At 43.3% G+C, this 57671-nt stretch carries 51 protein-coding genes and 1 pseudogene (2 of these 52 cut by a window edge); 36 read left to right on the top strand and 16 right to left on the bottom strand.

From position 1 onward, the window contains the following. Positions 1-600: the beginning of a molybdopterin-dependent oxidoreductase gene (locus AC6I7V_RS20480; RefSeq protein ID WP_498012573.1), read on the bottom strand. The gene continues 1710 nt to the left of window position 1, outside the view; 600 of the gene's 2310 nt are visible here — the first part of the coding sequence; its start codon is at positions 598-600; its stop codon lies beyond the left edge, outside the window. A gap of 313 nt (positions 601-913) precedes the next feature. Here AC6I7V_RS20480 and folK point away from each other — a divergent pair, with 313 nt between their 5' ends. The 4 genes from folK (at position 914) to folM (ending at position 3265) form a co-directional block, all read left to right on the top strand. Next, positions 914-1411: a 2-amino-4-hydroxy-6-hydroxymethyldihydropteridine diphosphokinase gene (gene folK, locus AC6I7V_RS20475; RefSeq protein WP_498012572.1), complete on the top strand. Its 498-nt coding sequence runs from the start codon at positions 914-916 to the stop codon at positions 1409-1411. 113 nt (positions 1412-1524) lie between these two features. Continuing rightward, positions 1525-1902 (top strand): dihydroneopterin triphosphate 2'-epimerase, encoded by a 378-nt coding sequence (folX, locus tag AC6I7V_RS20470; protein ID WP_255232876.1) that lies wholly within the window; start codon positions 1525-1527, stop codon positions 1900-1902. Positions 1903-1913: 11 nt separating this feature from the next. Then, positions 1914-2552, top strand: coding sequence for a GTP cyclohydrolase I FolE (gene folE, locus AC6I7V_RS20465; RefSeq protein WP_255232875.1), 639 nt, complete (start codon positions 1914-1916; stop codon positions 2550-2552). Beyond that, positions 2549-3265, top strand: a complete 717-nt coding sequence (gene folM / locus AC6I7V_RS20460) for a dihydromonapterin reductase (protein ID WP_498012571.1) — start codon at positions 2549-2551, stop codon at positions 3263-3265. Before folE ends, folM begins: the two co-directional genes overlap by 4 nt. An 80-nt stretch (positions 3266-3345) precedes the next feature. Here folM and proX read toward each other — a convergent pair whose 3' ends face one another. The 3 genes from proX to proV are packed head-to-tail and all read right to left on the bottom strand — an operon-like array spanning position 3346 to position 6624. Further along, entirely contained in the window at positions 3346-4353 is a 1008-nt protein-coding gene (gene proX, locus AC6I7V_RS20455) for a glycine betaine/L-proline ABC transporter substrate-binding protein ProX (protein ID WP_498012570.1), read from the bottom strand. Further along, the gene (gene proW, locus AC6I7V_RS20450) at positions 4350-5432 is read right to left on the bottom strand and encodes a glycine betaine/L-proline ABC transporter permease ProW (protein WP_498012569.1); all 1083 of its coding nucleotides are present in this window, start codon (positions 5430-5432) and stop codon (positions 4350-4352) included. Before proW ends, proX begins: the two co-directional genes overlap by 4 nt. A gap of 4 nt (positions 5433-5436) precedes the next feature. Further along, on the bottom strand, positions 5437-6624 hold the full coding sequence (gene proV / locus AC6I7V_RS20445) for a glycine betaine/L-proline ABC transporter ATP-binding protein ProV (RefSeq protein WP_255232871.1): 1188 nt from the start codon (positions 6622-6624) through the stop codon (positions 5437-5439). Positions 6625-7077: 453 nt separating this feature from the next. Here proV and ectA point away from each other — a divergent pair, with 453 nt between their 5' ends. From ectA to AC6I7V_RS20425, 4 genes are all read left to right on the top strand, one after another. Continuing rightward, the gene (gene ectA / locus AC6I7V_RS20440) at positions 7078-7629 is read left to right on the top strand and encodes a diaminobutyrate acetyltransferase (RefSeq protein WP_372068644.1); all 552 of its coding nucleotides are present in this window, start codon (positions 7078-7080) and stop codon (positions 7627-7629) included. 15 nt (positions 7630-7644) lie between these two features. Continuing rightward, complete coding sequence (gene ectB / locus AC6I7V_RS20435) at positions 7645-8913, top strand: diaminobutyrate--2-oxoglutarate transaminase (protein WP_498012568.1); 1269 nt, start codon at positions 7645-7647, stop codon at positions 8911-8913. Positions 8914-8927: 14 nt separating this feature from the next. After that, on the top strand, positions 8928-9314 hold the full coding sequence (locus tag AC6I7V_RS20430) for an ectoine synthase (RefSeq protein ID WP_498012567.1): 387 nt from the start codon (positions 8928-8930) through the stop codon (positions 9312-9314). Positions 9315-9391: 77 nt separating this feature from the next. Beyond that, positions 9392-10816, top strand: coding sequence for an aspartate kinase (locus tag AC6I7V_RS20425; protein ID WP_255232867.1), 1425 nt, complete (start codon positions 9392-9394; stop codon positions 10814-10816). A gap of 478 nt (positions 10817-11294) precedes the next feature. Here the strand turns inward: AC6I7V_RS20425 and AC6I7V_RS20420 are convergent, their stop codons facing one another. Then, positions 11295-13238 (bottom strand): metallophosphoesterase family protein, encoded by a 1944-nt coding sequence (locus tag AC6I7V_RS20420; RefSeq protein ID WP_498012566.1) that lies wholly within the window; start codon positions 13236-13238, stop codon positions 11295-11297. Positions 13239-13797: 559 nt separating this feature from the next. Between AC6I7V_RS20420 and AC6I7V_RS20415 the strand changes: the two genes are divergently transcribed. From AC6I7V_RS20415 to AC6I7V_RS20355, 13 genes are all read left to right on the top strand, one after another. After that, a complete protein-coding gene (locus AC6I7V_RS20415) occupies positions 13798-14040 on the top strand; it encodes a type II toxin-antitoxin system TacA family antitoxin (protein ID WP_498012565.1) in 243 nt (80 codons plus the stop codon). A gap of 150 nt (positions 14041-14190) precedes the next feature. Next, positions 14191-14784 (top strand): tyrosine-type recombinase/integrase, encoded by a 594-nt coding sequence (locus tag AC6I7V_RS20410; RefSeq protein WP_005391099.1) that lies wholly within the window; start codon positions 14191-14193, stop codon positions 14782-14784. Positions 14785-14972: 188 nt separating this feature from the next. Further along, entirely contained in the window at positions 14973-15377 is a 405-nt protein-coding gene (locus tag AC6I7V_RS20405) for a DUF6088 family protein (RefSeq protein WP_005391098.1), read from the top strand. A 1-nt stretch (position 15378) separates the two neighbouring features. Then, positions 15379-16332: a nucleotidyl transferase AbiEii/AbiGii toxin family protein gene (locus tag AC6I7V_RS20400; protein WP_102424391.1), complete on the top strand. Its 954-nt coding sequence runs from the start codon at positions 15379-15381 to the stop codon at positions 16330-16332. A 20-nt stretch (positions 16333-16352) separates the two neighbouring features. Further along, positions 16353-17870 (top strand): type I restriction-modification system subunit M, encoded by a 1518-nt coding sequence (locus AC6I7V_RS20395; RefSeq protein WP_498012564.1) that lies wholly within the window; start codon positions 16353-16355, stop codon positions 17868-17870. Further along, positions 17860-19098, top strand: coding sequence for a restriction endonuclease subunit S (locus AC6I7V_RS20390; RefSeq protein WP_498012563.1), 1239 nt, complete (start codon positions 17860-17862; stop codon positions 19096-19098). The genes AC6I7V_RS20395 and AC6I7V_RS20390 overlap by 11 nt, the downstream gene beginning before the upstream one ends. Before the next feature lie 78 nt (positions 19099-19176). Beyond that, on the top strand, positions 19177-20034 hold the full coding sequence (locus AC6I7V_RS20385; RefSeq protein WP_498012562.1) for a DUF6933 domain-containing protein: 858 nt from the start codon (positions 19177-19179) through the stop codon (positions 20032-20034). Between the two features lie 50 nt (positions 20035-20084). Further along, positions 20085-23363: a type I restriction endonuclease subunit R gene (locus AC6I7V_RS20380; RefSeq protein ID WP_498012561.1), complete on the top strand. Its 3279-nt coding sequence runs from the start codon at positions 20085-20087 to the stop codon at positions 23361-23363. Beyond that, the gene (locus AC6I7V_RS20375) at positions 23363-24139 is read left to right on the top strand and encodes a M48 family metallopeptidase (protein ID WP_005391083.1); all 777 of its coding nucleotides are present in this window, start codon (positions 23363-23365) and stop codon (positions 24137-24139) included. The genes AC6I7V_RS20380 and AC6I7V_RS20375 overlap by 1 nt, the downstream gene beginning before the upstream one ends. A gap of 11 nt (positions 24140-24150) precedes the next feature. Continuing rightward, a complete protein-coding gene (locus AC6I7V_RS20370; RefSeq protein WP_005391082.1) occupies positions 24151-24324 on the top strand; it encodes a hypothetical protein in 174 nt (57 codons plus the stop codon). A 315-nt stretch (positions 24325-24639) separates the two neighbouring features. Next, entirely contained in the window at positions 24640-25620 is a 981-nt protein-coding gene (locus AC6I7V_RS20365) for a helix-turn-helix domain-containing protein (RefSeq protein ID WP_498012560.1), read from the top strand. A gap of 182 nt (positions 25621-25802) precedes the next feature. Then, positions 25803-27020, top strand: coding sequence for a serine hydrolase domain-containing protein (locus AC6I7V_RS20360; RefSeq protein ID WP_498012559.1), 1218 nt, complete (start codon positions 25803-25805; stop codon positions 27018-27020). 115 nt (positions 27021-27135) lie between these two features. Then, complete coding sequence (locus AC6I7V_RS20355; RefSeq protein ID WP_255232848.1) at positions 27136-27879, top strand: hypothetical protein; 744 nt, start codon at positions 27136-27138, stop codon at positions 27877-27879. Positions 27880-28044: 165 nt separating this feature from the next. On the opposite strand, the gene AC6I7V_RS20350 is transcribed toward AC6I7V_RS20355, so the two are convergent. Continuing rightward, on the bottom strand, positions 28045-29613 hold the full coding sequence (locus AC6I7V_RS20350; RefSeq protein WP_498012558.1) for a sensor domain-containing diguanylate cyclase: 1569 nt from the start codon (positions 29611-29613) through the stop codon (positions 28045-28047). Between the two features lie 631 nt (positions 29614-30244). On the opposite strand from AC6I7V_RS20350, the gene AC6I7V_RS20345 reads away from it, so the two are divergent. From AC6I7V_RS20345 to AC6I7V_RS20325, 5 genes are all read left to right on the top strand, one after another. Next, on the top strand, positions 30245-31111 hold the full coding sequence (locus AC6I7V_RS20345; RefSeq protein ID WP_498012601.1) for a LysR family transcriptional regulator: 867 nt from the start codon (positions 30245-30247) through the stop codon (positions 31109-31111). Positions 31112-31207: 96 nt separating this feature from the next. After that, positions 31208-32215 carry an N-acetyltransferase DgcN gene (gene dgcN, locus AC6I7V_RS20340; protein WP_498012557.1) on the top strand — a complete coding sequence of 336 codons (1008 nt, stop codon included), beginning with the start codon at positions 31208-31210 and terminating at the stop codon, positions 32213-32215. Positions 32216-32231: 16 nt separating this feature from the next. Then, complete coding sequence (gene dgcA, locus AC6I7V_RS20335; protein ID WP_498012556.1) at positions 32232-33200, top strand: N-acetyl-D-Glu racemase DgcA; 969 nt, start codon at positions 32232-32234, stop codon at positions 33198-33200. Positions 33201-33511: 311 nt separating this feature from the next. After that, entirely contained in the window at positions 33512-34711 is a 1200-nt protein-coding gene (locus AC6I7V_RS20330; RefSeq protein ID WP_498012555.1) for a ParA family protein, read from the top strand. Beyond that, positions 34711-35790: a ParB family protein gene (locus AC6I7V_RS20325; RefSeq protein ID WP_255232842.1), complete on the top strand. Its 1080-nt coding sequence runs from the start codon at positions 34711-34713 to the stop codon at positions 35788-35790. The genes AC6I7V_RS20330 and AC6I7V_RS20325 overlap by 1 nt, the downstream gene beginning before the upstream one ends. Positions 35791-35891: 101 nt before the next feature. Here AC6I7V_RS20325 and AC6I7V_RS20320 read toward each other — a convergent pair whose 3' ends face one another. Then, positions 35892-36143 carry a TIGR03643 family protein gene (locus AC6I7V_RS20320; RefSeq protein ID WP_498012554.1) on the bottom strand — a complete coding sequence of 84 codons (252 nt, stop codon included), beginning with the start codon at positions 36141-36143 and terminating at the stop codon, positions 35892-35894. Positions 36144-36322: 179 nt separating this feature from the next. Between AC6I7V_RS20320 and AC6I7V_RS20315 the strand changes: the two genes are divergently transcribed. From AC6I7V_RS20315 to AC6I7V_RS20300, 4 genes are all read left to right on the top strand, one after another. Next, entirely contained in the window at positions 36323-36697 is a 375-nt protein-coding gene (locus AC6I7V_RS20315) for a hypothetical protein (protein ID WP_498012553.1), read from the top strand. Between the two features lie 65 nt (positions 36698-36762). Beyond that, positions 36763-37293, top strand: a complete 531-nt coding sequence (locus tag AC6I7V_RS20310) for a GNAT family N-acetyltransferase (RefSeq protein ID WP_498012552.1) — start codon at positions 36763-36765, stop codon at positions 37291-37293. Between the two features lie 186 nt (positions 37294-37479). Next, positions 37480-38961, top strand: coding sequence for a cryptochrome/deoxyribodipyrimidine photo-lyase family protein (locus AC6I7V_RS20305; RefSeq protein WP_498012551.1), 1482 nt, complete (start codon positions 37480-37482; stop codon positions 38959-38961). A 77-nt stretch (positions 38962-39038) separates the two neighbouring features. After that, on the top strand, positions 39039-39728 hold the full coding sequence (locus AC6I7V_RS20300) for a flavin reductase family protein (protein WP_498012550.1): 690 nt from the start codon (positions 39039-39041) through the stop codon (positions 39726-39728). A 30-nt stretch (positions 39729-39758) separates the two neighbouring features. Here AC6I7V_RS20300 and AC6I7V_RS20295 read toward each other — a convergent pair whose 3' ends face one another. The 4 genes from AC6I7V_RS20295 to AC6I7V_RS20280 form a co-directional block, all read right to left on the bottom strand. Then, positions 39759-40763, bottom strand: a complete 1005-nt coding sequence (locus AC6I7V_RS20295; RefSeq protein WP_498012549.1) for a metal-dependent hydrolase — start codon at positions 40761-40763, stop codon at positions 39759-39761. A 127-nt stretch (positions 40764-40890) separates the two neighbouring features. Beyond that, positions 40891-42165 carry a hypothetical protein gene (locus AC6I7V_RS20290; RefSeq protein WP_498012600.1) on the bottom strand — a complete coding sequence of 425 codons (1275 nt, stop codon included), beginning with the start codon at positions 42163-42165 and terminating at the stop codon, positions 40891-40893. A 340-nt stretch (positions 42166-42505) separates the two neighbouring features. Further along, on the bottom strand, positions 42506-42655 hold the full coding sequence (locus tag AC6I7V_RS20285) for a hypothetical protein (protein WP_498012599.1): 150 nt from the start codon (positions 42653-42655) through the stop codon (positions 42506-42508). A gap of 26 nt (positions 42656-42681) precedes the next feature. Further along, positions 42682-43572 carry an AraC family transcriptional regulator gene (locus tag AC6I7V_RS20280; protein WP_498012548.1) on the bottom strand — a complete coding sequence of 297 codons (891 nt, stop codon included), beginning with the start codon at positions 43570-43572 and terminating at the stop codon, positions 42682-42684. Between the two features lie 185 nt (positions 43573-43757). Between AC6I7V_RS20280 and AC6I7V_RS20275 the strand changes: the two genes are divergently transcribed. Further along, positions 43758-44744, top strand: a complete 987-nt coding sequence (locus tag AC6I7V_RS20275) for an SDR family oxidoreductase (RefSeq protein ID WP_498012547.1) — start codon at positions 43758-43760, stop codon at positions 44742-44744. A gap of 134 nt (positions 44745-44878) precedes the next feature. Here the strand turns inward: AC6I7V_RS20275 and AC6I7V_RS20270 are convergent, their stop codons facing one another. After that, entirely contained in the window at positions 44879-46387 is a 1509-nt protein-coding gene (locus AC6I7V_RS20270) for an NAD(P)H-hydrate dehydratase (RefSeq protein WP_498012546.1), read from the bottom strand. Between the two features lie 492 nt (positions 46388-46879). On the opposite strand from AC6I7V_RS20270, the gene AC6I7V_RS20265 reads away from it, so the two are divergent. After that, complete coding sequence (locus AC6I7V_RS20265; RefSeq protein WP_498012545.1) at positions 46880-47419, top strand: redoxin family protein; 540 nt, start codon at positions 46880-46882, stop codon at positions 47417-47419. A 73-nt stretch (positions 47420-47492) separates the two neighbouring features. Here AC6I7V_RS20265 and AC6I7V_RS20260 read toward each other — a convergent pair whose 3' ends face one another. Then, entirely contained in the window at positions 47493-47858 is a 366-nt protein-coding gene (locus AC6I7V_RS20260) for a winged helix-turn-helix transcriptional regulator (RefSeq protein WP_255232833.1), read from the bottom strand. Between the two features lie 102 nt (positions 47859-47960). Next, positions 47961-48545: pseudogene (locus AC6I7V_RS20255) on the bottom strand (NAD(P)H-dependent oxidoreductase). A 1275-nt stretch (positions 48546-49820) separates the two neighbouring features. Here AC6I7V_RS20255 and AC6I7V_RS20250 point away from each other — a divergent pair. Together AC6I7V_RS20250 and AC6I7V_RS20245 are read left to right on the top strand one after the other, a co-directional pair. Next, positions 49821-50846, top strand: coding sequence for a hypothetical protein (locus AC6I7V_RS20250; protein WP_032550802.1), 1026 nt, complete (start codon positions 49821-49823; stop codon positions 50844-50846). Then, positions 50843-51760 carry an AAA family ATPase gene (locus AC6I7V_RS20245; RefSeq protein WP_498012544.1) on the top strand — a complete coding sequence of 306 codons (918 nt, stop codon included), beginning with the start codon at positions 50843-50845 and terminating at the stop codon, positions 51758-51760. The genes AC6I7V_RS20250 and AC6I7V_RS20245 overlap by 4 nt, the downstream gene beginning before the upstream one ends. Before the next feature lie 107 nt (positions 51761-51867). Here AC6I7V_RS20245 and AC6I7V_RS20240 read toward each other — a convergent pair whose 3' ends face one another. Then, the gene (locus AC6I7V_RS20240; RefSeq protein ID WP_498012543.1) at positions 51868-52686 is read right to left on the bottom strand and encodes a hypothetical protein; all 819 of its coding nucleotides are present in this window, start codon (positions 52684-52686) and stop codon (positions 51868-51870) included. A 381-nt stretch (positions 52687-53067) separates the two neighbouring features. Then, positions 53068-54612, bottom strand: a complete 1545-nt coding sequence (locus AC6I7V_RS20235; protein ID WP_498012542.1) for a ParB-like protein — start codon at positions 54610-54612, stop codon at positions 53068-53070. 284 nt (positions 54613-54896) lie between these two features. Here AC6I7V_RS20235 and AC6I7V_RS20230 point away from each other — a divergent pair, with 284 nt between their 5' ends. Both AC6I7V_RS20230 and AC6I7V_RS20225 read left to right on the top strand, forming a co-directional pair. After that, a complete protein-coding gene (locus tag AC6I7V_RS20230) occupies positions 54897-55439 on the top strand; it encodes an isochorismatase family protein (protein ID WP_498012541.1) in 543 nt (180 codons plus the stop codon). A 258-nt stretch (positions 55440-55697) separates the two neighbouring features. Then, on the top strand, positions 55698-57671 hold the 5' portion of the coding sequence (locus AC6I7V_RS20225; RefSeq protein WP_498012540.1) for a M13 family metallopeptidase. The gene runs 45 nt beyond the window's last position; only the first 1974 of its 2019 coding nucleotides appear in the window; its start codon is at positions 55698-55700; its stop codon lies off the right edge, out of view.

Here is a 57671-nt window from a genome sequence, read left to right as displayed (position 1 = left end):
GTGACGTGTACAACCGCCAGGAGACACTTGAGCGCTCTTAAGTGGTACACCACCAAACATAACGACCAACTCACCCTCTTTGGCAATGGTTGACCAGCGAGTTGCAGTCGATGTCATTTTGTTAAAGTCACCGACAATATGTGGCAACAAGATAAGTGCCGTGTTGTAGCTATAGTTACCTTCACTACTTACAAATCCACCAGCGCAGGTTAGGAATCGCTTAAGCTGACTTTGTGCATGATGAAAGCGACCCGCACTGCCCCAACCATAAGAGCCGCCGAATATCGCTTCGTTACCGTGCTCATTACGGGTGGACTTAACCGCTTTACTGATGAGGTCGAAGGCTGTTTCCCAAGAAACCTCGACAAAAGGCTCTTGACCCCTTGTGTTATTTTTGTGCTGTGGACCATTCTCAAGATAGCTTTTACGAACAGCCGGTTTCTTTATTCTGGCTGAGCCATAAAGAGAGCTGTGCATATTGTCATTGATAGGAGAAGGATCCGTATCAAGCGGATGTGCACTGACGCGAACTAATTTGCCGTCCTTGACCTCTGCAATCCCTGCCCCCCAGTGACTGGAGGTTGTGTACTTTTTCGTCATATTGTTACTTAGTTAAGTGATAAGGACATCGCTTCACCAATGTGTTGGCGAACAACGATTGTCATAGATGCCTAGTAAAAGGCTTTGGCTGAAAGTGTACCCTTGTGAAACACGATTGTTCCAGACCTCATTCAGGACATTTAAGAATACATTATTACCAACAGACCATTGAGTAAAGATAAGACCCAAGCAAGGTATTTTTAATTACAACGGTGCTTCGTTTTCTTTGAGCTTACATACACTAAGAGAGACATACCTGATCTTAACTGAGAATTGGAACGTAACTGGTCGCTTAAAAGAGGAAGAAAAGATTATGACAACCGTTTATGTAAGCATCGGCAGTAACATCAATCGCGAATATCACGTCACGCAGGCTCTTGAAGCGCTTGAGGATCGTTTCGCTCCTCTTCATATTTCTAGGTTCTACGATTGTGTGCCGGTTGGTTTTGAAGGGGACAATTTCCTAAACCTAGTCGTCGGCTTTGAATGCGATATTTCGGTCGCTGATTTGTCGAAGATACTTCATCAGATCGAATTAGATAATGGTCGTCAGCGTCAAACTAAAGCATTTGCAGCACGGACGATGGATATCGACATCCTTCTTTACGACGATCTAGTCGGAGTTATTGACGGTGTAGAGCTGCCCAGAGGTGAAATCACCGAATACGCTTTCGTGCTGCGACCACTTGTCGATATCGCTGCTCAAAAACGCCACCCTACTCTCGACATTTCCTATCAGCAGCTATGGGACAACTTCGACCAATCGAATCAAAAAACTCAAGCCATCTCTTTTACTCGGCATGTTACCTAAGCCGCTCTACACGAAGAAAGGTAGCAGGTAAGCTCTGTATCTCTTCACCCTTACTGATCTTTTCTCAAAACAAGCACGTAACTGACTTCACTTTCAAAGGACGGGAAATTTTTATGAATCATAACGCCATTATCACCATTACAAATCTCAGACTACGAACCTATATTGGCTTCAACGAAGAAGAGAAAACCAAACAGCAAGACATCGTTATCAACGCGGAAATCCACTACCCCGCCAACAACTTGTGCCTAGCTGATGATGTGGACAATGCGCTTAACTACAAAAACATTTGCAAGAAAATCATTCAGCACGTCGAATCCGGACGATTTTTGCTCCTAGAAAAATTAACTAGCGATGTGCTTGGAATCTGTATCGACCATTCATGGGTTCGTTACGCTCAAGTGAGAATTGACAAGCCTCACGCACTGCGTTTTGCGGATTCCGTTTCGCTTACCCTGAGCTATGAAGCAGACCAAGACAACAATGCATAAGGATCGAGGCTATGTTAACTAAAGAAGCAGAAAAAGTAAGAGAAGCTTTGTTGGCGAAAGGGCTTGAAACGCCAATGACACCGAGCGAAATGAACAGCGATCAGAAGTACAACCGTATCAAAGGGCTGCTAACTGAAGTAGTGAGCACACTAGGATTGGACTTGACCGATGACAGCCTCGCTGAGACACCACACCGAATTGCAAAGATGTATGTACACGAAATATTTTCTGGGCTCGACTACAACAACTTCCCCAAAATAAGTGTCATTGACAACAAAATGTCGGTTGATGAGATGGTCAAGGTATCGGACATCGACTTAACTTCAACGTGCGAACATCACTTCATTACCATCGATGGCCTAGCACAAGTCGCCTATATCCCTGAATCTAAAATACTGGGGTTATCGAAAATCAATCGTATTGTTCGTTTCTTTGCTCAGCGGCCTCAAGTTCAAGAGCGTCTGACACAACAAATCTTAGTCGCAATACAGGCGCTAGTTGAAACAGAAAACGTTGCCGTAACCATCAAAGCCACTCACTACTGCGTGAAATCGAGAGGCGTTATGGATGCCAACTCTGAAACCACGACTACCGCGTTGGGTGGTATCTTCAAAACTAACCCTCAAACCAGAGCTGAGTTTTTACGATGAGTGAGACGATTCTAATAACCGGTGTGGGCAAAAGACTAGGGTTCGCCCTAGCGCAGCAGCTTTTGTCAGATGGGTATAAAGTGATCGGGACTTACCGAAGCGACTACCCTCAACTGCAACAGTTACGAGACTGCGGGGCGGACCTGCAGCAGGTAGACTTTTATCAACAAAGCAGCCTAGAGAGTTTTCTTCATTACGTTGCTCGAGAGTACAGGACACTTCGAGCAGTGATACATAATGCCTCCGATTGGAAGCCAGAAAACAAACAAAACCCGAGTGAAAACGCCTCTCAAATCATCAGCCAGATGATGACGGTACATGCGAGCGTGCCCTATCTGATCAATTTAACACTCAAAGAGCAACTAGTGGCTAGTGACGAAACTTCAGACATCATCCATATCAGTGATTATGTCGCGGAGAAAGGCAGTAAAAAACATATCGCTTATGCCGCCAGTAAAGCCGCGCTCAATAACCTAACGCTCTCGTTTTCTGCCATGTTGGCTCCCAAGGTCAAAGTAAACACCGTCTCTCCGGCTATGATCAAGTTCAATGATCATGATGACGATGCTTACAAAGCGAAAGCTCTGCAAAAAGCTTTGATTCCTGCGGAGGCCGGTTTTGAAGAAGTGATAGATGGGATTAAATACGTGTTGGCCAGTCACTACATGACAGGAAGAACACTACACCTTGATGGTGGAAGGCATTTGAAATGATGCATTTGCCAAGGCAGTTTTAAAGAAAAAGGTAACATAAGTGCCTGAAGCAGACACTTATGGGAGGTATTTGCGATCGCTTACAAGGCGGCTTTTTTCGCTTCAGAGATCCAGGCATCAAATTGTGCTTGGTTAGCCTTAATCCAGCCGTTAACATGAGATTCGATATCGCCTGAGCTATTCTTACCTTGGCTCATCATCATATTTTGCGCGCTTACATCGTTAATGTTGAGCTTGATGATCTCAAATAACTTTGCTGCGGCTGGGTTCTGCTCTGCGAACGCTTTGTTAGCGACAATGCGCATTGAGTTCATTTCAAAGCCGTAGTTCTTACCATTTGGTAGAGTAGTGTCGACATTTTCTCGTTCACCAGGTAATGCGGAAAACGGTACTTCCAACCAAACTACATCTTTACCAGGAACAAGCTCACCACTTACCCAGTATGGAGTCCACGTGTAATACAAGATAGGGTCGCCTTTTTTGTAACGAGAAATCGTGTCGGCAATAATCGCGGCATAATTGCCTTGGTTGTGCGTGACATTATCTCTCAATTCAAAGGCACTAAGTTGCTCCTCAATGACCATTTCACAACCCCATCCAGGGTTACACCCCGTCAAGTCTGCTTTACCGTCACCGTTGGCATCAAACAGCTTGGCTAGTTTGGGATCTTTGAGCTGGCCGATGTTGGTAATGCCGTATTTTTCGGCTGTTTTTTTGTCAATCAGGTAACCTTGTGCCGCACCACTTACATAGTTGCCATGACGGTAGAATTTTTCATCGCCTCCTGACATGGCGTATTTGTCTGCGTGAAGCGGGAACCAACCAACTGCTAGAAACGTCGCGTCGCCCTTAGCAATCGATGTGTATGCAACATTGTAGTCTACTTCTTTGGTGTCTTTGACGTCATACCCCAAAGCCTCAAGTGCTCGGTTCACAATCAAAGTTTGAAAGGTCTCTTCCGCAACAGTCGATTGAACGGGTTGAACAGAGACGCCCTCTCCCGGAAGTGTGTTCGCCGATACTGAGTAGGACAATGCAATACTTGATAATGCACTGATTGAAATTGCTTTCTTCCATGAATCGCTCATTTTAAATTCTCCTTAAGTAATGCTTTTGAAGGTTTAGATTGCTTGATTATTTTTGATACAAAGGCGATTGGCCCCGTTTGATACCAGCGCGTCTTGGTGTCTCCCACGTTTTGACCGAGCTCTTGAGTAATGCGATCCAACAAAATGGCGAGTACAACAATACCCAATCCACCCACGGCAGCTAAACCCATATCGAGCCTACCGATACCTCGCAGAACCATTTGTCCTAAACCGCCTACAGCAATCATTGACGCGATGACAACCATAGATAAAGACAACATTAAGGTCTGATTCACACCAGCCATGATGGTCGGTAGAGCAAGAGGCAATTGAATGCGGTAAAGCATTTGTTTGTCATTGGCACCAAAAGCATGCCCTGCTTCAATGAGCTCTTCTGGTACTTGTTGTATACCTAGAATGGTGAGTCTCACCACTGGCGGTAAAGCGAATATGATTGTCACAACGACACCCGGAACATTACCGATGCCAAACAACATGACTATTGGAACTAAATAGACAAAAGCAGGTGTTGTTTGCATGGCGTCAAGAATGGGACGAATAAACTTGGCGGCAGTATGACTACGCGCTAGCCAAATACCGAGCGGGAGGCCGATTAACAAACAGAAAAACACCGATGTCATGACCAGAGAAAGTGTCGTCATGGCTTGCGACCATGCTCCAATCAAACCTATAAACGTCAACGATAGCAATGTTGCAACACCAAGACGTAAACTTGAAAACTGCCACGCAAGCAGAAACAAAATCATAATCATGAAAGGTGCTGATGTAGATACCAACGCGGTTTCAAATGACGTTAAAATAAAGTCGATTGGGACACGAATCGCTTGAAAAAGTGGTCGACCATGTTCAACCAACCAGTTGAGCCCTGATTCCACCCATGAGTCCAGTGGTAAAACTGATTCTTCAAAAGGGTTTAGAACATCGAAAGGCTTTTGCTCGACCGTTTCGCTGCTTAACCAATCCGCGGACGTGCTAGCTTGACTTGCCCCCCACGGATCGCTGCTCGCCGTTTCACTACTTTGTGACCACGGGTCATTTTGAGCTTGTTCTGATGACATGGTGCTACTCCTTATCCAAAGTTTGAAGCAATCTTGACTTACTGATCATCCCAAAGTACTTGCCTGAATCATCAACCACAGGGACTGGATAAGGGGCTTCTGCCACAGAGCCTAAAATGTCATTGATAGATTGTTCTGGATCGAGCGTGATTGTCGAATCCAGCTCAGCACTTGATAGGGAACGGTTTTCTTTGTATGCCAAACGGAGGGAGTCGAGTGAAACGATACCTGAGTAACGGTTACTCTTATCGACAATGATGCCGAACTCGCGGTCATTATCGGTCAGTAGTTGCAATGCGGAGGCGGGTCCATCATGTTCTGACTTCTTAAACACAGCTGCAGGTGTTTTCTTCGCGATGTCTTTGGCTGTCAAAGCGCTCGAAATGTTTACCCCTTTGAAAAAAGCGGCAACATAGTCATTAGCTGGCTTGTGAAGAATTTCATCCGGTGTACCCACCTGAACCACATCGCCGTCTTGCATAATGGCAATACGATCGCCAATACGCATCGCTTCGTCTAGGTCATGAGAAATGAATACGATCGTACGTTTATCATCATTTTGCAGGCGAATAAGCTCATCTTGCATTTCGGTTCGAATCAATGGATCGAGCGCAGAAAACGCTTCATCCATCAATAAAATATCAGGGTCGCAAGCCAACGCTCGCGCTAAACCGACTCGTTGTTTCATACCTCCAGATAATTCATCTGGAAAGGATTCGTTGTAAGCGCTCAACCCAACGCTTTCGAGAGCTTGTGACGCGTAGGTTTGACGTGTTGCCAAGTCCATCCCCGCCAACTCCAACCCAAATGCGGCATTCTCTAACACCGTCATGTGTGGCATTAACGCGAAATTCTGAAACACCATGGAGATGTTGTTACGTCGGACAGCTCTGAGCTCTTCTGCGGAGATCGTGGCAATATCTCGCCCTCGAAACAGAACACTACCCTTTGTTGGCTCGATGAGACGGTTGAGCAGGCGGACTAGTGTCGACTTGCCTGAACCGGATAGTCCCATGATGACGAATATCTCACCTTCATTAATCGAAAGAGAGGCATCGTTGACACCTATCGTAAGTCCTGTTTTGGCGAACACTTGGTCTTTATCTGCGCCAGATTCCATCATAGAAAAAGCGCGTTCGGTGTCTTCTCCAAACACCTTATAGAGTCCCTTAACTTCCAGTATGGGAGCCATGAAAATAATCCTCCTTTGGATGCACATTTGCACTTATATTTTGTACTCTAAACAAAATTTGAACCTAATTCAAACAAATTGGCGTTGAGCCTTCTTGCAACTCAGCAACTGTTTTAGATTCTCGATTTATAACCCAAGCCACAAAAAGACATTAAAATATTGATATTAAATAAAAAACACAAACAACCTTCAGAATAAATGCCTATCCAAAGTAAAACATAGCAATATGGGTTTTCATTTTCAGTATCCGACTCAACTCAATTGCGCCAGATTTAAATATTACTGAACTAAACATTAGACATCGAACAAAAATCAACCCCAACAAACCCCAATGAAGTGTGATTTATATCACAAATATACAGCTAAACGTTCGTGTTACTTGCTTTTTACAACGATTTACGTGTGATAATAGATTTAGAAATTAATTAGAACTCAAAGTAAATGCATATCCCTATGATCGTATCAGCACCTTGGGTGGCTTACCCAGAAATCGAAGAGCAGCGCCTTGCTCACAGTTCGTTTAACGAACCCAAAGCAGAAGATGGCGACGAGATTTTCAATTTAATCGCCCAGTGCCCTCCGCTCGACACGAACTCCTCCTACTGTAACTTTTTACAGTCAACACACTTTAGCCAAACCTGTGTGCTTGCTCGCTGTGACAATGAGGTATCAGGTTTTGTTTCGGCGTACATCAAGCCTGATGATCCAACGACACTGTTCATTTGGCAGGTTGCAGTTTCTCCCAATCACCGTGGTAAAGGCTTGGCCTATCAGATGATTAAGTCACTGCTAACAAGGGAAGTTTTAAGAAGCATAGAAGCGATTGAAACGACGATTACTCAAGATAACAGCGCATCTTGGGCGTTGTTTAAAAAAATTGATCAAGAAAATGATCAGAAGGGGCGTGTTTCGACCTTTCTTGACCACGCAACACATTTTAAGGGAAAGCACGATACTGAGTATTTGTATCGCATCCCACTAAAACCCACTCAAACCAAAGGATAGATAAACGGTTTAATCATGGACATTTTTGACAAACAAGAATCACAAGTACGTTCTTACTGTAATAGCTTCCCAGTCATATTTACTAAAGCAAAAGGGTGTTGGCTAGAAACAGAATCAGGAGAAAAATACTTAGACTTTCTTGCTGGTGCTGGGTCACTCAACTACGGCCACAACAACCCGATTTTTAAAGAAGCGTTGCTTAACTACATTGAGAGTGACGGTATTACACATGGGTTGGACATGCACTCGAGCGCGAAAGCAGATTTCTTGAAGGCACTGTACAAGCATATCCTTCAACCACGAGGCTTGAGCTACAAGGTCCAATTCACTGGCCCTACAGGGACGAACGCTGTAGAAGCCGCACTCAAACTCGCGAGAAAAGCCAAAGGACGTAGCTCTATCGTCGCCTTTACCAATGGTTTTCACGGCTGCACCGCAGGCGCTCTCGCTGCCACAGGTAACCAGCACCACCGCCAAGGCGCGGGGACCAGTTTAAACGATGTGACTCGCATTCCATTTGAAGGGTATGCCGACGTTGATGGATTGAAATTATTCGAAACCATGTTGAATGACAACTCTGCAGGCATGGACAAACCTGCTGCCGTCCTTATTGAAACGGTGCAAGGTGAAGGTGGTTTGAATGCAGCTTCTGACGCTTGGTTAAAGCGATTGAGTAACATCTGTTCGAAGCACGACATTCTACTGATTGTGGATGATATTCAAGCGGGTTGCGGGCGCACAGGCACCTTCTTCAGCTTCGAATCTGCGGGCATCAAACCAGATATGGTAACACTATCGAAATCCATTGGCGGTTATGGCTCTCCGATGGCGCTTGTTCTGATGAAACCAGAGCTTGATATTTGGAATCCGGGTGAACACAACGGCACATTCCGCGGTAACAATCACGCATTTGTGACGGCGACGAAGGCAATTGAGGCGTATTGGACCGACAGCGCCCCTTTCGAGGAGCACATCTCAAACTGTTCAGCACTGGTTTCTGAGGTGATCCAGTCTACGCTGCTCCAATACCCGGATAAGTTCGTCGCTCGCAAAGGTCGCGGAATGATGATGGGGATAGAGTGTCGCAGTGGTGAGTTGGCAAGCGATATCGTCAAGCACTGCTTTGAGAATGGCTTAGTCATTGAAACCGCAGGACCAAACGATGAAGTGGTCAAATTTTTTGCTCCACTAACGATCACCGAGTCTGAGTTACAACAAGGCCTAGATATCTTTAAAAATGCCGTTGAATCTATCATCGAGCAACAATTTAAAAAAGCGTCGTAACTGGGAGAAATAAGATGATTGTACGTACATTAGAAGAGTGCCGTGACAGCGAGCGTAGAGTTGCTTCTGAAACATGGGAAAGTGTTCGCATGTTGTTGAAAGATGACAAAATGGGCTTTTCCTTTCATATCACTACCATTTTTGAAAACTCAGAAACACACATCCACTATCAAAATCATCTAGAGTCCGTTTATTGCATGAGTGGTGAGGGCGAAATTGAAGTGGTAGGCGGTAAGACTTACCCAATTAAACCAGGGACGCTCTACATTTTAGATAAACATGATGAACACTATCTTCGCGCCTACAAAGGAAAAGAGATGGTGATGGCATGTGTGTTCAACCCGCCGATTACAGGTAAAGAAACGCACGATGAAAACGGCGTTTACCCACTCATCGACTAAAAAAACGTTTCTCGGCTAGGTCATAACGACCTAGCCACCACACCTGCACAACTCACAATCAAACAAAAGGCTTTAACATGATTTATACCGTAGAGAAAATCGGCGGTACTTCCATGACCGCATTCGATGCTGTTCTAGATAATATTTTAATCAAAGATAGCGAGGAGGAAATGTATAACCGAGTGTTTGTCGTATCGGCTTACTCTGGCATTACTGACGCCCTACTCGAATGCAAAAAAACCAGTAAACCCGGCGTCTATCAATTGGTTGCTAAGCGAGAAGACAACTGGCAGCAAGCGCTAGACTACGTTGAGCAGCAAATGTTACTCACCAATGAACATATGTTTGCAGATCCGATGAATCGCATGCGTGCGGACAAGTTTATTCGTTCTCGTATTTCAGAAGCGAAAGTGTGCATTTCGAATATATTAGAAACCTGCCAATATGGACAGTTTTCACTTCGTCATTACTTGCCCCAGGTTCGAGAATTTCTTGCTTCCATTGGTGAAGCGCACAGTGCGTACAACACGGCGTTGAAGCTAAAAAATATGGGCTACAATGCTCGTTTTGTAGATTTATCTGGCTGGGACACACAAGTGCCAGCGAGTTTGGACGAATGTATTCTCCAAGCATTTTCAGACATCGATACAAGTAAAGAACTTCCTATTGTCACTGGATATGCGTCATGTAAAGAAGGGCTCATGTCCACTTATGACCGCGGCTACAGCGAAATGACATTCAGTCGAATTGCCTCATTAACTCATGCTGACTTGGCCATCATCCATAAAGAGTATCACCTGAGTTCGGCAGATCCTCGTGTCGTTGGAGCTGAAAAAGTACTCCCATTGGGAGAAACAAATTACGACGTTGCCGATCAACTTGCCAACCTCGGCATGGAAGCGATTCATCCCAACGCAGCGGCTGGTCTGAGAGAGAGTGGCATCGAACTACAAATTAAAAACACGTTCGAACCTCTTCACCCTGGCACACTGATATCAGGGGAATACCGCCCCACTATGGATAAAGTGGAGATCATCGCAGGTAAAGAGAAAGTATTCGCTCTACATCTATTTGATCAAGCGATGGTTGGCTGTGTCGACAATGTCAGCTATGACTTAATGGAGATCATCACAGATACTCGCGTTAGACTTGTCGGAAAAGAGATGAACGCCAACTCGATGACGTACTACCTAACAGGAAGTACCGATGCGTTAAATAAAGTGCTTTATAAGACGGAGAAACGTTTCCCGCAGGCCAACATTAAAGGTCGAATGGTTGCCCTGATCTCTGTTATTGGTTCTCAATTTGATACCAATGAGGCACTGGCTAAAGGCGTCTTGGCTTTAATGGAAAAAGATATCACTCCGATCGCCGTTCATTCATCAATACGTAATGTCAATGTGCAGTTTGTCGTTGATGACAACGAGTATCAAATGTCTATATGTGCGCTGCATGACGTATTTTTCTGTCAGCAGAGCCAGATACATAGCGTGGCTATTTAATTGATTAGCATTAGCAATACTCCCCTTAGAGCTAACTTCAACAGTTAGCTCTATTTATATCTATCAACATCACAGCCTGAATTTTTCCGTTTTGAAACTTATCGAATCATTTGACGTAACTTTGCCGACATAATGTCAGTAGAGAACACCAACGCCAGGATCAGCTCGTTTATACCACGCAGTACATGTGGGCTTGGCATTAGTTATGTCGGACTACATGAGTTTCAGCCACATCCGAACATTACAATGGTCAAAATTTCTGACCTCGAGATAAAATCGAAGTCCTATTTAATCTACTTAAAAGAGCTAGAACAACTTCCGGTGATAAAAGTTATCCGACAATTGGTGGATGAGTAGTTGGATTAACTTTGTTAACTAACCATCGTTATCACCACATTAATTACTCAATATAACTCGACTACGCATACTTCAAGACTTTTGATGCGCTCTTACACTGTCAGTAAGAGCGCTCTTTTCACTACCTCTTTATTAGAACCAGCTCGGCATCATCATGCAAAACTGCCCAATACGTATGCTTATTTTCATCATAGCCAACGACAAAAGTATTCTCGTCGCAATTGATTTCAGATGTTGGTGGGTAATCTAAAAATCCGTTATCGTACGGTTCGTTGATAACACACTCAACAGGAGCCATGTCGCTCCAATCACCATCGATCTTCATTGACAAAGCTGTCGTATGGATTGTTTCACCTTTAGGTAAGCTAAATTCAATACTATACGGAGTTGAACGTTGATTACTAATATCCCACTCTTTAGTCGCGACATTGGGCATTGCTTCGGCAGGTTTCTCCCAATCTGACGTTGTCGTTTTAACGCCCTCTTCTACCTCAATATCCAAAACACCACCTTCGGCATCTTGATAAGTGCCTGTATGGGTTGTTAAACCAGATATCACTAGAATATCAGACAACATTCCACTTGTAGTATTGCTGTCCCAGCTCAACGTAATATGCTTCTTAAGGTCCATTGATGTTGAAGGGATGACAAAATTTGCATGCTCTTCCGTCTCTTCACCCTTTATGACTCGTTCTTTTGCATTAAAGTTTGGTGACCAAGCAGCATGGCCTTGATACATATAATTATGCATGCGAGCCCAAAATGCACTAGGGTCTTCCGCTCGTTTGTCTTTATCCCAACCCATTGTGCGCTCAACATTTTGAATTCTGTTAAAAATGGTGTTTTCTCCACCGAGAATTCGAGCTGTCAAATTATTTGAATCTACACAAGGAGCCGTTCTAAACGAGTAGTCATGGCCATCCGGTCGAGCTGAACCGGTATCAATTTTGGCTTTGATTGTAATTGCATCGACAATTTTCTCACAACGGTTAGTGGTACGATCAAACTTATCGATAATGACCCAATCAGGTGTTAACAATTCTCCTGGGCCTTGTGCATTCGTTACTACTGTGTGCGGAGCGGCGAATGATTCATAACGAATACGAGAACCATGTATCGAGTATTGAGCCGCATTTACGTCAAGGTGGTGAGACGTAGAACCATTCATGGTCCCCATCTTCATTTGTATAACATTTTGAATAAAGTCCCGCTCGCCATAGCGAAAGTCATAACCTTTATATGAAGCATTACCTGCAATCACTTGAGTGTAGATTGGTAATCTGTAATTTCCGCCAGTAGGTGTTGATCCTTGGGGTATCAAATACTCTGGAGCATTAATGGTAGAACGTTGGTATAAATGTTCATGACCTTGATTCCAAATGATGTCATTTTGATAGAAGAAATCCCTGATCTCATCCCAATATTTTTCGAGCATTTGTCCACGAACATCACCTTTGACCCCATCAACAATCAATTCTCGTGTTTGACCGTATTTAGCGCCAACGAGGCCGTCATGACTACTAATAAAAATATGATCAACGTCATCACGATGTTCTGCTACAACTTGTTTTATCCACTCAAATGCAAAGGCTAGTTCCCAGTAGGAAATCTGAATTAATAGGGTATTATCACGCTTTACATAGTAATTAACCCATTCTTTCTTTGGCTGATGGACTGCGTCTTTAGGGATAAATTCCGACATATAGTCAATCCAATCTATGGTAAAACTATATGACTCTTCATGATTCCCCATAAGTGGTAGAAATTCCATTCCTTTACTCTTATATTCCCGAGCAATAGCAACCCAACTTTCAAATTCAGAGCGGTTTCCTTTATCGACAAGATCACCAACCGGAATGACCACATCAACACCATTTTCAAGATGCTTTTCTAAAACTGCTCTCATTGCATGCTCTGCAACAAGATAGCCGTCAGCTTGTGTGTCAGGAAGAATGCCAACTTTTAACTGAGGCATTGATGGTTGTGGTGTTGGAGCTGAATCTGATGACGAATTACAGCCGATGAGAAAACTTGAAATGATTAATGGTAATAATGATTTTTGCATTCTATATATTGTTAGAAATTAAAAGAAAAATAATTTTAATTCCGCATTATTTCATTAATATTTACATACAATGAACGTTACATTCATTGGTTAATTGCAATTTTACTCTTCCATTTTAAACAAATATATTTTTAAAAATAGATTTCCATAGTGTATTTTCTTTGTTTATACATTTATAACTTTGATAAATTCACATTGAACTTTCTTCATTCAAAAAAAATTAATATTTTCCAATCAGAGTGACATAATCTTAATAAATCTTAGTAATAAATTTAATATTGACCAATCTGCTAACTTTTGCGTTCTCAAATATCCATGTTGAATACTAAGATACTGTAAACATCCCGATTCAAATAGCATTAAAGTTAGAACTTTCCGCTCCTTTTAGTTGAGTACTAATTTAGTAAAACGCTGTAACACTGCTTTGTCTAGAGGCGTGATAAGGACACATATAAAGCAGAAATGCCCCGAAGTTTGTTTCAGCACATTTGTTCCAACGGCGGTCTAGCTGATTTTGCTATACTGCGACTAATCTAAATATCCTGTCAGGTTGTATGTGATGAGCAAGAAAAGATTTACGGAAGACGAGCTGCTAGATAGCCTTACTGCATATACGACACACGCTGATGAACTTAGTGAAACTAACATTGAAGAGTGGACTGAAATGCTAAAACAGGCTAAATCAATATCGCTAAGCGACACCGAATACGAAAAATTCGTTGATGCTTTAAATTCAGCACCAGATCTTACAGCTTTAGAGGACATAAAAAAGCTTTTAAAACGGAAAGCCCCTTGGGAGTGAACCAGCTTACTTTTGCCCCTTTATCATCTAGAGCAAAGATTCTAACCCACTTTAGTCTGCAATATTTTTCAGCCCCCTAACTGCATAGCCATTCAATTTCCTCATCTAAACTTATTAAGGCCACTTCTAAAGTTAGACGGGAGGTCAATTATGTGGACGAAGAAAGGTCACTTAACTGGGCAGAAAAAGCCCTTCAAGCTCGAAGACATCTGGCGAATTCGCACTAGACTAGAAATCGAAGGCAATATCATGGAGTTGGCCCTGCTCAATCTCGCCATCGATTGTAAGCTCCGTTCTTGTGACTTGCTAAGAATGAAAGTTAGAGATATATCTTCTGGTGGCGTCATTCAAGATCGTGTTCTTTACAGCCAAAGCAAAACTGGTCGAGAGGTACAGTTTGAGATCACTTCCCGCACAGCACAATCCTTGACTCAATGGTTAATACGCAGCCAATTATCTGCACCAGATTATCTTTTCCCAAGCCCTCGCAAACAAGGTAAGCCAATGAGTTATAGCTGCTATGCCACCATTATTCGCCGCTGGGCAACTGAACTTGGCTACGATCCTTATCTTTATGGTACGCACTCAATGCGCCGTACCAAAGCGACGTTAATCTATGCTCGCACCAAAAACATTCGGGCTGTTCAGCTGTTACTTGGTCACGTGAAGCTAGATAATACAATTCGATATTTGGGGGTCGAGATAGAGGATGCGCTGAACATCTCTGAAGGGATAGACTCATAACTAGGTTAGACACTGAATTCAAATTATGTCGATCTTGAGTTGAATCAATATTGTGTCTTTATTTCAATGCTTTATGCTAACTATCAACTGATCAAGTGTCGCATTTACTCATATGCATGTGCCGTATTTATTCCTATGGCAACAGGGTTGAGTTATAATCTGAACACTTAGGAAATTAGGAGGTTCAAATGACAGCCGTTGACCGTATTTATCAAAAGATAAAGCGTTCAAGACGTTATGTGTTTGAGCGCAAAGACTTTGATGGCTTTGCTAGCTACGATCAAATTGGTCGTGCGCTAAAGCAACTAGTCAAAAAAGGTGAGTTAATCAAGCTTGGCTATGGTCTATACACCAAGGCAAGGATTAACAGCTTAACGGGCAAACCCATGCCTACGAACCCTGGGGGGAGCGATGCCCTGATGCGCGAGATATTAAAGATGAAAGGCGTCGATTTTGAGATGGACAACCTATCTTTGCAAAGCCTATCAGGTGAAAGCACCCAAATCCCATCATCCGTTCAATACTCATGGAATCCCAAACAATTTAATCGCAAATTGGTTGTTGGTAACCGAGTGTTGAATTCACCGAGTTAATATGGAAAAACTAAAGCAACAGTTTCTTGAGGTTTCCGATGCACTTGAGCTCGGAAACCCTGCCATTATTGAAAAAGATTACTGGGTAGTTGCCTTGCTTTCTGAGCTAGCAGAAGTGAAGCCTGACTCTCACCAAATGGTCTTTTCTGGCGGTACAGCTCTGGCAAAGTCAAACGTTAAAATTCTGAGAATGTCAGAAGACGTAGACATTAAATTGATCCCTAAGCAAGCGTTTGATGAACTGAGCCGCGCAAAAAAGAAAGCAGCTCGTAAGGCATGCATCAACGGTATTGAACAGGCGATCACTCGGTCAGAGCGATTTACGGTTGAAGCGCGTAGTGTAAGTGATGAATATCGCTATGTTGAGTTGGAACTCCGATACCCGCAACAGTTTAGCCAAGCGCCATGTCTTCGCCCCATTATCAAACTGGAGTTAATGGAGACAATCCCACTGTTTGATGCAGAGCCTCGTAGCATTCAATCACTGGTCGCAGAGCTGTATAAACAACCACCAGAAGTGAAGGGGTTTGATTGCGTTTCTATCCATGCCACGTTGGTTGAAAAAATCATATCAATGTTGCGCCGCACAATGTCAGTCAAGCGCGATGCACAGCGTAAGGATGATGCCACTCTTGTGCGCCATATCTATGATGTTTACTGCATTCTAAAGACCGAAGAACAGACAGAACACCTCGACCTGACAGCACTTACAGCGTTATTTAAAACTGTGTTGGAAGAAGATATTGTGCGTTTTGGTAATCAGCATGCAGAGTTTGTTGCCACTCCAAAACAAGAGCTACAACTCGGATTGCAAGAACTTGAAGAAAACCCTGTTTTCCGCCATCGCTTTCAAGACTTTGTCACTCCTATGGTGTTTAACACCGAACCTCATGATTTTGATACCTGCTTTGCCTCCTTTAAATGCATTGCAGCGTCACTAATTAAAACAATTTAACATTACTCGAGAACAACTTAATGCCACACACACCAATCAATCAAGATGAGATCAACAAAGCCGTTTGGGCAGCTTGTGACACATTCCGTGGCACAGTAGACCCATCTATCTACAAAGATTTCATCCTGACTATGCTGTTCTTAAAGTACATTTCTGATGTACACCAGGATAAGTTTGATGAGCTTTCCAAGCAGTTTGATGGCAATGAGCAGATGATCGCTGCCATGATGTCAAAGCAGTCCTTCAAAATTCCAGCAGGAGCTACCTTTTGGGACTTGTACGAAGTGCGTTTTGAGGCTGGTAACGGCACGCGCATAGATACGGCATTGCATGCGATTGAAGAAGCCAACGGCACTAAGCTAAAAAACGTATTCCAAGACATCAGCTTTAACACCGACAAACTCGGTGATGAAAAACAAAAAAACGACATCCTGCGCCACCTACTAGAAGACTTTGGTAAGCCAACCCTAAACCTTCGCCCAAGCCGCGTGGGTTCGCTGGACGTGATTGGTAACGCCTACGAGTACCTCATCAAACACTTCGCTGCTGGTAGCGGTAAATCGGCGGGTGAGTTCTATACCCCACCAGAGGTGTCGGATCTACTTTCTATTATCCTAGAGCCACAACAAGGCGATAGTATCTGTGACCCAGCATGTGGCTCAGGCTCGCTACTAATGAAATGTGGTAAGCAAGTACAAAAGAACTTTGCTGGTTCTAAGCAGTATGCGCTGTTCGGCCAAGAAGCGATTGGTTCTACGTGGTCACTGGCTAAGATGAACATGTTCCTGCACGGTGAAGACAACCACCGCATTGAATGGGGCGACACCATTCGTAACCCTAAACTGCAAGACAAAGACGGAGGCTTGTTGCACTTTGATGTAGTTACGGCGAACCCACCTTTTTCGTTAGATAAATGGGGCTTTGAAGATGCGGGTAATGACCACTTTGGTCGCTTCCGTCGCGGTATCCCACCAAAGACCAAAGGCGACTACGCGTTTATCTCGCACATGATTGAGACACTAAAACCGCACACTGGCCGCATGGGTGTGGTTGTACCACATGGTGTACTATTCCGCGCTTCAAGTGAAGGTAAAATCCGTAAACAGCTTATTGATGAAAACCTGCTAGATACAGTAATCGGCCTACCTGAAAAGCTGTTCTTTGGCACAGGTATCCCTGCTGCGATCCTTATCTTCAAAAAGCACAAAGACGATAACAAGGTGCTGTTTATAGATGCCTCTCGTGAATTTAAGTCGGGTAAAAACCAAAACCAGCTTACGCCTGAGAACATTCAGAAGATTGTCGATACCTACAAGGCGCGTGAAACTACCGATAAATACTCGTACCTAGCTACGCTAGAAGAGATTGCCGAGAACGATTACAACCTCAATATTCCTCGTTATGTGGATACTTTTGAGGAAGAAGATGAAATCGACCTAGTTGCTGTACGCACTGAACGTTTAGCGCTACAAACTGAATTGGCTGACCTTGAAGCAGAAATGGCGGGTTACCTAGAGGAGCTGGGTTATGGTGCCTAATGGTTGGGAGTTAAAGAATCTAGGACGTATAGCTACTAAGATTGGCAGTGGCGTTACTCCGAAAGGTGGAAGCAACGCATATAAACCATCTGGCATCCCATTAATTAGAAGCCAGAATGTTCTATGGGGAAATTTAGATCTTTCTGATGTCGCGTATATCGATGAAGACCAACATGAAAAAATGAAAGGCAGCATCGTTTATAAAAATGATGTTTTGCTCAATATAACAGGTGCTTCAATTGGCAGGAGTGCCGTTTCTCATCTAAAAGAAGCAAACGTAAATCAACACGTATGCATCATTCGTTCAGATGCTTTAGAACCTGAATATTTAAAGAACTTCCTTCTATCGTTTTATGGTCAAAAACAAATAGAACAGTTTCAAGCTGGCGGAAATAGGCAAGGACTAAATTTTGAGCAAATTAAGTCATTTAAGCTACCTGTTCCACCACTTCCAGAACAACGCAAAATCGCCAAAATCCTTTCAACATGGGACAAAGCGATTACCACCACTGAAAAGCTGATTGAAACCAGCAAGCAGCAGAAAAAAGCCCTGATGCAGCAGCTTTTGACGGGTAAGAAGCGTTTGGTCAACCCTGAAACGGGCAAGGCGTTTGAGGGGGAGTGGGAAGAGGTTAGGTTAGACGATCTTGCTCTATATCGGAGAGGAAGCTTTCCGCAGCCATATGGAAACCCAGAGTGGGTTGATGAAGTAAATGGGTATCCTTTTATTCAAGTGTTCGATATTGATAAAAACATGAAACTTAAAAAGGACACAAAAACCAAAATTAGTGATGCTGCAATAGAAAAAAGTGTATTCATTGAAGCTGGTACAGTAATTGTTTCCTTACAAGGTTCGATAGGTCGTGTTGCTATCACACAATATGATGCTTACGTTGACAGAACTGTTCTATTGTTCCAATCATTTAAACGCAAAATGGATACCATCTATTTCGCTTACGCAATTCAAGAGCTTTTCGAAATTGAAAAAGAAAAAGCACCTGGCGGTACAATTAAAACAATAACGAAACAAGTATTAAGCAACTTCACAATAAAAGTCACTGCTCATTACGAACAACAAAAAATAGCCTCTGTCCTCACTTCTGCCGATAAAGAAATCGAAATACTCGAAGCCAAGCTTACTCACTTTAAACAAGAGAAAAAAGCACTGATGCAGCAACTGTTGACGGGTAAACGTCGCGTAAAAGTGGATGAAGACGTTGCGGCGTAAAGCATTTCTTAACTCTCGAACAATGTGTGACGCTCTGCGTCACACTTTATCGCCGTTATCTAAACTAGGTATTACACAATGTTAGTGTTTAACTGCACCAAAGCCGCTGCGGACTTTTTCACCGTAAAGCGCAATGGCAAAAAAGTCTCCCCATTAGAAGCGCCGCCGACGGATTCGGTCAGTGGAACTGAAGCCGCGAATGTGTTGAATACCCCAACAGTACCAATCAGTGCTTGGTTGGTGCATGCGGTCAACGTTCAACGCAAAAAGGTGCTGATTGCCATGCACGTCGAAACCCGCTACGCCATGGTGTTTGTCGGCATTCAAAAAGGGGATTGGCTCGAATTTACTAATCAACTGCTGGAACGGCTGTTTAACAACATGCAGTTCTTTGGTGAAGAGTTCGAAATGTGCGATGAAGAGAGCTTCGAAGAGATGTTCAATGAGTTCATCAAACTTCATCCTAGACCATTCTTTTGTCAACGCGGTGACCGCAGTGTACAAAGCCACATTAATGATGTCGCTTGGCAATTTGAAGACCGAGTGTACCGAATCGGCTCCCTACCCAAGGGGCAGGAAGAGTGCGCTGAATTTGATGACTGGATCAACAGTTTAATTCGCTCGACCAAACAAAAGAAAGACTACTTTCACCCTGACGAAGAGATGTTCATTGATTGGATGCAGACCTACAGCGAATTGGGTGACAACGAGGACAAGCTCATCCGCCAGTTATTTGGATCTCTGCGTCGACAGATGATGCACGCCGAAATGGTTAAGCGTGGCATTCCAGATGACAGCTATCTGGACGAGATGAATGCGGAACTCAACCAAGCAATCGATGAGTTTTACCAAGAGATTGCCCCTGACACGCAGAGCGAAGACATTCCCGATAACGTCATCGACTTCAATCAGGCCAAAAAACGCAAACTACATTAAAAGTAAAAGCAACAATAAAAACAAAAACGACTCAATAATAAGGGACGACAATGTCAGGCAATTTACCCAACTTCCGAGAAGAACAAAGCGCAAAGATTCCCGCGTTAACCTTGCTCACCAATCTTGGCTATCAGTTCATTCCACCAAGCGAGTGCGTGGTGAAACGTGGCAATCTTTCCACGGTCATTTTGCCTGATGTCTTGCGTGATGTTCTGAAACACAAAACCTTCTCGTTTATGGGTAAAGATCGCCAGCTATCCGAGGCTGCGATGGATAAAATCGTCCATGAGCTTGCCAACCCTGCGATGAATGAAGGGTTAAAAGCGGCGAATGAAAAGCTGTATAACGCCCTCACCTACGGCATTAGCGTGACCGAGTTTGTCGAGGGTAAAAAAGCTAACCCAACCATTGATATCATTGATTGGCAAAACCCAGAAAGCAACCAGTTCCATTTTACTGAAGAGCTTGAAGTTGAAAATGCGCACGGCACGGGCAAACGTATTCCCGATATTGTCTGCTTTGTGAATGGCTTGCCTTGGGTAGTGATTGAAGCCAAGCGCCCAGACTCCTCTCATGAGGGCAAGCCGACGGTTGCCGAGGGCATCTCGCAAAACATCCGCAACCAAAAAGTCGATGAGATCCCACACCTGTTTGCCTACAGCCAATTACTCATGTCGGTGAACGGAAATGAAGGCTTATACGGCACCTGCGGCACACCGAGTAAGTTTTGGGCGAAATGGAAAGAAGAACAGATCACCGATGCCACCTTTGCACGCCTGAAAAACACACCACTGACACCAGAGCAACTAGATAAACTGTTTGCGCACCGCCCAGCCAAAGTACGTGATGAATACCTATCGCTGATTGCTGGCGGTGATTTGATGGTAACAGACCAAGACCGCTTGTTGGTGTCGTTGCTTCGTCACGACCGCCTCCTGGAAATGACTCAGCTTTTCACCTTGTTCGATAAAAAAGCGGGCAAAATCGTAGCGCGTTATCAACAGGTGTTTGGCATTAAAGCCCTGATTGAACGCGTCACCTCCTTTGACGAGAAAGGCGCACGTAACGGCGGCGTAATCTGGCATACCACAGGCTCGGGTAAGTCTTTCACCATGGTGTTCTTATCCAAGGCACTGATTTGGATTAAAGAGCTCGCCAAGTGCCGTGTTGTTGTCGTTACCGACCGTGTTGATTTGGAAGATCAGCTAGCACGAACGTTTGCCTCTGGCGGTGCGCTGTCTGAGAAAGATCGTAAAACTGCCATGGCTACAACAGGCCGCCGCTTAGCGGAGCAAATCGGCAAAGGCAACGAGCGCATCATCTTCTCTATCATCAACAAGTTTGGCACCGCGATTGAACTGCCAGAGTGTTATAACGACAGCCCTGATATGATTGTGCTGGTTGATGAAGGGCACCGCAGCCAAAACGGTGAAAACAACATTCGAATGCAACAGGCGCTGCCAAAAGCCGCTTACATTGGCTTTACGGGAACACCGCTACTGCAAGACGATAAGACAGAAAACAAGTTCGGTAAGATCATCCACTCTTACACCATGCAACAAGCGGTGGAAGACAAAACCGTTACCCCGCTACTGTATGAAGAGCGAGTGCCAGAGTTAAGCACCAACGATAAAGCTCTTGATGCTTGGTTTGACCGCATCACTGATAAGCTCACCGAAAAGCAACGCACAGACTTGAAGAAGAAGTTTGCTCAGAAAGGTCAAATCTATCAAACCGAAGGTCGTATTGAGCTTATCGCTCATGACATTTCTGACCATTTCCAAAACTTTAAGCGCCAGGGTTTAAAAGGGCAGCTTGCTTGTGACTCAAAAGCCTCTGCTATCCAATATAAGAAGCTTCTCGACCAAATTGGTAAAGTGACCTCGGTTGTTGCCATGTCGCCGCCAGACACCCGTGAGGGACACGATACGGTCGATGGTGAAAGTAAGGATGTGGTACAGAATTGGTGGAAAGAGAACGTGTTGGACTCTGACTTTGGTCAAGATGAGAAAGCCTACACCAAGCATATCATTGAAGAGTTTGGTAAAGATGACGGCCCCGACTTAATGATCGTAGTCGATAAGCTTCTAACAGGCTTTGATGAGCCGAAAAACACGGTGCTGTACATCGATAAGCCGCTGAAACAACATAACCTTATCCAAGCCATCGCTCGTGTGAACCGCCTGCATCAGAAGAAAGAGTTTGGTTACCTCATCGATTACCGTGGCATCTTAAAAGAGCTCGATGCCACCATTGCGGACTACCAGGACTTGGCCGAGCGCACCCAAGGTGGTTTTGATATCGATGACCTTAAAGGCTTGTACAGCCGCATGGATACTGAATATAAGAAGCTGCCAGGTCTTTATAGTGAGCTGTGGGCATTTTTTATTGATGTAAAAAACACACAAGATCCGCAAGCAATGGCACGGGTATTTGCGCCGAACATAGAATACGTAGATGGTCAGCCCACCGACTTAAACCTAAAGAAACGCCAAGATTTTTATAGCACGCTCACTGCGTTTGCTAATTGCTTAAAAGTCGCCCTGCAATCAGCCACCTACTTTGAAGACAAGAGCTTTGATGATAAACGTCAGATTTATAAAGACACGCTAAAAAGCATGACATCACTGCGTAAAGTTGTTCGTGAGCAAGCAGAAGAGACCATTGATTACGACGAGTACGCTGAGAGTATTCGGACTATGTTAGACAAGCACATCGGTGGCGTTGAGATCCAAGAGTCTAAAGGTGCTTATCTGGTTGGCAATATGGGTAAGGATATAAAACCAGAAGAGCTAAGTGACGATGAGGCTCGTAATAAGAAAGATGCGATCACAGGGCGTGTCACCAAGATGATTGAGCAAGATCTTGCCGATGACCCTTATGCTCAAGAGTATTTCTCGAAGCTACTTAAACAGGCGATTCAGCAAGCAAAAGAGATGTTTGATGCGCCTGTTAAGCAATATCTCCTATTTGCTGATTTTGAAGAGCAAGTGATTGATCGCAAAGTCGAGGGGGTGCCAACTGAACGCTTGGCAGAGCTAGACCCAAAAATTCAACGTCATGTGCAAGCATACTTTTGTCTGTTTTTGAAACATGGCGCTGAAGGTCAAGGTCTTACTGAAGATCAATGCTTCAACTATGCAGTAGAGATTGACGAGAAAGTGCGCAGAGCGGTGGCAGAGTTTTCAATCAACCCATCTGAGATTGAAAACCAGATCACTCTAGAGGTGCTGCCTTTACTGTTTGCTGATTTAGGCGTCGATAAAGCGCAAGTCATTGCCGAAGAAGTGGTGCAAATCACTCGCTTAGGTTTAGCAGGTCACCATTAATGGCTTCAACAGTCTCTGACGAGCGTAACAAGGAAGAATACAGCTTCATCTATGGGGATGAGGCTGTGAGCTATGAGGTGCTGCGTAAGCCCATCAAACAAGGAAAGAAGCGAAGCATTACCATCAAGGTGCAACCCAACTGTGATGTCACGGTTAGTACCCCAGAAGATGCTGAGCTTGAGGATATTCACCAAGCGGTAATGAAGCGTGCCAAGTGGATTTATGATGCCCTTAAAGAGTTTCGAGGTCATCTGGAGTACGTGCAGCCCAAACACTACGTCAGCGGTGAGATGCAGTTCTATCTTGGTCGTCGTTATGTGCTAAAGGTCGTAGAAGATGCAGATGCCTTGCCATCAGTAAAAATGACTCGTGGTAAGCTACTTGTCACCTTGACGAGATTCAACGATGACAAAACTGCCATGGTTAAAGCTTTGGTGCGCAACTGGTACAAGGTTCGTGCTGAACGTATTTTCCATGAGCGCCTATCTGAGTTATTACCTCAAGCAACATGGGTAAAAGGCATTCCAAGTTTTCGTGTACTGCCCATGACAAAGCAATGGGGAAGCTGTTCAGCCAAAGGGAACCTGATGCTCAACCCTCACCTGATTAAAGCGCCTAAAGAATGTATTGATTACGTGATTCTGCATGAGCTTTGCCATATCGCTGAGCACAACCACAGTGAGAAGTTTTGGCGCTTGCTGACCAGCGTGATGCCTCACTGGAAAGAAGTTAAAGCCCGTTTAGATGGGATGGCTGAGTTGTATTTGAATGAATAAGGATTGTTGAAATGAGATGCCCAACTTGTGAAAAGCATATTGGCTGGGACTGGCTAGAAGATGAATGCATCGAACCAAAAGAAGCCTTTGACTGCCCACATTGCGATGAAACCCTGCGTTATGAAGTGGATGAAGGCACATACCTTGGTGCTCAGCATATAACGATTGAAGTTGTGGATGATTAAATGAAATTGAGCGTGCTCAGATGTTGAGTATCTATTCATTTTTAGTGTTTTTTTATGGTGTGGTTTTCAGGGTAAGGTATACTAGCGTTGAATATTTGCTCTAACCAATAAATGTCCAAAAACGTTTTACAAATCCAAATCTAAGTCAAGAACACGTTAGTGAGACGACTCTAAAAACTCTGTGCCTTTTTTTTGTTCATACATATTTGTGGATTTGACCTTGCCCGGCGAGAACTCATGCATTGGGTTGATCGATTACGGTTACGCATTACAGATATAATTTACAACTAGCGTGGAACAGTGTGATAATGACTTATGGCTAAAAACTTCGCGATCAGTCGTGCATCAATACTGAAACCCTTCCTTACATCTGTCTCTGACTATAACCAAAACCCAGAGCTTATCCTTACGCCATTTGGGTTAAACCAAAAGCTGATCGATGATAGTCAACTTTACCTACCTTCCTATTGTCTTGGCTACGCGCTAGAAACAGCATCACAATTGACCAACTTAAATGACATCGGGCTGATTTCTGGTCACAAGTACGAACGCCATGATATGCACCCCTTGGTGCTCAAAAGCATTGAACGGAGTGGTTCGCTTCTTTCTTGTTTACTGCGTGTGTCGCAACTGCAAAACCTACAAGGATCGCATTTTCATATAAACGTGGCGTACAAAAACGGTGGGTTAGGTGTGGTTCACCGAAGCGCATTAAACAAGCGAGATAAAGGCTTTATGCATTCACATATGTTCACCACCTCTAGATTGCTTACGGTATTGCGAGAGTTCATGGGGGAAAAGTGGAAGCCTGATTACTTGGACTTTGAGCCTCAATTCACTGCTACACCGATGGTGTATTCATTAACGAAACACGCAAAGGTCAATACCGGTCAACCTTCTAGCTTTATTCCTTTGGGAATCAATGTTGAAGAGGTGATGAAGGAGTATTTACAAAGTCCAACACCCGTCAATTTCGACAAACTTGAGCAAGTAAAAAAAGTTACGGACTCTATATTGCTCCATGAAGCCTTCAGTATGGATTACGTGTCAGGGCTATTTGGCGTTTCAGAAAGAACGATTCAACGACTCTTTACCCAACAAGGAGAGAGTTTTAGAGGATATGTTAATGGTTTAATTGTGGACAAAACCAAACAGCTGCTTAGTCAAGGTTTATCGGTTGAAGAGATCTCCGTCATTCTTAACTACTCTGATGCCGCTAAATTAACTCGAGCAATAAAAAATACAACTGGGCTTTCTCCAACTCAACTCAAGATCAAAGTTAACAAGTCTAAGTAGACCCTACTATCTAATAATCTTCTCCTTTATTAACAACCCATTACCTTGTTCGATAGCTGTTATCGCAACTATTTTTTCTTTTACAGCACCACCATAAAAATGTCGGAAAATGGTAGGGGAACCCACCAGCCCTCTCTCTAAAATCGTAATTAGATTATCAAGAGACCTCAACGGGGCACACTATGTTAAAGAAAACTCTAATCACGATGGCTATGGCAGCAATGTCTGCTAACGCTGCGGCACTAACCATCGAAACACGTCAAACCTACCAACAACAATTCGGCATGTTCAAGTTCATGTACCCAAGTGAACAAGCATCTTGGTATTGGGAAAACCTAGATCAAGTACTCCCTACAGCATCGGTAAAGAAGGCTGGTATCCCAGTGGCACTTGAGCGTGCCTACATCAACCCAAATGCGGTATTCGATACCACATTCAATGGTGAAAAACTGTCGAACCTGATGACTGGCGACAACCCATCAGTCAACTCGATGATGATTGTTCGAGATGGAAAAGTGATCTTTGAACATCACAACATTCCAGAGAATGAAAAGCATGTGTGGATGAGTAATGCCAAAGCAATTGCGGGTTTGCTGGTGGCGATGCTTGAATCGGAAGGCAAGATTGATGTGAACAAGCCACTCAAAACCTACATTGCTGACCTCAATGGCAAAGATTGGGGGGAAGTCAAAGTTATCGATGTACTCAACATGCAGTCCGGCATGGATCATGAGGAAAACGACGCAGCACGAGCGAACCCAAAAGCCGCTATTAACCAAATGATGTTGGCAGAAACAGGTGAAGCGGATGATTACTACCAAACCTTAATCAATATGGAGAAGGGACGCGAACCCGCTGAAGCATTTGAATACAGCTCCGCTAATACACAAATGTTGGGGCTGTTGATCTCTACCGTTGAGAATAAAACTGTCTCTGAAGTATTCGAAGAACGCGTGTGGTCAAAAGCCGGAATGACAGCGGATGGATATTTCACGCTAACACCAGATGGCTATGAAGTGATTCATGGTTTATTCAATTCAAACATCGAAGATATGGCGCGATTAGGCATGTTATTCACCGATCAATGGTCTGCCACCGCGACAGAGCAAATCGTACCCTCTTCGATGGTCAAACACATTCAAAACTCAGTAAAACCAGGTATTTACAAAGTGAGCCCAGCACATACAGGATTTGTGGGCATGTTCCCAGATGAACCAATTGGCGGTACCTACCAGTTCGATGCGGTATTTGAAGATGGTGACCTATACAAAGGCGGCATGCGTGGTCAAGGGCTATATATCTCTCCAGACAAAAACACCGTGGCCGTTTGGTTCAGCAATCGTATTGAAGAGCACAACGTAGCGGGATACATCCGTGGTTTCATGAAAGATTTGAAATAGTCGCCAATTCTATAGCTTTAGACAACGTTACACCGGGTGATGATTAAGGATGATTAGGTTCACAGTGACGTGAAAGGCTTCTGCAGTTACTTAATTATTTATTCTGGAATTTACTATGTTACACAAAAATATAACCAGCGCAGCCCTTGCGCTTAGTGCCCTTGCGTCGCCAGTCATGGCAGAAGAAGATTTTGATGCATCAGACTTAACTCGTGCCAATACCACCGCAATTGTCGGTGTTAGTAATCAAGGTGATGTAAAGCTCACGGGCTCACTCTCTTACACATTTGATAATGGTCAAATGGCGATGACGTCGCTAGAGGGAACAATGGATTCAGAAGGCGAATACAAAGACTCTCGCCTGCAGTACTTCCATGTGTTTAATCTTGATAGTGCAGTAACGCCCCGTATTGCCACCTCTTTAGATATCATCAATAACGATACCTTTACCACAGCCGCGTTAGGGGGGATTGCACTATTTAGAACGCCAATCGACTCGTTAACGCTATTTGCTCGTGGTGCGGTTTTAGCAGGGGAATATGATAAAGATTTCGCCAATAATGTGGGAATAGACGACCGCAGCGTGACTGGCGCAATGGCAGCAGGTTACGCGGTATTAAAAACCGGTGACGATGGCACTTTCCTTGCGGCCTTCCCAGAGTTTACCTACCTAAATGGCGATATGGATATTAACACGGTTAAAACGACACTGATGGCAGCAACGCCTGTTTCTGAAGATGGAAAGCGTTGGGGACAAATCAAAATTGAATCCACGTCTGGCGAGACTAAGTTGAATGGCGTAACTCATAAAATGGATACCGATACCGTCGCTTGGTTCAACTACAAAGTGTTCTTCTAACTTGAAGTAAAAGAGAGTGTTATCCTTACTACTCAGTTTAGATTAGGCTTCACGTTCCAGCGCATTAACTGGAATGCAATTGGCGGAAAAAGTGCTCTTCGGTTGAAGAGCACTTAACTTTTCAAGTCACATTTAAATTTCGTAGAAGCTAATTGGCACAATAGCTTAAGAGAAAAGTTCTGTACGATTTCGACCATTTCTTTTTGCAGCATACAAAGCATTGTCCGCCAACTCTAACGTAAGGGATATTGGTGTTGAGTCACCGTACCATTGCGCCACACCAATTGAGATCGTCGTCCCCTCTTCGAGCGATGTAATATCTGACTCAATTGACAGTCGGATGCGCTCAGCGATCTCGTAAGCCACATCCATGCTCGACCCATCTAAGAAGATAATGAACTCTTCTCCTCCTGAGCGACAGACAACATCTACGTCTCTTACTTGAGCTTTCATTAAGTTTGCCGTCTGCTTAATCAACTGGTCGCCAAACTGGTGACCATATTTATCGTTAACGGCCTTGAAGTGATCAATATCCAATGCCAATACCGATACCGGTTTACTACTCTGCTGGAAAGTCTCGATTGTTTGCTTGAGCCCTCGACGATTCAACAAGCCCGTCATTGGATCGGTCAGGTTTTCAGAATGCAATTTCTCTATCTGGTTCGATACTAAGTTGAAGGTATTCTCGCAGCTTGCTTTGAGTTGTGACGCCTCAAAATACCAAGGATGAACATTGTTCAGCTCGGTTGATAGTGAGTGCGTGGTATCGAATTTATTCACGGTATTAGCGAGTTGCCACAATGGTCTAGATATACAAATAGCGGAGATCCAAATGAAGATCAAAGTGCCAATCCCGACGGGAATAGACTCCAACATCACGTATTGCATTTGAGTCTCTAGCTCCATAATAGCCCTATCTTTCGGAGTTTGAGCGATGATACCCCAACCCGTGCTTTTCACCATAGCAAACCCCGACAACACCGTGATACCTTGAGTATTCACAACTTCCTTAGAGCCCTCGCCAACATTCAACACGGTTTCTACTGCGTCATTACCCAATACCACTTCACCAATACGGTTTTTATCTGGGTGATAAATCAGTGAACGGTTTCGATCAACCACGTACAAATACGAGCCATCTTTATAATTATGACGGCTCAATAGGTTACTCAAAAGGCTAGAGTTTTCTAGATAAATACTGCCACCGACATACCCAAGATATCTACCTTGAGGAGAGAATATCGGATACGTCATACTAATGAGATAATTTCCTGCAGGTGAAACGAATGGATCGGAAATCAACGGTGCCTTCGCTCGTATTGACTGTCTAGAACGCTCCGACGTTAATTTCACCCCTTGAATGTTGACACTCTTGGGCATAATTGAACCAATCACACCGTCATGATTCACCACATACACTGAGTTAAATGAATCCGTCTGTTGTTTGAGCCTTGCAGTCTCTTGCTCAACAAAGTTCGCATCATCGATACGAGAAGAGAGTAGACGCGCACTGTATTTTAGTTGAGATATCACTTGCTCAACATATACATCCGTCATTGCCGCCATTTTGTCAGCATAGACTCGATTTGCCTCTAAGTTTTTGTTGATTATTAATTCATGTTGAGCACGGTAGCTTGAATGAAATACGTTCATCAACGTAATAGCCACACTCAATATACACAAAGATAAGACAAGTAATCGTAAGTTAATTCGATGGCCAATTACTGACGTCATGCCTGACTTCCATTGTAAAAACACTCCCCTATTCCTTGAATGATATTTATCACCCAACAGGAGAGCGTGGTTATAATTTAAATTTATAAAATAATATTACCAACAGTGATAGATTAAGTAAAAACAAAACCATGCATAATGAGATTTCAACCCTGTTGAGCATGAAAGTGAGATAATTCGCTGATTTTATAAGCAATAGATAGAATAAAATGTCAAGAGAAAACCTTTGAGTTAGCAGGGATATTGCATGATCGTTTCAAAAATGATTCACACCTTAGCAATTGACTTTGTTTGGTATTTTTAGACTCCTAAATTCGAGGGGGAGGCTCTATTTAAAAAATGAGAGAGCTATTTCACTTAGGATTGACTCTCATTTATATATAAAAAACTTGCGGTTTTATTACTCAATCAATCTACAATAACTGTATTTTCCAAGCATAATTATTCAAATATAATAATATTAATCATTTTAATTTAAACAATAATTGAGCCACCTTCTAGCACGAATTTTTCACCTCCGATATCCGATTTTCACAATCGATAATTGCACATTCACAAAACAATTTTTCCCTTTAATTGCTTTAGGTTTTCATTTACTGTGATGAAACTTGAAATTGACTACGGTTGGCACGTGAATCTACGACAACTTGAAATCTTTTATGCTGTGATGAAATCTGGCACCGTCTCTGGTGCAGCAAAACAACTTCATGTTTCACAGCCAAACGTCACTCGCGTTCTCTCTCACACTGAGCAACAATTGGGGTTTGCCCTATTTGAACGCATAAAAGGAAGGTTAGTTCCTACCAAGGAAGCGCATCAACTACTCCCTGAAGCAGAAAAAATCTATCAGCAGTTAGGCCAATTTCGTAACCTAACAAATAAAATAAAAGCAGGAGAAAGGCACCTGACTATTGGCGCACCTCCAATTCTCTCTGCCACTATGCTGGCACCCATTGTTGCTCAGTTATGTAAAAGCGGGGACTACAACATTGAGGTCTCAACAGGGAATCAAGGTGAACTATGCGATGCTCTATTAAAGAATCAGATCGACCTTGCAATCTGTTTTGGTCAAGATGCTCCGCCCTCTCTCGTCCAAAAAACGCTATTTACGTCTGAGATGTGTGTGATCACTCCTCCTCAAAGTTCAGATGATGAGGTTATTTGTCTCAAACAGTTACTCAATTCTGACAAAACATTGATTGGTCTCGACAGCCGCGATCCATTGGGTGCGCAACTGCATCATGCCATACATGCACTCGAGCCCGAATACCACACTTCAGTATCGGTACGAAACTATAGCTCCGCTGCCGAATTAGTCGTCCACCAAGTAGGTTGTGCGATTGTCGACCCTTGGACAGCTCATCAATACAAAGATCGCGTACACAGAGCAAGATTAACGCCGACCATCGATATTACGGTGTCACTACTTTATGCCGAACACAGCCCACTCAGCATTTCAGCAAGAAACTTCGTCCAACAATTGGAAGCGAGCCTATAACTTGTTGTTATAGGCAACCAACAAATAAGCATTCGAACCCTTCTCGGTGAACCACTACTCTGTTTTTTAATTCAACAGGATACCAAGGATGCTTTTATGTCTATCGCTCAACCCTACCTACTCTTCTTAGGCGACGTTACCGACCCAATCTCAGCCAAAACAGCGCGCGGTATTGCGCTATGGCGACCTGAACTATGTGTGGGGGAGCTAAGATTAACGGCAGAAACGGTCTCGTTAGGGCTAGAGAACCTCACGTTAGAACAAGCGCTAGAACAAGGCGCTAAAACATTGGTTATCGGTACTGCCAATGCCGGAGGCGTAATCCCTGAAACTTGGAAGCCGACGCTAATCAAAGCAGCACAACTTGGGTTTAGTATTGCATCGGGCATGCATTCCCGCCTTACTGAGATCCCAGAACTTGCAGAGCTTCAAGCCAAAGGAAAGACGCAACTTCACGATGTACGTCACTACGATGCACCTCTTGCTGTTGGTACAGGCAAAGCCCGCCAAGGCAAACGCCTTCTCACCGTCGGAACGGACTGTTCAGTGGGTAAAATGTTTACCGCACTGGCTTTAGAAAAAGCCCTAAAAGAGCTAGAAGTCGATGCAAAGTTTAAAGCAACGGGTCAAACCGGGATTCTCGTTGCAGGCGATGGTATCTCAATCGATGCAGTGGTAGCAGACTTCATTTCTGGTGCCGTAGAAGCGATAAGCCCAGGCTTTAACGACCACCAATGGGATATCATCGAGGGACAAGGTTCTCTATTTAACCCTTCCTTTGCAGGGGTGAGCTTAGGCTTGCTTCATGGTGCCCAAGCGGATGCACTTGTACTTTGCCATGAAGTTGGTAGACCTCACATTCGCCACCTTCCTCATTGTCGACTCCCTTCCATTTCTGCCACGATAGAAGCGAACTTGGCAGCGGCTAGACTAACAAACCCAAAAGCGGAACTAGTCGGAATTAGTCTTAATACTTCAGCTCTGAATGAAGAAGAAGCCAAAGCACTTTGTGCAGATTGGCAAGAGACTCACAAAGTGCCCGTTACCGACCCTGTACGATTCGGAATCCAATCCATTGCCCGCTATCTCAATGCCAACTTTTAACTTGCGAGAATAGATCATGTTACTAGAAGCCACTCCACACAGTATCAAATTGGCAACCCCTTTTGTCATATCAAGAGGCGCCAGAACTCATTGCCACACGGTGAGGGTGATCATCTCTCACGACCACCTGCAAGGGATTGGAGAGTGCACGCCTTACCCAAGATACGGTGAAAGTGTTGAATCTGTTATCGCACAAATAGAAAGTTGGACTTCTGACTTAGTCCACCTTTCACCACAAGAAGCGAAGCAGCACTTACAATCAATGCCAGCAGGCGCAGCACGTAACGCTGTAGATTGCGCGCTTTGGGATTTGGTTGGCAAACTAGAAGGGGCATCATTCCCATCACCTCTTTTCACAATTAATCCTGTAATCGAGACAGCTATGACAGTGTCAATTGGTAACGCAGAAGCTATGGCAACACAAGCCAAGCAATACGTAAACCAAGGTGCAACACTGTTAAAGGTGAAACTGGATGATGAAGCGGTAATTGAGCGTGTTGCTGCAGTGAGAGCTGCCGCACCCGATAGCAAAATAATACTTGATGCTAATGAGGCTTGGGGCTCTCTCGATTTAGAAAAATTATTCAAACAGCTCACCTCTTTTGATATCACCATGATTGAGCAGCCTTTGCCTTCTGGAGAAGATCAACGTCTAGCGAGTATTACGCACCCTATCCCAATATGTGCAGATGAAAGTTGCCACACAAGAGCACAACTCGCTGACCTGAAAGGACTTTATGAGATGGTCAATATCAAACTCGACAAGACAGGCGGGTTAACAGAAGCATTACTCTTGGAAAATCAAGCCAGAAACGAGGGCTTCGCGATTATGGCCGGCTGTATGCTTGGTACTTCCATTGCAATGAAGGCCGCATTACCCATTGCGACCAACGCAGAGGTGGTTGATTTGGATGGCCCAGTATTGCTTGGCGATGATGTTGAAGACGGGCTTAAGTACCACTCAGGGAAACTGTACTTTACTTGAATAATGTAGAACGTTATTTCGAGTAGCTTTTCAAAATTGTCTACCAATAGACGAATTTCTAGTGAAGGCATTTCCAACATAAAACCCGATTAAAAGATTGGACGTTCTTTCTGAGTGGGCTTGAACGATTCAATGTAAGTAGAAGAAAAAGGACAATTTAACCTTAGAACTTGTAAAACTGTTCATTATTTGCGCGAGATAGGTCACATCTCGCGCGATCGACCATTCATAAAATGCAATTCCATCAGTTTTCACTACCCACCTTTAAAATTGAGGTATATACTCTTTCTTATCCCTAGATGGAGGCAGAAATGGATACCCAAAACACCACGACTACGTTTCAACAGCTAAAAGCTGGAGCAGACGCCTACATTCAGCGTCGTAATCAACGCTTACTCGCCAACCACCGTAAAGAACTGCGTAACTTTACACGAGCAGAAGCATCAACCTATTTAGGTATTGATGCGAAAACACTCGATCGCTACGTAACTTCTGCTGGGATTGATCCACGTCGCCATGAAGACTCACAATGGTCTATCGACATCTCAGAAATGTACAAAGTGCGCGATCTACTGCCAGAAAACCTACGTAAAGATGCGAAATTTATCCGCAGCGATAAGCAAAAAACGCAAGTAATGGTGATCCAAAACCAAAAAGGTGGTGTGGGTAAAACCGTATCAGCAGCAACTATTGCGTCTGGTTTAGCAACCGAGTTCCACCAAGAGTATCGCGTCGGACTAATCGACATGGATGGCCAAGCAACACTTTCTATGTACTACGCACCAGAAGCGGAACAAGAAGGTTACCTTTCTGTTGGCGATCTTATGATGCGCACTTTTGATTTAGACGAAGGTGAGACATTTGAGCAAGCTGTATCCGAAGCATTCTTAGAAACCACCATCCCTAACTTGCGTATTCTGCCTGCAGCGCAAAGCGACCGCGCTATGGAAGGTTGGTTCCACGAGCGAGTGTTCAGTCAAGCGCTGGCGTCACCATACTCATTGCTACACGACATAATCAAAAGCGTTGAAGACGAGTTCGATATCATCATCATCGATACGCCGCCATCACTTGGCTATGCGACGTTTAACGCATACTACGCAGCGACCAATGTGGTGTTCCCTCTATCTATTACTGAAAATGATATCGATGCGACATGTTCGTACTTTAGCTATATCCCACAAGTTTGGGCGCTGCTAGAGAACGCCAACCATCAAGGTTACGACTTCATGAAGATTTTACTTACAAATCACCGTGATAGCTCAACAACAACCGACTTAATGAACAGCCTTTACGACCAATTCTCGCCGTACCTGTACTCGAAAGAGTTCAAACACAGCGAAGCGGTTCGTCAGGCGTCTTCTCTTCTTTCGACAGTCTTTGATATGTCGAAAAGTGAGTACCCAAAAAGTAAAGCGACTTTCCAAAGCGCTCAACAAAACAGCTACGAAGTCACAAGCCAGATCCTTCGCGATATTCTGAATGTGTGGCGTGAACAGGAGAATAGTTAATGGCTAAGAAACGTGGCGGTAGCCCTCTAGGAAATACACCCGGTTCAATTGCAGCACAGCAGTCAGCAGCAAAAGCAACAGTAGACACGCTGACTAGCCAACTCACGAAAGAGCTTGAAAAGTCAGGGCAAAAAGCAGCTGACTTTCTTCAAGAAAAATTCGGTATTGAATCTGTTGGCCAACAAATGATTTGGAAACTGGCTTCTGGTAAAACAGCAACGTTCAATGAAGTGACACTGTCATTCGAACAAGTAAAAGCAGACACCTATGTAACTTTCGACGTAAATGGTCGCGACCAAAGTCTACTTACTAAAGAGTCTCTAGAAGACCTGAACTCTCTAGAGTTCCAGCAATTTTATCCAGCCGTTGGCCGTGAAGTTGATGGTCAAATTGATGTACTCGATGGTTCTCGCCGTCGTGCTTGGTTCTTACTTCAAGAAGGGCGTGTAAAAGAGTTCCGAATTCTTGTCACTCAAGATGAGATTTCGACTTCCGATGCTAAGGCATTAGCAAAGCAGTTACAAACAGCGAAAGAGCACAACCAACGCGAAATTGGTCTGCAATGCCAAACAATCATGAACAGTGGCAACTACACTCAAGAAGACGTTGCTGCGATGATTGGCATCAGCCGCCCAGCGGTAAGTAAAGCACTGAAAGCGGCGAGCATCGACCAACGAATCATCGCCTTGTTCCCAGTAGTCAATGCACTATCACATACAGATTATGCACTACTTGGAAAAGTGATGAAGACATACCAAGAAGACAGCAAAGGCTTAACAGCGTTTATCCAAAAACTGGGGAAAAAAGCTGTCAATGTTCAGGTTGAACATTGCAATGACGAGAACAAAGAAGCCTTACTCTCTTTAATCAAGTCAGAGTTGAAAATAGCCGAATCTAAAAAAGTAACCGACAAAGCTGAAGTCACTCAACTTGCTGAATTTACTAGTAAAGGAATGTTTGCGCGTAAGAAAGTTAAAGGTCGTAATTTCTCTTACGAGTTTGGCCGATTATCTAAAGAGCTGCAATCGGAACTCGACGAAGCGATACAAGCAGTACTGGATAAAGCAACGCAAGACTAGCTAGCGAAGTAGTTAAAACTAGCCCCCTTTATTTAGTTCAAAAAAGGCTGAAACCTATATTTCCAATATAAGTTTCAGCCTTTTGCATTTTAGCCTTTCGCCTAGCGATGCTTATATTGCGTCGGGCAGTAACCTCGCGTGACTTCAGGGCTACGAAACTTAGTATGCTTAGTCTTACGACCTGAAACCCTCGCTCGCCAAAGCTTAAAACTTCCTGGTTTCAGTTGTTTTCGCATAAATCGAATCACTTCCGATTCACTCAACCCAAATTGCAACTCTATAGCTTCAAACGGAGTCCGGTCTTCCCAAGCCATCTCGATAATCCGTGACTCACTCTCTTTACTCAATGCCATTCATCAATACCACTATAAAAAAAGACTGCTACGTTCACCATTGGCATTGAGTTCATCTTAGGAGCAAGGTTTTCACCTTGAATGTGATGCGCTCGCACAAAACAATAAGTCATCAACAACAAAAATGCGATAATCTCCGTACAAGACGTTAGAACGAAGTATGAAGAGAAAGAGAATCTATGAAGTCAAAAATTCTATGTTTATTTATGTTAGTAATTCATAGCACTGCTTTTGCAGCTGCTCATTACGAAGTATTCGCGACAGTAACAGAGCCAGAGTCAAAACTCGTTTTTCCTACATTTAAAGTCTCGACTAATGACCAAAGTGGAACAAGTCACGTCGATGGTTGTACTTATAAGGGAAAGTTGACACAACAAAGTAAAAACAGCGTACAACTTGAGGCAGTGATGTCATGTAGCGACGAAGAGACTGACTATCAAATGGACATGCCAATATTTGTTCTCAATTCAGAAGGCCAAAGTGCGAGTTATGAGTTGATAGAAGATAAGGCTGTAGTGTGGAAATACACGGTAGAAATTAAACTTATCCCTTGAACGATATATTATTAAAAATCATTTAGAAATGAATCTGCACGCGCGGTATTTTAAGTTCACATAAGTTGAAACAAGTAAACTACTATGCGGATATTTCAATACTGCGTGATGCACTGCTAGCGTTTGAATTAGATAATCGTTGTTGGTTTGAGCAACACGTTCCATCTCGAGATGATCAGTTTTATACATCACGAGGGGTAAGAAATCATATTTCAGAGTTTCTGTCACAGTATGCTAATGGTGAAATGTATCCAATGCTTATTCGCAATAACTCTCAAGAAATTTGCGGCAGAATCAATATTCACCGAATAGAATCAAATACATACTCAGGTGAGTTAGGCTATCGCATAGGGAAACAATTTACTTCGAAAGGTATTGCATCACAGGCGGTCGGTAAGCTGGTCGACTACGTAGTTTCAGAAACGCAGCTGAATACTTTGAGAGCGATTGCTCTTCGTGGTAACGAAGGTTCACAAAAAGTACTTGAACGAAATGGTTTCACTAAAGTGAAAAACATTGCTAATTATACTGAATTACACGCTGAAGTTAGAGATGCCGTAGAGTATGAGCTAACCTTACGCAAACGAGCTATTTAATTCTGCACCTAGTCGTTGGTGGTTTTAGTTGGGTTGAGTTTAGCTACTACGTTAGCTTTGGACATTCAAAAAGTCTGACGACTTATCCTCACTCACTCCGTATCACCGACTTTATTCGTTACTTTTTGATAAAAATTGAGACATTTTGTTTGCTAATACGTAGTGGTTTAAAAAACGAGAAATCACATGCAAACAGTCAATATAGTATGGTTTAAACGCGACCTACGGCTCACCGACCACCTCCCTTTATTCAATGCACAGTCGTCCGAATGTCCGACAATTTTACTTTACATATTCGAGCCATCACTGCTCAACAACCCTCACTATTCAGAAAGGCATTGGAGATTTGTGTGGCAGTCTCTTGAGTGCATGAACGAAACGCTAGCTCATCACGGACATCAAGTCTCTGTAATGCAGGGAGAGGCGTTAGAGTGCTTCCAAGAGATACAATCTAAGTACCGAATTGATACTGTTTATTCTCATCAAGAGATCGGCTTGAATTGTACTTTCGAGCGCGACCGCTTGCTCAAGGGATGGTTCGATGCCCAAGGTATCGCTTGGCAAGAGTCTCAGCAGGGGGCCGTCTTGCGCGGATTAGCAAACAGAGAGGACTGGGATAAGAACTGGTCTTTGGTTATGCGTTCAGAAACATTAAAGCCTGAACTGTGTAGTGAACACTTACATACTTTAGACTCAAAACAAATTGACCATGCACTCACCCCTCCCAAATCATGGACGAATTTAAGTAGTGGTATGCAAACAGGCGGAAGTAAGCTTGCATGGCTAACTCTTCACGACTTCTTTAACCGCAGAGGTAAAGACTACTATCGCAACCTTTCTAGCCCAATCACATCGAGAAATGCTTGCACGCGCTTGTCTCCCTATCTTGCGTGGGGCAACATCTCGCTTCGTGAGGTCTACCAAGAGCTATTGCAACATTGGAACGTGCCGGGCTTTCGTCGTAGCTTAATCGCCCTATCATCTCGGCTCCACTGGCATTGTCATTTCATCCAAAAATTCGAATCAGAGTGTGAGATGGAGTTTCGTTGCACCAATACGGCCTATGAAGCGTTGCTCTCACAATCTTGTAATGTAAACCAAAATCACCTTATGGCTTGGAAGACCGGTAATACTGGATTTCCTTTGGTTGATGCATGTATGCGCTGCTTACATCACACCGGATACATCAATTTCCGAATGAGAGCGATGTTGGTTAGTTTCCTTACCCACCACATGAGCATGGATTGGCGCGAAGGCGTGACTCACCTAGCCCAGCTCTTTCTCGACTTTGAGCCTGGTATTCACTATTCCCAGTTCCAGATGCAAGCTGGCGTGACCGGCATTAATACCATCCGCATATACAACCCTATCAAGCAGGCACAAGAACATGATTCAGATGGAGAGTTTGTCAAAAAGTGGGTGCCTGAGTTAGAACAAGTTCCTACGCCATTGATATTCGAACCGTGGAAGATGACACAAATGGAAGCCGCGATGTATCAATTGGAACAAGATTCACCATACCTAGACCCAATTTTCGATCTGAACGAGAGAGCACGCGAAGCGAGAGAACGACTGTGGTCGTGGAAAAAACGCATTGATGTTAAAAATGAAGGAGCGCGAATTTTAGCTAGGCATGTACGTCAAACCAATAAACGCGCAACCAGTTGATCGCAAAACAAACCTTTGACGTAAATATCTTCCTAAACAAAGCCTTCGCCAATCACATTGAGACTATGGGTAGACACATGAGAGAGCTAACTTTTTCGCACGATGACATTCAAACCATGGAAAAGCGTTTCCGTACTCGATTGGTCAACTCGATATCGGGATTTAAAAGCGCGAATCTTATAGGGACAAGGGATGAACAAGGACAAGAGAACCTTGCAATCGTTAGTTCTGTTGTCCATTTGGGTTCACACCCTCCCCTGTTGGGCTTTGTTGTTCGTCCGTGTAAAACGCCAAGACACACGCTTCAAAACATCATTGAGACCAAGTCGTTCACAGTGAACAGCGTCAACGACAAGATTTTCCCAAAAGCACATCAAACATCGGCTCGATACTCAAAATCAATTTCAGAGTTTGATGAGGTAGGGCTCACTCCTTATTACGACGGTAACTGCCCTGCTCCGTTTGTTCTAGAGAGCCGTTTGAAAATTGCACTAACTCTGAAGGAACGTATCGACATAAAAATCAATGATACGGTTATGCTTGTTGGAGAGGTCAACACCATTCACGTTCCAAGAATGGCGATCATGCATGATGGCTTTCTCGACCTCGACGCGTTAGGCACAGTCACGATCTCAGGGCTAGATAGTTATCATAAGACTCAGCGTATCAACCGTTTAAGCTACGCCAAGCCAGACAAAAGTGTGTTTCCACTAACCACAGATGGTGAACCATCATCATGGGCAGCTGTTAATCCTGTACCGGAATAGCCGTCATTGAGCCTGGCTCATATCGGCTCTTTAATCTCGCCCTAAGAGCATTCTGGTAAAGGTTTCTCTCGATGCAGGAGTGCTCTCTCTGTCTACCAAGTATTTTACATGGTCACTCGATTTGGCAGATTGAGACAACTCAATGCTCCAGAGTGCATCGATTTGATTCGGTACCATTGAATATCGCACATCGATAATTCGCTGTTGGTTGTCAGGGTCTAATGCGAGGTAGCCATTTGAAAAGCGTGAAAACCGCTTAACATCTATCATCTGCTGACTATCTTGCGCCACCCACGGCAAGTTAGTAGCAACATTTAGCTTCGCAATAGAATCTCCCGGATATGCTTTAACATCAGCCCCGACCCTAACCGCATCCACAAAATAGGTTTCATTCACTTCATAAACGACTTTCCAAACAAGGAGGTTGGCTAGCGTTGGTTTTACTTCCACGACTACAGGAGTATGTTGACGCTCATTGGCTAGCTCCAACCCAGCAGCTTCCGCTCTATCTTTCTGCATTCCACCAATAATCAAATAGACAAACGTCCAGCTCATCGCCACCAGAGCGAGCTTAGAACTGTACTTCCAGAAAGCTAAAGCAACCAGTGCCAATAGTGGCAATGTAAAAGCCGGGTCGATAACGGAGATGATGTTAAAGGCAAAGCGTTCATCGGATATCGGCCAGAGCAGCTTCGTTCCGTAACTGGTACAAGCATCTAACACGCCGTGAGTACCGTATCCCAGCGCACAATAGAACCATGTCCGCTGGAAAGAGAGATAGCACCGCTTTGAAAAAATGAAATAGAAGACTAACGCACAAAGCAAACTGCCAATGGGGATAAACAATAAGGAGTGAGTAAACTGTCGGTGATATTCCAGAAAGAGTAACGGATCTTGGCTCGATCGGATGAGTACATCTAAGTCGGGTGCCATACCAGAGAGCCCGCCCAAAACCGCGGCAGCCCTCAAGTGCTTCCTCTTACTTACTGACAGTGTCAACGCCGCGCCCAGCATCCCTTGCGTCAATGGGTCCATTTATAACTCTTTGATAGCATTAATCTAAATGACTCATACTATTTAGAGTAGACGTATTTATTGGCCTATGTGAAGGCAAGCCAACATTTTGTGTACAACACAGAAGTTGAGACCTACTCTTACCTACTTACACGGTTTGAGATTGGGTAAGGAGCGCAGACTCTCGAATCTGCTTCTCTTTGAAACTCGATAATATAAACATCATTAAGTAACCTGCGCACAATGCGATAATGATCGCCACGACATTGTCAGTAAACGCCGATATTACATAGAACATAACAACCAGCGTCGCGATACCTGTTAAGCGAATAAATAGGCTTGTTTTAAAGTGTCCGTTTGCTTTGATGTAAGCCAATTGGTAGGCATTTAGCATCATAAAAATAAAGAAGATAGAGAAGTGGAACAATACAGGTGTTGCGCCCACATATTCAACAGGGAAAAGCGTTTCAACAAGGTTCGAACCGAACAGCAGCATCGTCAAGAAAAACGCACCGCTGACAATAAATGACAACTTAAAAACCCATCGACGGATAAGTTGAATCTCCGAAAATTCACCATTTCGAACCTTCACAGACAGTTCAGGCAGAACAAAGCGGTAAATGGGGAATACGAATAACATCGTCATGTATGTGAAGACCGGACGCACCACAACCTGAAAATCACCCAATTCATCAACACTGAAGTAGCGAATCGTCAACAACACAGCAATGTAAATCATAAGAATGCTTGCTCCTGCTTCGAGTGTCGCAGTAAAGCTCTTTTTCACATAGCCGTACATGTCTGAATTAAGCTGTACAGGCTTAATTGGCAGAGTCGATATCTCTTTTCTTCGGCTGATATACATATAGAGCGCTGTTATCAACGAAGATATGGTCAAACCATAGAACAGCGCCGTTAACGCACTGAATCCAGCAATATAGTAGGCGAATAGAAACAGAGCCGCGTTCAACGCAGGGTCAAGCCAAGTGGTACGGTTAGTAATATCGTACAAACGATACATGGCAACTAAATTGGTAAAGTAAAGCTTTAGCCCCAAACCAAAAATGATGCCCACCAACTGTAAGTATTCGACTCCGATGTCGAGGCTGTGCTTGATGTAAGGAATCACCCCACCCCACGTCGTTAGGACGACGAAAATAAGGGTAAAACGGAAGACATTGATAATATCGATATCATTCTTGGTTTGAGAATAGGTCACGACCATGGACGAGCGGAAGCCCGTCATCAGTATCATGGACAGAGAAATGATATCAACGACAGTATGAAAGAGCGCCAAATCGGTTTTTGCTACCCAGCCCGCAAGCCATATCTTAAAGGTAAAACCTATCGCAATGCTGATTAATGTTGCCCATATACCGGAAATAAACGCCTTCTTTACCTTGGTGACTGATTGTGAATGCATTTCGAATACTACTGTCATAGGTGAGATTTCCACATAGTATTGAAAGCTATTCTCATTTACAACAAAACTCTGTTGCACCACCCGTAACATTGGCTATGCAAGAAGCTAGATCAAAAGCATGTGCACTTTCTTGAGAAATTGACTGAACAGTCTGTTTATAGGCAGCACAGACGGCCACATCAATCGACACAAACTCATAACGATTGCTTAGGTACTAAACTGAATTTATGTCACCTATAGGCAGGACGTGACACTGCCCCTTCAGCATCAAATAGACACTACTTACCTAAAAGCTAAATAAGGAATACAACTTTGGAATGCGCGACAAACTTGTCAATGTTCAGCCTGAACACTCCTTTCTAACAGCGTCTTGAGTAGCAGAAATGCAGCGCCACTGTACGTGACCGTGCAACAGATTTAAGTGGTACTCACGAAACTCTCTTGGTGAATATCCGGTACTTTTTTTGAAGGTGTTCGAAAAGGTAGACAGACTCTCAAAGGAGACATCAGCGGCAGCTATGTGACACCTTCTACTAAGCCTTTAGACTGAACCCACTGTTTTGGGGGTTGACCATATAAGCGTTTGAACTCTCGACTAAACTGAGACGAACTGACATACCCGACTTCCATCGCCGCTTCACTAACATTTGCGCCAGCCGCAATTTTCATCGCAGCACTATTGAGACGCATCGACTTCATAAATTGTATTGGAGACATTCTGGTTGCTTGCTTAAACTTACGATGCAGCACCGCCCTACTCATGCCCACTAACGATGCGAGTTCATCAATAGTTACGTTCTTATCGAGGTTTGTAGACAAATGCTCAATAGCACGCGTAATCCCATTTCCTACACCAAAAGCCTTTCTGATTAATGAACCACAGTCACCTTTCAGCAATGTGTAGTAGAGTTCTCTTAAGCGGCCTTCCCCTAAGACCTCAGAACGGGTGACGTTGTCACTTATTTGAATAAGTCGGTATAAAGCTTCTGTAAACTCCTCGTCCCAATTCGAAAGCAATAAACTTTGTGGTTGCACGTTACTTTTTGACGCTGGCGCAACATCTATCATGTCCTCTATTTCGATCGTAAGCTCCTTCATCACGTCTGTATCGAGAGATACATACACTCCAATCAATGGATCTTGTACAGACGCTTCTGGTGTCCCAGCCTCAACCGGAAGCGTGGCAACACAACACATATATTGCTGGCTGTCATAAACAAAACGATCGCCCTCCAATATCGCCTCTTTTTTCCCATTCAAAATCACAATCAAAGCCGGGTCGTAGATTGCAGGCGCACAAGGGACTGCATTGGTCACCTTGAATAGTTGTACGCCTTTAATTCGGCTTTCAAACATGCCATCTGTCGTTAGCCTCTCGGCTACCAAATCTTTTAATTTCAGCTTCATCGAATTACCTTAAGACAGCAATGATACTAATAGGCAAGAAATAGCGACTAATCCGCGTACTAGCCATTCCTATTGAGAGTTATAGTTCATTTTGTGCGGAATTACTACATTAAGCAGCACACTTAAAAATGCAATCAAGGTGTTTTTGACGATACAGAGTCGTAAATCAAAACGAGGTTAATACAATGGCTAATAAACAATTTGGTAATAAAGGCTGGACACCCGATAACATTGGTTCTCTTGCTGGAAAAACCTATGTCATTACAGGTGCTAACAGTGGGACCGGCTATCAAGCAACACGAATACTCTTATCAAAGGGGGCCAAAGTTGTGATGATGAACCGTAATCCAGAAAAGTCTCTAATGGCTATTACAGAGCTTAAAGAAACACTAGGGACGGATATAGATATCGGCTTTATCACCATGGACCTCAGTAGTTTAAGTTCTGTGAAGAAAGCCGCATCACAACTTCTAGATGAGGTAGAGAGAATTGATGCACTTATCTGTAATGGTGCCATCGCTCAAGTCGCCAAACAGGAACTCACTGTTGATGGGTTTGAGAGCCAATTGGGCGTTAATCATTACGGTCATTTCTTGCTATGCGGTTTGTTGTATCCGCGCATAGAAGCCAGTAAAGGGCGAATAATCGTTGTAGGAAGTACCGCATATAAAATGGGTAAGAAACGCATTCAATTTGAAGATATCAACTTCAATAACAGATATACAGCTTGGGACTCTTACGCGCAAAGTAAGCTTGCTCAAGTGATGTTTGCTTATGAATTACAACGCCGCATCCAATCACTTGGAAAATCGTTACAAGTTCATGTGTGTCATCCTGGAGCTGCAAGAACAAACTTGTTAAAAGACACGGCAAGTGCATTCAACAAAGTCTTATGGGCTGTGATGTCTAGATTCATTGCTCAATCAGCTGAGAAAGGCGCGTGGCCCCAATTGCTATGTGCGACACAAAATGGACTGACGTCTGAAACCTTGTATGGGCCAACTAAACGCGCTGATACCGTAGGGCCTGTAGACGTCAATAATCTTGACAAAATCGCCCTGAATCAAGAAATGGCAAAGAGACTCTGGGCTCTTTCAGAGAACGCGACATCTTTTACTTGGGAGCTTAACTCCCCTAACCCCACATCATATATACAGAAATCAAACTCTTGATTCGATGTAAGTTTAGATGCATTGGCAGAACGTAATGCTAACGTGGGCACGACTTTCTACAATGAATTGCGGCTCTATGTTGTCAATGTTCAGGCTGAACATTGACAAAAAAGGGACATAATCGCAGTTCAAAATTAGTCATCTAGACGATTAGTGATATGACGAACAGAGCCCAATACGTCGGATGCCATCATACCGACTTGTCCATACGTATTGGCATTGTGATCAGCAGCCATACTGTGAATGACGCTGCCTAGTATTGCTGCATCAATAGGTTGATACCCTTGTGCTAAGAGTGAAGAGATGATGCCAGCAAGTACATCCCCCATCCCACCAGTCGCCATCCCAGCATTACCTGCGTGGCATACTACCGTTTTGTGACCATCGCTAATTAAGGTTCCTGCCCCTTTAAGTACAGTGACACATCGATATTTTTGACATAGCTTTTTAACAGAGAGATAGCGATCGGCTTCAACTTCTTTGACACTGCAATTGAGCAACATTGCCGCTTCACCAGGATGAGGCGTGATGACTGTATTCTCTATAGGACGAACATCTAAGTCATCTTGCGCTAACCAATAGAGGCCATCCGCATCTATCACTTTTGGCATATCATAAGCTCGACTGATAACCGCCTCATAAACATGTTTACCCCAATCGAGTCTACTTAAACCGACACCCACACAGATACTCGTGCACCACTCTAGTCTTTCAGACAATTGCTCGACATCTGACACCATAGCTTCAGGTAACAAAGAACGCATAGGGAGACAGCTAGATTGATGGACAATAGAGGCCAGTAACCCCGTTCCTGAGCGCAACGAAGCTGCAGCGGCGAGATACGCAGCACCACTCATGCCGTCTCCGCCGCCAACAACCAACAAACGTCCGTGGCTACCTTTGTGTGAGTCTTGAGCTCTGACTTTCATGTTATCTAGCCACCTTGCACTCGTGAGCAAAGCATTTGGTGTATTATGATCAGCAAAGGCTCGATCTATGCTTAGCCCTGCAAACAGCAACTCACCGACATAACTTCGAGCTTGAGCAGTAACTAAGCCTCTTTTGATGGCAATAAAGGTGACAGTCGCATTTGCCTTAACCGTCGTTCCAAGCTTTCTACCGGTATCGCTATCTAGCCCCGATGGAACATCGATTGAGATGATAGGGCAGCTAGACTTGTTTAATGTGATGATGACTGACTCGGCAGCCCCCCTGAGTTTGCCAGTGATCCCTGTCCCCAAAATCCCATCAACAATAAGGTCGACACTATCGTCTACTTCAAAGTTTGGTTCATGCACTTTGCCGCCCGCAGATAGAAAGAGTTGCTCTGCAGACTTCGCATCTCCACTTATCTTTTGAGGTGAGCCAACTTGCCATAAGGTCACCTTGTATCCCGACATCAATGCTAGCCTTGCAACAACATAACCATCACCGCCATTGTTACCCGTTCCAGTAACCACCAAAATACGGCGACAATGCTCATACCTTTGCTGAATGACAGAAAATACTGACTCTCCAGCTCGCTCCATCAAATCATACATCGGAATATTGAGAAATTCTGCGACTCGTTTTTCTCCCTGTCTTACCGTATCAGATAAGTACAGCTCTTCAGGTAATTCTGGTGTCGCTAAGCTTGTAAACATGAGAGACCTTAAAGACTAATGTTTGGTTCTACTTATTGAAAAGCATATAACATTATTTATTGGTTTGATGTGGCCTAGCGAGCAACATCTATTACAAAAACAATTTGTACAAAAACGACAATCAAATGTGTCAATGTTCAGGCTGAACATTGACAACATCTCAAGCCACAAATCTACCTTCCAGTAGCCAGGTACAGTGGAAGTTACGTTATAGAATCTGCGCTTACTCTTTAGCCTTGATAATAGGTTAAATGTTCACAATCTACTCCTGTACTTAAACCTTTAACTCCGGTAACCAGTAGAGTAGGGCAGACTAACAAGATTTGAGGGCAAGCAACATTGCCTTATGTTCAGGCTGAACATTGACAAAAAAACTCCTCATAGGAGTGATAGATGGGGTAGGTTACTAAATGGTAACTGCTTGTCACTAAAGGGAATCACTTCTATATTTGAAGTGGTTTAAGAATCCAATTTCGACAAAAAGGGAACCAGATGGGACACTCAAATAAACTCAAGGCCGGGGATTCATTTCCTACGATTAATGCAAACTTGCTCGACGGAACAAGTGTCACCTTAGGTGAGCCAAAGTCAGGAATGACATGGCAAGCGGTATTCGTTTATAGGGGCAAGCACTGTCCACTGTGTACAAAATACCTCAATGAGATTGAAAGCTATAAACAGGCCTTCAACGATGCTGGTGTCGATATTATCGCAGTCTCAGCAGACGCAAAACATCAGGCAGAAGAACAATTAGAGAAACTCGACATCTCTTTTCCCATTGCGTACGGACTCACCGAAGAACAAATGAAAATACTCGGCGTCTACATTTCTCTTCCACGCTCAGAGCAAGAAACCGATCATAACTTTGCAGAACCGGGATTGTTCGTCGTTAATGAAAAAGGGGAGTTACACGTCGTTGATATTTCAAACAACCCTTTCGTACGTCCAGAACTTGGGGCGTTAACACGCGGATTAGCTTGGATACGAGATCCTAATAACCATTACCCAATTCGCGGCACACTAGATTACTAACCTAAAACAGAAGTAAAAAAGCCAGCTAAGTGAAACTTAAGCTGGCTTTTATTTATCTAACGTAACATTAAATTTATTTAAGTTGTATGTTGTGATCTTCCGACCACACCCGTAACTCTTCAAGGATACCCAACGCTGTTGAACCAAACTCAGTCAGTTCATAACTCACAGCAATTGGACGATCGCTAATAACTTTACGAATAATCATGCCTTCAGATTCAAGCTCTTTTAATCGTTGGTCGATCATCTTTTTACTCGCGCCACCCAGCATTCTCGCTAAGTCATTAAAACGGACGGGACCATCTTTCAAGTGATAGATAATGGAGCCTTTCCATTTACCGCCAATTAAACGCATACCTTTTTCTATAGCACAAGGTTCAGTACAAACATTCGCAACCGTTTTACGACCTTTCGTATCTATAGTAATGGAACTTTGCATAATGAATACCCCGATAAACTTCCACATTAACTGAACTTAGTATACAGCAAGTCAATACTGCCCGCGCTAATAAAGAAAGCCTTAAATCCAACCTATCTAAACTTAAAAATGCTCCTGAAGATGAGTTTCAAAGCGTTCGAAATCACGCTCAATATCCGCATTTTTCATGACATCGAAGCAAGAAAAAGTTGGAATAGAAGTCATACCAAAGAAACGAAAATTTGCATGCATGTGGAACATTAAATCATCAACGCTTTTACCTTGGAACAGATATTCATTGTCATCATCAAACGACTCTTCAGGAGCATTAAATGTCAGTGATAGCATGTACTTTGTTCCAGTTTGAGTGCCACCTGTGCCGTAATTTTTCTTAGGGCCACTTTCACTTCGACCATCAAATGCACAAAGAGCACCGCCCATACCAGCAGTAAACACATCATCCATATACTTTTTAAATGACCACGGTACAGACATCCAATTGACAGGAGAGCGAATGATCACTCTATTTGCCCATGTAAAATGTTCAAGTTGCTCTTCTACATCTATCTCATTTTGCATAGAAACAATACGAACTTCATAACCTTTGCTCTATAAAAGTGTTTGAGCTTTATCAACCAAAGTTGCATTCAAACGACCTGGGGAATAAGGAGAAACTTCGTGTGCGTTAATAATCAGTACATTAATCATTGTCTTTACCTTTCACTATCTTAAATTGAATAGGAGAGGACACTACCCATCCGATAGTGGTTTATTATGGTAACCTAAAAACAAAGTTCAATTAGTATACTTTTGGTAACCTAATTAAATTATCAATAAGTTACTGATAATTATTGAAAATTATTTTTATAATAATCAAAAATTCGACTAACTGGAGTAGTTTAAGTGTCAAGTTGCACAGTGAACGTTAAATTCAATTTCAATGACTGAATAACCAACATCTCCACACAGCTAAAATGTTACAGTGTAACCATGTATCGTGTAGGACAATAGAAATAGCAAAAAAAGAAGATCGATTAAACCTTAACTGCTATGACAATCAGAATAATCTAAAGCGTACTAAGAACATTTTTTATGAACACAATGATGAATAAAACATCATCAATAATTGGTCAATGTTCAGCCTGAACATTGACAACAATTAATCTATTAAATTCCTTACATTTTTGATCAATCAATGACTGCTCGTTACATACTATTGTGATCTTAGCTTTAAGATCAACACATCATAGTCCACCTTAACTCATTATTTAGATCAAATCGATTTCGTTAAATGTTTATATCTAAAAATCTAGAAATAATGACATTTGACGATCTATTACTTGAACTTAATTTAGTTCAAAGCAATAGATTATCTCTCGTCTCAAAAAGAACAAATAATGCGCAAAAGGACTATTAAATAGTTAAGAATTGTTTGTAAACTCAACAACTCATTGCAAAACTCTCTTGAGTTTTGTGATGAGGTTTTGAGTCACCAACAGAACCTAAGTGAAGTTGGTAGTTTTTAAAACTAGATCCTAAAGGTTCTAGTTTCTTAGTAGAGTGCTTTAAGTAATAACATTTACCGATAAATCGTAGATATTTGCCGATTAGATATAGATATTTACCGAAATTCTAATGACATTAGACGATCTAACATATAAATATTTACCGATCTTATCTGTTTTAATATCAACATTAACCGATCTCGAATGTAGTAAGATCCTGATTTAATAAAACCTAATGATCTTAAAGCGATCTAAGCACACAAAATAATCACAATACGGTTCCTAGGAGGATAAATCGGTAAACAAAGATCAACTAACTACAACTAAACATTTACCGAAGTAACTAAACATCTACCGATATTTATAGGGTTTTATTGTGATCTACTATCAACATTAACCGACATGGTATGGATATTTACCGAAGTTAATGAGTTAATCGAAGATCTCTGTTAGACTACCACTATCGTATCCATAGGTAATGATCATGACTTCATCATCAAGCTTAACCGTTATTAATGAAGAAGATCGAAAGAATCGATTCATCTCATCCATTTTGTTTTCTAGAGCAACGATTTTTCATCCAGCATCTCGATTAACGTCAACTATGCAGTCCAAGTTGGTTGAAATTGCACAAAATGGTGGTACGGATCTTAACTATCCATTAGAAAGCGTGAATATCAACAGCTACGGCAAAAATTTTAGAGTTGATCTTCATGTTGACTATTTACTGCAACCTCACCGCGATATCTTAGAAACTATGTTGGCTTACGCGCAAACGATCCAATTGGATGATTCTTCCTATGAAGCAGGTGCACGGCTGACTTGGTCTCAGGTATACCAAACAATTACCGATGGCGATGTTTCGGATACACAAGAAGATGGCTTTGATTCATTTATTGATCGAGATGCAACCGTTCTTTCAATGAGTATGTATGAATTGGCAACGAGAATGGGAATGGCAACAACACGAGCTAACTATGATCAAATTGAGCGTAGAATTACTCAATTGGCAACCGCACATCTTGTGATCAATGAACTCGATGATGATCAAAATGTCGTTGGTAAAAAACCACTAGAGTTTGTACAAGATTATCGATTCTATTGTGATCGCAGCAAATTTAAGACTGGTCGTAAAACAACTAAGAATTTAACCAACCACGTATTTTTGGTTCCTGATATGCGCTTACTACAAGCCATTCGTGATCATGGTTATTATTATCGTCTCGAACAGCACAAAATGACGAACTACAGCAAGCCATCTGTACGCTCATTTTTGAAGTACATAACTACACATAAAGCAGAGTTTCTTCATAACAAGAAGTTTGAATGGGCGCTTGATAGCTATATCCAGTCTATAGCTTCGAAAGTTAGCCACAGCTTTCGTAGTGATCTTAGAAAAGATCTGTTAGCGAATGCAGTACAAATTGAGAAAGACTTTAGTCTTCAATTTCGAGACGTCGGAAATGGTATTCAGATTTTCTATATCGGAGAAAGTGAATCATGATAACTCAATCTCTTGATACGCTGATGTCGTCACGTGCAAGTCAAGAAATGAGCTTTAGCTTAAAAGGTTTACTTAAAGGTCAAGTGGGGATGTTGATAGCAGCTCCTAATGTCGGTAAATCTCACTTAGCACTGTGTATCGCTATGGAACATGCCTCTTCGATGACCCTATTGGGTATGAGCGCAGCCGATAGGCCCGCCAAAACACTGGTCTTGAGCTCGGAGGATGGGGCAGGCGTTATCCAAACCAGAATGAAAGACAAGCTAGCCAGTTGTGCTCCTACAATTCGCTCTGAACTGAAGAACAACTTGCACTTCATGACCGATATTGAGCCTATCGTCATACCGCCTGATTGTTCACATCAAGAGCAAATGGAGCATCAGCAATACTTGGCTCAACTTACAGAGACCTTTTCTCAATTTGATTTAGTGATCATCGATACCGTAACCGAAGCAATCGGGCGATGTGAGGAAGTGAAGCACGACAGATTGATTAAGAACGTGTTTCAGTCGTTAGCCAATGAATCAGGTGCAAGCCTATTGCTAGTACACCACGTAAACAAAGATGAAATTCGTGGCAATCAAGAAATAACCATGGCTTCAGGCGCAGGGCTTACATCGGTAATGCGTTTGACCAAGTGTTTATTTACGTTGAAACGCAGCAAAGACCTAATGTCGATTAAGTATCTGAAAAGTAACTATCTACCAGAAAACGAGAATCAAGAGTTTGCGGTTGAAGTACGCCAAAGCCTGACTATAAATCCTGAGCTATACAACCCGAAAGCGCGCGCGAGCAGCAAAGGTGTTAGAACGACGACTCGAATTAAAGCTGCGCCTAAATCAATTACACTATCCGGGACCATACCCGAGCAGGAAGAGATCGAAGAGCGCAAGAACCTACGTGATGTTCTCTAGAAGCATTTTTCTCGCTCTTCCTATACTGGTCGAGGTATTAACTCTCGAGTGCAATGAGGGTTATATTGCTCATTAGATCCTTTTCTTTCAACGATTTGCTGTGCCGTTTACTTCATCAAACGCTTGATTAACAAGGGTTGCAAGTAAATGGGCAGTTGCAGAGCGCCGACTAGGGGCAAGAACAGTGGTCCGAGATAAGCGCCTGCAATGGTGTAAGTGAGTAACACATTGCGGTTTCCCGATGTGATAGCGGCAATCATCGCTTCATCGCGATCGGTAAATTTAAATATCAAGTAAGCGGTCACAAAAAAGCTCAGGCATAGAACAAAACCCAGCAAGAAAAGGTGAAGTGCGTGCTCTGGGCTTGCATCCCACAATTGACGAAAGTCTCCCATCAGGCCGAGCGGGAACAGAAACACCAACATGATGTTGTACTTAGCCAATTCAGCATGCGCCTTTTTGATCTTGGATAGATCAACGAAGGCATGGATCACGAAAGAGAGTGCGATAGGGCCAACGATGTAAACGATCAACTTAAATAGATAGGCTTGCATATCTAACTCAAAGTGATCGTTGTAAGCCCACCATAACGTCGCGTATAGCGCCACAGGCTTTAGTAGCGTAGATGTGATGGTATAAGTCATGGCTGAAAAGTAATCCAAGCCAATCGAGCGCACAATCGCTGGTGTTGCAAACAGAGAGCCAGTAGCTGCTACTCCTAACATGGCTAATGCGTGGTCCTGATTTAAGCCGAATGTCATTATCACCGCCCCACAGAGCGCGATCATGCCGAAGGTATGTATTACCGCATAGAGCCAACCTTTCGGGCGCACTAGGGATTTGAGTAGGGCTTTTTGGTCGAGTCCGACCAAGGTGAAGAACATTAAAAAGAACAAGACAAACGGTAATATCTTAAATACATGCATTGAGATGCCAGGAACAAGAAATCCTAGAAAGCAGAATGCAATGAGTAGCCATGGGGCTTTACTTGATATGTAGTCGAGCATATTACCGTTTTTAAGGGAGCAGAGCTCGCCTCCCTAGTCCTTGTGACTAATTATTTGGAGCTATTTAACAATGTGTGGCGACTGAACTCAAACAGTTAAGTAATAATTTCCACTACGCATCAAGAATTTAGACGGAAAGTAAGCGTTCACCTAAATTCCTGTCATCATGTCGCAGCAGACCACACTACTTACGCAGTATTCATTGACGCAGTGGGGGAGGGTATATCCATACCCCCATCAAAAAGCCCCCATTGCAATGCAGTGAGGGCTTAAATCAGATTCCAATAATCTAATAGACGTTTAGTTCAGAGCGTAGTGCTTTTTTGCTGCATCAAGGATCTGGTTGGCTTCCACATCGTCGCCCCAGCCTTGCAGTTCCATGCCACCGTCTGGACCTTTGTAGTTTTCAAACCATAGACCAATGATGTCCTGAACGCCTGGATAGGAGCTGTTTAGATCGTTCAGAGAAGTCACATCTTTAAATGGTGAATCGTTAGTGAGAATGCCTACGAGTTTGTCGTCTTGCTCGCCGTCATCTAGCATTTTCATTACACCGATCAGACGAATAGGAACAACTTCACCTCGTGGTACAGACTGACCAAGTACAATCACATCCAACGGGTCGCCATCGCCACCAAACTCTTTAGGTAGAGCAGTACGTGGGATAGAGCCATAGTTACCTGGGTAGCCAAGATAGTTAACCACGCGTGGTGCACCTTTCTTGTGCTCCCAAATCACTTGTTTGTCATTGTCTTTGCTGAGTTCCCACTTGGCAGAGGTGCCTGTTGGGATCTCTACAATTGCATTGACGATGCCATCAACAGAAGCGGCTGGGTAATCATTGAAGCTTGAGTTTGCTTCGAGTGTGAATTGGTCTAATTGTTTGAGCACGGGAGCTGACGCTGCTGCTAAGTCGTAGCTTAAGCCATTGGCGGTAGACGTTGTTTTATAACGCAGCATGTAATCAACCTTACCGCGCTCTTTGAACAATTTATCGAAGCCTTTTTGATTGTATTCGCTAAACTGCCCCATCTGCTTAACCGAAAGCTTTGAGCCACCAACGTTGTTGGTATCCATAGATAGAATATGATTGCTGACTGCATTGATAGCCTTTGCGTAACCTTCGGTAGAGTTAAGATCGAAGCCTGCGACATCAATTGCTTTACGTACTTCTTTAGACCAGTAGAACTCTAAAAACGGGACGGGGTCACTCGGCTTGTCCCAGCCCACACCGCGAGAAAAGTACATCAGTGAGCGGTATTGATCATTGGCGAAGTTGGTTAACCCAAGAGAGGTAGGGAGTTGTTGATAGCTAATCGCTTCACCGTTGTGATTAAACAGCCATGTATTGCCATCTTTTACCATTTGGTTCCAGAACGCATCCATGTTTTTGAGGGTGCGGTAATCTTTATCAACCACCACATTGACATTGAATGATGGCCCACCTTGCGACATGCGATAGAACACATTGAATGTATGGTGTCCGTCAGTCAGGTAGTATTCATTGTTGGGTGCGATGACTACTGTCTTCATGTCTTGTTTACGTGAACCTATTTCCATCTCACAGGTAAAGGTCGAAGGAATATTAGGGTGTGCTTGGTCTTTGATGCTCACTACGCCTTTTTGACCATTGGTTTCACAAATTTCATCAAACATTTTTTCTTGGTCAAATTGGTAGCGACCCAACTTGTACATAATTTGGTCATAACCTACAGATGGTTGAGTAGGTTTTAACTCATGGAGACCAAGGTTAATTACATCGCCTTCTGAGACATTGCTTGCATGAGTGGGTAAAGCAGAAATAGCCAGAGCGCCAATGGTGGCAAGAATCCCAATTTTAGTCATAAGTCCTTCTATATTTGGTATAAAAATTTATGCGCTAAGTTAGTGTGTAGTCGTGACATTAAGATTTCACTTTGATAAAGAAGATATTGCAGTCGTTCGTGCCTGCAATAAAAGAACGTATGAAGCCAAAGATGGCGCGAAATAGGCAATATGTGACTGATAAATAGAACGTTAAGTTGATCAAGAAATGTTCACTGTCTCACTCCTGCTAAAATGAAACCTGAACTCGCGCCTATATGTAAAGTTGACATTGTTGTAGGGTAATTAAATCGTAGGAGGTGAAAATGTTATCCAAAAAGACCACAGGCTTGATTGTTGTTGATGTGCAAGGAAAGCTCGCGAGCTTGATGCATGAAAGCGACGCCAATATTGAAAATACGACGAAGTTAGTTAAAGGTGCCAAAGCGCTGAACTTACCCATTGTATGGCTAGAGCAAAACCCAGAACGTTTAGGTCCAACCGTTGAACCGATTCGCGAAGTGTTAGCGAAAGATCATCTAGCGATCGCTAAATACACTTTTGATGGCTGCAAAGAAGCGACGTTTAAACTGGCGATAGAAAACACCAAAGTCGATACTTGGTTAATCTGTGGGATCGAGGCTCATATCTGCGTCTATCAAACCGCGTTATCGCTGCGCAAAATGGGGTATCGAGTCGAGCTTGTTACAGACTGTACCGCTTCAAGAACGGCTGCAAATAAAGCGCTGGCGCTTGCCAAACTCACTGCGAATGGGGTGGGGCTGACGGGCGTTGAAATGTGCTTGTATGAAATGGTTGAAGATTGCCGTGCTTCAGAGTTCAAAGAGATTCTATCCCTCATCAAATAGCGTCTAAGCCGCGACGGGGCGTTTTCTGTTTCCTCCTTTACAAGACGATAAAAAATCCTCAAGTCGGAACTTGGGGATTGAGCTACATTGGTGCGTTTCTGAAGCTAAGTGTTGTTGAGTGGAATGACTCAAACTGGGCAGGGGAACCCATATTAAAGACGCCATTAAAACCTGAACCTTCTTAAAAATGGAGTCATCTTTTATGGTTTTAGTATCGTCTACACTTGTAGTTATCTACACCTATTTCTAACTCTAAATATGAAAACTAAACGGTTTCCGTTACTTCTTGCTGTCTGTTGCTGCAGCGTATTCGCACAAACTGTGCCCTACGGTGAACAGTCCATAGAGCTCAGTGAGAAAATCTCCCCCGGCACTGATTTTAATCAGTATGTGAATGCCAACTGGGAGTCTAGTGCAGAGATCCCATTAGGCTATCCATTTCGAAATGCTTTCGTAGATGTACACCTAAAGACACAGAAAAACCTACGCACTATTGTCGATGAGCTTACCAAGTCTAAGTTATCTAACCTCACTCATGATGAAAAGAATATCGTTAATCTATATCGTAGCTACATGGATTTAGATGAAATAGACCGCCGTGGTTTATCACCTCTCGAAAAGACGCTTGAGGCGATCGAGACAATTAGCACTAGGGAAGAAGCTGCCGCTTTCATGGCAAAAGCTGGTGTGGGCTCTTTTGTCGATATGATAGTTGCTCAAGATGAGAAGGATCCAACAACCAACAGACTACATATTATGCAGGGTGGTTTATCAATGGCCCGCGCATACTATATTGACAAAGGCGAAAAAATGGATCGTATTCGTGACGAATATCTTTCATATATTGCTACGGTTTTTTCCGCACTCAACTATCAAGATGCCACAGAGCGCGCCCTGTCTGTGTTTGAACTCGAAACAGTTCTGGCTCAGGGTTATTGGTCTAACGCTGAAATGAGAGATGTTGAAAAAATGTATCGACCATTGAATCTAAGACAACTGCAAGATCATGCACCAGATTTTCCTTGGGAACTGTATTTTGATGAGCTGGGTCTTAGCGATAAAGGTCGGGAAAAGATCATAGTGATGACAGACGGAGCTATTCTGCACTTAGCTAAGACTTTCGCTCGCACAGACATTAAAACATTACGAGCCTACCTAGAATTTCATTATGTGAATGGATATGCCCGGTTCCTCCCGAAGCAGATATCTAAGGAACACTTCGAGTTTTACAGTCGTGTCTTGAATGGGGTGACGACAGACAAACCTCGAGAAGAAACCGCGCTTAGACTCATAGATGAAATATACGGGGAGAAACTTGGCAAGATATACGTAGGTCGATACTTCCCACAAGAAAATAAAGAAGAGATGACGAGACTGATAGGCTATCTTCAGGGCTCTTTTGCGAAACGCTTTGCGGCTAATGAATGGATGGATATAGAAACCAAGGAGGAAGCGCTTCGTAAACTAGATCAATTTACCGTCAAAATCGGCTACCCAGATCGGTGGCACGATACCTCGGATATTCAACTCTCTGCGAACCGCTTAATAGCCAATATTGAGAACATCAATCAACGAACTGCTAGGATTCAGATAGCAAAAATAGGCAACCCTGTCGACAGTTGGGAGTGGGACATGTTGCCACAAACTGTCAATGCCTATTACACCGCTACGTCAAATGAAATCGTATTCCCTGCGGCCATCCTACAACCGCCATTTTACTCTGCTGATGTTGATATGGCGTATAATTTTGGAGCAATTGGCGCTGTTATAGGCCATGAGATTGGACATGGTTTTGACGATCAAGGACGGATGTTTGATGGCCGTGGCGTATTACGCGACTGGTGGACTAGAACTGCAAGCAAACGCTACGAAGTAAAAACGACCCAACTCGTTAAACAATATAGTGAGTTCGAGTTTGATGGCCTGAACATTGATGGCAGGTTGACGCTTGGCGAGAACTTGGGAGATTTGGGGGGGCTTACGATCGCTCTTGAAGCTTACAAACAATATTGCATTGACACGTATCCTAATGGAAAAGCACCAGTCATAGCGGGCACGACTGGCATCCAACGTTTTTTCATAGCGTGGGCGCAAGTTTGGCGTGAAAAGGCGACTGTGGAAGCGACTCGATCACGGATCCTTAGCGACCCGCATGCTCCAAATCAGTTTCGCATCAACGGTATCGTTCGAAATATAGATGAATGGTACGAAGCGTTTAATGTTACTAAGGAC

The sequence above is a fragment of the Vibrio sp. KUL70 genome, from assembly GCF_059725515.1.
The sequence above is the reverse complement of the archived record's forward strand: the minus strand, read 5'-3'. Positions and strand labels throughout refer to the sequence as shown.

What these genes read in the sequence shown, in the direction of transcription:
- AC6I7V_RS20400 (WP_102424391.1), top strand. Translation starts at nt 15,379, where the DNA reads ATGGAAAAACTAAAGCAACAGTTTCTTGAGGTTTCCGATGCACTTGAG.
- dgcN (WP_498012557.1), top strand. Translation starts at nt 31,208, where the DNA reads ATGTCTATCGCTCAACCCTACCTACTCTTCTTAGGCGACGTTACCGAC.
- AC6I7V_RS20405 (WP_005391098.1), top strand. Translation starts at nt 14,973, where the DNA reads ATGACAGCCGTTGACCGTATTTATCAAAAGATAAAGCGTTCAAGACGT.
- folK (WP_498012572.1), top strand. Translation starts at nt 914, where the DNA reads ATGACAACCGTTTATGTAAGCATCGGCAGTAACATCAATCGCGAATAT.
- folE (WP_255232875.1), top strand. Translation starts at nt 1,914, where the DNA reads ATGTTAACTAAAGAAGCAGAAAAAGTAAGAGAAGCTTTGTTGGCGAAA.
- AC6I7V_RS20250 (WP_032550802.1), top strand. Translation starts at nt 49,821, where the DNA reads ATGATCATGACTTCATCATCAAGCTTAACCGTTATTAATGAAGAAGAT.
- AC6I7V_RS20305 (WP_498012551.1), top strand. Translation starts at nt 37,480, where the DNA reads ATGCAAACAGTCAATATAGTATGGTTTAAACGCGACCTACGGCTCACC.
- AC6I7V_RS20380 (WP_498012561.1), top strand. Translation starts at nt 20,085, where the DNA reads ATGTCAGGCAATTTACCCAACTTCCGAGAAGAACAAAGCGCAAAGATT.
- AC6I7V_RS20375 (WP_005391083.1), top strand. Translation starts at nt 23,363, where the DNA reads ATGGCTTCAACAGTCTCTGACGAGCGTAACAAGGAAGAATACAGCTTC.
- AC6I7V_RS20385 (WP_498012562.1), top strand. Translation starts at nt 19,177, where the DNA reads ATGTTAGTGTTTAACTGCACCAAAGCCGCTGCGGACTTTTTCACCGTA.
- AC6I7V_RS20265 (WP_498012545.1), top strand. Translation starts at nt 46,880, where the DNA reads ATGGGACACTCAAATAAACTCAAGGCCGGGGATTCATTTCCTACGATT.
- proX (WP_498012570.1), bottom strand. Translation starts at nt 4,353, where the DNA reads ATGAGCGATTCATGGAAGAAAGCAATTTCAATCAGTGCATTATCAAGT.
- proV (WP_255232871.1), bottom strand. Translation starts at nt 6,624, where the DNA reads ATGGCTCCCATACTGGAAGTTAAGGGACTCTATAAGGTGTTTGGAGAA.
- AC6I7V_RS20410 (WP_005391099.1), top strand. Translation starts at nt 14,191, where the DNA reads ATGTGGACGAAGAAAGGTCACTTAACTGGGCAGAAAAAGCCCTTCAAG.
- AC6I7V_RS20325 (WP_255232842.1), top strand. Translation starts at nt 34,711, where the DNA reads ATGGCTAAGAAACGTGGCGGTAGCCCTCTAGGAAATACACCCGGTTCA.
- AC6I7V_RS20355 (WP_255232848.1), top strand. Translation starts at nt 27,136, where the DNA reads ATGTTACACAAAAATATAACCAGCGCAGCCCTTGCGCTTAGTGCCCTT.
- AC6I7V_RS20270 (WP_498012546.1), bottom strand. Translation starts at nt 46,387, where the DNA reads ATGTTTACAAGCTTAGCGACACCAGAATTACCTGAAGAGCTGTACTTA.
- AC6I7V_RS20390 (WP_498012563.1), top strand. Translation starts at nt 17,860, where the DNA reads ATGGTGCCTAATGGTTGGGAGTTAAAGAATCTAGGACGTATAGCTACT.
- dgcA (WP_498012556.1), top strand. Translation starts at nt 32,232, where the DNA reads ATGTTACTAGAAGCCACTCCACACAGTATCAAATTGGCAACCCCTTTT.
- ectB (WP_498012568.1), top strand. Translation starts at nt 7,645, where the DNA reads ATGGACATTTTTGACAAACAAGAATCACAAGTACGTTCTTACTGTAAT.
- AC6I7V_RS20370 (WP_005391082.1), top strand. Translation starts at nt 24,151, where the DNA reads ATGAGATGCCCAACTTGTGAAAAGCATATTGGCTGGGACTGGCTAGAA.
- AC6I7V_RS20230 (WP_498012541.1), top strand. Translation starts at nt 54,897, where the DNA reads ATGTTATCCAAAAAGACCACAGGCTTGATTGTTGTTGATGTGCAAGGA.
- AC6I7V_RS20315 (WP_498012553.1), top strand. Translation starts at nt 36,323, where the DNA reads ATGAAGTCAAAAATTCTATGTTTATTTATGTTAGTAATTCATAGCACT.
- AC6I7V_RS20290 (WP_498012600.1), bottom strand. Translation starts at nt 42,165, where the DNA reads ATGCATTCACAATCAGTCACCAAGGTAAAGAAGGCGTTTATTTCCGGT.
- AC6I7V_RS20235 (WP_498012542.1), bottom strand. Translation starts at nt 54,612, where the DNA reads ATGACTAAAATTGGGATTCTTGCCACCATTGGCGCTCTGGCTATTTCT.
- AC6I7V_RS20300 (WP_498012550.1), top strand. Translation starts at nt 39,039, where the DNA reads ATGAGAGAGCTAACTTTTTCGCACGATGACATTCAAACCATGGAAAAG.
- AC6I7V_RS20260 (WP_255232833.1), bottom strand. Translation starts at nt 47,858, where the DNA reads ATGCAAAGTTCCATTACTATAGATACGAAAGGTCGTAAAACGGTTGCG.
- AC6I7V_RS20275 (WP_498012547.1), top strand. Translation starts at nt 43,758, where the DNA reads ATGGCTAATAAACAATTTGGTAATAAAGGCTGGACACCCGATAACATT.
- proW (WP_498012569.1), bottom strand. Translation starts at nt 5,432, where the DNA reads ATGTCATCAGAACAAGCTCAAAATGACCCGTGGTCACAAAGTAGTGAA.
- AC6I7V_RS20430 (WP_498012567.1), top strand. Translation starts at nt 8,928, where the DNA reads ATGATTGTACGTACATTAGAAGAGTGCCGTGACAGCGAGCGTAGAGTT.
- AC6I7V_RS20365 (WP_498012560.1), top strand. Translation starts at nt 24,640, where the DNA reads ATGGCTAAAAACTTCGCGATCAGTCGTGCATCAATACTGAAACCCTTC.
- AC6I7V_RS20295 (WP_498012549.1), bottom strand. Translation starts at nt 40,763, where the DNA reads ATGGACCCATTGACGCAAGGGATGCTGGGCGCGGCGTTGACACTGTCA.
- AC6I7V_RS20350 (WP_498012558.1), bottom strand. Translation starts at nt 29,613, where the DNA reads ATGACGTCAGTAATTGGCCATCGAATTAACTTACGATTACTTGTCTTA.
- AC6I7V_RS20240 (WP_498012543.1), bottom strand. Translation starts at nt 52,686, where the DNA reads ATGCATGTATTTAAGATATTACCGTTTGTCTTGTTCTTTTTAATGTTC.
- AC6I7V_RS20395 (WP_498012564.1), top strand. Translation starts at nt 16,353, where the DNA reads ATGCCACACACACCAATCAATCAAGATGAGATCAACAAAGCCGTTTGG.
- AC6I7V_RS20425 (WP_255232867.1), top strand. Translation starts at nt 9,392, where the DNA reads ATGATTTATACCGTAGAGAAAATCGGCGGTACTTCCATGACCGCATTC.
- AC6I7V_RS20245 (WP_498012544.1), top strand. Translation starts at nt 50,843, where the DNA reads ATGATAACTCAATCTCTTGATACGCTGATGTCGTCACGTGCAAGTCAA.
- AC6I7V_RS20420 (WP_498012566.1), bottom strand. Translation starts at nt 13,238, where the DNA reads ATGCAAAAATCATTATTACCATTAATCATTTCAAGTTTTCTCATCGGC.
- AC6I7V_RS20415 (WP_498012565.1), top strand. Translation starts at nt 13,798, where the DNA reads ATGAGCAAGAAAAGATTTACGGAAGACGAGCTGCTAGATAGCCTTACT.
- AC6I7V_RS20330 (WP_498012555.1), top strand. Translation starts at nt 33,512, where the DNA reads ATGGATACCCAAAACACCACGACTACGTTTCAACAGCTAAAAGCTGGA.
- folX (WP_255232876.1), top strand. Translation starts at nt 1,525, where the DNA reads ATGAATCATAACGCCATTATCACCATTACAAATCTCAGACTACGAACC.
- AC6I7V_RS20280 (WP_498012548.1), bottom strand. Translation starts at nt 43,572, where the DNA reads ATGAAGCTGAAATTAAAAGATTTGGTAGCCGAGAGGCTAACGACAGAT.
- folM (WP_498012571.1), top strand. Translation starts at nt 2,549, where the DNA reads ATGAGTGAGACGATTCTAATAACCGGTGTGGGCAAAAGACTAGGGTTC.
- AC6I7V_RS20320 (WP_498012554.1), bottom strand. Translation starts at nt 36,143, where the DNA reads ATGGCATTGAGTAAAGAGAGTGAGTCACGGATTATCGAGATGGCTTGG.
- ectA (WP_372068644.1), top strand. Translation starts at nt 7,078, where the DNA reads ATGATCGTATCAGCACCTTGGGTGGCTTACCCAGAAATCGAAGAGCAG.
- AC6I7V_RS20360 (WP_498012559.1), top strand. Translation starts at nt 25,803, where the DNA reads ATGTTAAAGAAAACTCTAATCACGATGGCTATGGCAGCAATGTCTGCT.